This window comes from Streptomyces sp. AC627_RSS907 (assembly GCF_019049165.1).
Window position 1 is genome coordinate 1 of the sequence record NZ_JAGMUE010000289.1, and the last position, 57,671, is coordinate 57,671.

Sequence of the window (57,671 nt, forward strand, 5' to 3'; positions counted from 1 at the left end):
GGACCCGGGTGCGGGGGTGGCGGCGTCGGGCCGGGACCCGGCGGCGGGGGCGTCGGTTCCGGGCCGGGGCCCGGCGGCGGGGGTGTGGGGGCCGGTCCGGGAGGCGGCTCCGGAGGCGGGACCGGGTCCGGACCGGGCGGGGGCCCCGGGGTCGGTCCCGGGGTGGGCCCGGGCGGTACGGGATCCGGATACGGGTTCGTCATGGCGGTGTCCTCCGGCCAGTCGGTCGACATCGGCTCTGGACTTGTCCCCCGCCTACCCGACGGCCGCCTCTCCAGTCACCCACCCGCATGAAGCTGGGGGCCCGGGTGGCCCAAGAGGTCCAGGAGCGCGAGGTGCCCGGGGCCACCGGGGCGGGAGGGGCGGGTGTGCTTCGCCGGATCGGCGGGCCGAGCGGGGCACACCGGGGCACGCGCCGCACGCCGGGCGGCCGAACGGCGGTCGCCGACCGCCGGCTCAGCCACCCGACACGCGCACCACACGCCTGAGGGCGAGCCGCACGCGCTACCCGAGGCGCGCCGCCTCCGCCCCGGCGGCCAGTCCCGCCGCAGGGCTGGCCAGCACCGGGACGGGGGCCTTCGTCAGCTCCCGGGCCGGCGCCATGGAGGCCTGGGCCAGGACGATCGCGTCGGCGTCACCGACGGCCTCGGCCGCTTCGGCCACCAGGCGCAGATAGCCCTCCACATCACCGGCCTCGAAAAGCGGCCAGGCTCCGTCGACCAGGCGGGTACGCACCTGCACGGGGCGTCCCGCGCGCCGGGCCTCCTCGCCGATCAGTGCCGCCGTCGGCGCGAGCGTGCTCTCCAGGGCGGCGAGGACGACGACGCGCGGACCGGCGGCCACCGCGGCGGCGGCCATCGGCCGGTCGACCCGCAGCACCGGCACCCCGACCCCGTCGGCAGCCGCCTCGGCGACACCGCCGATGGTCGAGCAGGTGCACAGGACGGCCCGCGCCCCGTCGGCGACGGCCTGCCGCAGCACGCCCCGGACGGCGTCCGTCACCGCCTCCGGCCCCGCCTGCCGCGCCCGTTCCAGCAGTTCGGCGTCGACGTGGTGCCGCAGCTCCAGACCGGGGTGCGCCTCGTCACGCAGGGCGTCGAAGACCGGGACGTGGACGGACGAGGTGTGCAACAACGCCAGCACGCGCGCCCCCCTTCTCCCTCTTCGTCTCCGCTCTCGCCTCGTCAGAACCGCCCGGGATGCGCCACGAGCCATTCCTTCGCCGCGCGCAGCAGCTCGGGATCGGCCGCGGGCGCCTGGTCCGGGTGACGCTCGGCCCACTTCACGACGTACGGACACAGAGGAGCGACGACGACGCCCTCGCGCCGGGCGACGGCGTACAGCTCGCTCGCCAGCGAGCCCGCGATGCCCTTGCCCTCGTGGGCCGGCTCGACGATGGTGTGCACGGGGACGAGGGCGCGCTCGGGAGCGTCCAGGACGAAGTACTCGATACGGCCGACGACCTCGCCGGCTCCGACCGCCTCCAGCCGCCCCGCCGTCCGGTCGTCACGGATCTCCAGGTCGCTCACGGCCACGCTCCTCGTCCACACGTCCACACGGATCAGTACGTCAGGCCGACACGGCCTGCGGGCTGCGTTCCTGGTCCGAGCCCGGTACCGGCTCGGACGGGTCGCCGCCCAGGGCGACGATACGGTTGTCGCCGTCCACATGCACAACACGCGGCTTCAGCGCCCGCGCCTCGGCGTCGGTGACCTGGGCGTAGCTGATGAGGATCACCAGGTCGCCGGGGTGGACGAGGTGAGCGGCGGCCCCGTTGATCCCGATCACACCGGAACCCCGCTCGCCCTCGATGACGTACGTCTCCAGCCGGGCACCGTTGGTGACGTCCACGATGTGCACGAGCTCACCGGGCAGCAGGTCGGCGGCGTCCAGCAGGTCGGCGTCGATGGTCACGGAGCCGACGTAGTGCAGGTCGGCCTGCGTGACGGTGGCGCGGTGGATCTTGGACTTGATCAAAGTTCGCAGCACTTTGGACTCCTAGAAGACGGCTCCCCGCCAACTTCCTGCAGGTCAGGGGCATCGTTCACTGTACACGGGCACGCGCCGAACTCGAAGATGTGGAGGAACATCGGTTGACTCTCACGACAAGGCTCTCTACCTGCACTTTCACGAGAGCCTGGCTGCCGTGACAGCGCTGATCTGGCATCTGTTCGGACAGCCGTTTCGGAATGTTCAGAGACTGATGCTGATCAGTTGCTGAGTTACCTGATGATGCATCAGAAGCCGTATCTCAACCGAACGTGATCGCTTGATTTTTGCTGGTCAGGCATGGTGCAGCTCCGTATGAGGGAGGGGTCCGGCGTCTTTTTTCCGCTCCATGAGCAAGGGGTGCGCGGTGGCGTCGGTTCTGGGAATGCTGGAGGAGCGGGAGACAGCGGCCCGGGTGCGGGTGGAGGGTCTGCGGGAGGAAGTCGCCCGGTTGGCTGCGGTGTTGGAGTCCGCCGAGATCGAGCTGGACCGGCGGGTGATCGCGCGGGAGGAGCTGGTCGAGGCCCTGGCCGTGTCCGCCCTCGAGACGACTGCCGTGACCGAGGCGGAGCAGGAAATCGTGCCCTCGCCCGCGCCGGTGCCGGGCTCGATCGTGCCGCCTTGGCGCGAAGGCTTGCCGGTGGCGGTGCCGGCGCCGGACTGTCAGCGGATCCTGGGCGTGCTCGATGAGCGGCAGCCGGCGGGCCAGGAACCGCTCAGGGCCAGGGAGATCGCGGCGGGACTGGGCCTTCAGACGACGTCGGCGAAGGTCGAGGGGGTGCGCTCGAAGGCCAGGTGCCTGGCGGAGCGCGGGTGGCTCGTGCAGGAGGCGTCGGGGGCCTTCAGCGCCGGCCGACGGCCTGTGGCCGTGCCAGGCGACGGCTCATCCGCGTGACCATCGACCACCGGACCATCGCCTCGTTGCTGGCCGGCAACGTCTCGTAGTCCCGGGCCAGTCGGCGTGAATGCATCAGCCACGCGAACGTGCGCTCTGCCACCCAGCGTCTGGGCAGCACCACGGATCCCGTCATGTCGTCGGTGCGCTTGACGATCTCCAAGGTCAGGGCGAGTTTGTCCCGGCACCAGTCGACGAGGCCGCCGGTGTAGCCGCCGTCGGCCCAGACCAGGGTGATGTCACGGTGCAGGCGGCGCAGCCGGGTCAGCAGGCCCGTCGCAGCATCCCGGTCGCCGATGTTCGCGGCGGTCACCGCGACGACCAGGAGCAGGCAGCGGGTCGTGGACGATCTCGACGACACCATCAGGACCGTGCGTGGCACGATCTACGCACTCCGCGAACGTGATCGTGCCGACGGCGGCAGCGGACTGCGCGGGAAACTGCTGGCCGAGACCGACCGGGCCGCCTCTGTCCTCGGCTTCGATCCCGCCCTCGGCATGACCGGCCTGCTGGAGACCGACGTCCCCGCCGGTCATGCCGAGCAGCTGCCGGCAGTGCTGCCCGAGACGCTCTCGAACGTCCCCCAGCATGCACACGCCACCGGCGTCGAGGTCACCGCAGAGACGGACGGCACTCGGCTCCACCTGCGCGTTGCCGCTGCGGCGGGGGCATGGACCCGGCCGTCCCCCGCCGCACGGCCTGGACAACCTCCGCCGGCACACCACCGACCTCGGCGGCAGCTTCACTCTCGCGCCGAACGAGCCCACCGGCACCATCGTGGAATGGACGGTGCTCCTCCCCACACGCCCGCGAGTCTGAATCCCATGGCGGAGTGGTCAGGGCGCTGACGAGGTCGTCTACGGAGTTGATGGGCTTGGGCGCCCTGTGGCCGCGGCTCCTCGGCCACTGGTGAGACCCGACCGGACCGGGGCCCGGCTCAGCAGCCGGGCCCCGGTCGTGACCTGGAGCAATCCGGTTCCTCTTCTCATCACCCCACACGTTCCCAGCCCCGGTGGGGTGCGCGGGCACCGAGCTGGACATCGCGGCTGCGGTAGACGATGTAGGGGCGAGTGAGGTAACCCAGCGGGGCCGTGAGCATGTGGACGAGCCGGGTGAAGGGCCAAGCGACGAAGAGCAGCAGGGCACTGATGGCGTGCAGCTGGAACAGGACCGGGGTGCCGGTCATCAGGTCCGGGTCGGGCTGGAAGTAGAAGATCGAGCGGAACCAGGGGGAGATGGTCTCCCGGTAGTTGTAGCCGCCGCCGACAATGTTCGCCGCCACGGTCGCGGCCAGGCCCAGCCCGATGGTCACCGTCAGGGAGAGGTACATCGCCTTGTCGTTGACGGTGGTGGCGGAGAAGACCGGGCCGACGGTGCGCCGCCGGTAGATCAGGATGGCCAGTCCGCCCAGGGTGCAGACGCCGGCGACGGTGCCGAGGACCACCGCGATGACGTGGTAGGTGTGCTCGCTGATGCCGGCCGCGTGGGTCCAGCTCTCCGGGATGACCAGACCGCCGATGTGGCCCAGCGCCACGACGAGGATGCCGAAGTGGAACAGCGGGCTGCCGATGCGCAGCAGGCGCCGTTCGTAGAGCTGGGAGGAGCGGGTGGTCCAGCCGAACTTGTCGTAGCGGTAGCGCCAGACGTGGCCGAGGACGAAGACCGCAAGAGAGACGTAGGGCAGGACGACCCACAGCAGGATGCCACCAGTGCCTGCCTCCGCTGCCAGGGTGAGGGGTTGCGCCGGCGCGGTCATCGGGGACCTCCTACGACGGGGTCGGGCAGGAACACGGGGGATGCGTACGGGTCGAGGCCGACCTGTTCCTCGGGCGGGCCCTGGGCGGCGAGGCGCATGACGGCTTCGCGGTCGTCGCCGGCGAGGGCGGGCAGGGTGGCGGAGACGGAGTCCAGCACGTGTGCCCAGGGCGAGCCGTCGTCGTTCAGGGCCAGGCGCAGCAGCTCGAGTCCGGCGCGGTGTTCGGTGAGCAGGCGTGCTCCGGTGGCCGGGTCGGTGGCGGCGAATTCGAGGACGACGGCGAGGTGGTCGGGCAGTTCGTCGTCGGCCAGGCGCCAGCCGGCCGCGGCGTAGGTCTGCTTCAGCCGCAGCAGGGCGACGCCACGCTTACGGGTGTCGCCGTGCGCGTAGTACGTCAGGTACGGGCAGCAGCGTTTGCGGTGGTCGAAGGTGGCGACGTAGGCGGTGGCCAAGCCGGCGGTGGCGATCTGCTCGGCGTGTGTGGTGAAGCGGAGCAAGGGACGTGCAACCGGTTCGGGCAGGGTGGCGGCAACCCGGCCAGCCAGGGTCAGACGCTGCTCGAACTGCTCGTCGGGGTAGGCGAGCATCAGGGACTGGGTCTGCCAGGCGTAGGGGTGCCAGGGGTTTGTGCGATCTGTGCGCGTGGTCTTCCTTTTGAGGGCTTTCATGGCTTCGGCTCGACCTCCCCGCTGCTGTTCCCGTCAGCGCTGCTGCCGCTGGATGGTTGGTCCGGGAACAGGCCCGGCGGGGAGCCCTTGCCGTCCCAGTTGAGGAGATTGACGCGGGTGGCCTTGTCGGTGGGGGCGGCCGGTGTGTCGGACGTCTGCCGGTCGCGCAGGGCGTGGAAGTTCTCGACCGCGATCGGGGCGGCACCGCCGGAGGTCTCGCCGAAGGGGCCGGAGCCTCCCATGCCGGGGCCGCCCTCGTAGTCGAGGCTGCACTCGGTGGCCAGCTCCTCCAGTTGGTGGGCCTGTTCGGCGTGGGCGGGCGGGATGACGTACCGCTCGTCGTACTTGGCCAGAGCGAGCAGCCGGTACATGTCGTACATCTGCTCCTCGCCCATGCCGACGGCCTCGGGGATGGAGGCGTCCGGCTCACGGCCGAGGTTGATGTCGCGCATGTAGGCGCGCATGGCGGCCAGGCGGCGCAGCACCGCGTCCACGGGTGCCGGGTCGCCGGCGGTGAGCAGCTGGGCGAGGTAGTCGACGGGGATGCGCAGGGCGTCGACGGCGGCGAACAGGTTGCGGTGGTCCTCGGCGTCCCGGCCGGTGTCCCGGACGGCGTCCACGACCGGCGAGAGCGGCGGGATGTACCAGACCATGGGCATGGTGCGGTACTCCGGGTGCAGCGGCAGCGCCGCCTTGAAGGTGTTGATCAGGGCGTGGATCGGGGAGCGCTGGGCGGCCTCGATCCAGTCCCGGGGAATGCCGGCCTTTTCTGCCTCCCGCACTACGGCGGGGTCATTCGGGTCGAGGAAGACCTGCCGCTGGGCCTCGTAGAGGCCAGTGTCGTCGGGGGTGGAGGCGGCTTCCAGCACCTTGTCGGCGTCGTAGAGGACGAGCCCGATGTAGCGCAGCCGGCCGACACAGGTCTCGGAGCAGACGGTGGGCAGGCCGACCTCGACGCGCGGGAAGCAAAAGGTGCACTTCTCGGCCTTACCGGTGCGGTGGTTGAAGTACACCTTCTTGTACGGGCAGCCGGTCACGCACATCCGCCAGCCGCGGCACTTGTCCTGGTCGACCAGGACGATGCCGTCCTCCTCGCGCTTGTAGATCGCGCCGGAGGGGCAGGAGGCCGCGCAGGACGGGTTGAGGCAGTGCTCGCAGATGCGCGGCAGGTAGAACATGAAGGTCTGCTCGAACTCGAACCTGATCTTCTCCGAGACCTCGTTGAGCAGGACGTCCTTCTCTCCGGTCGCCGCCGATCCGCCGAGGTGGTCGTCCCAGTTGGCCGACCAGGAGATCTTCATGTCCTTGCCGGTGATCAGGGACTTGGGGCGGGCGACCGGGGTGTGCTCCTGCAGCGGGGCGTTGGTCAGGGTCTCGTAGTCGTACGTCCAGGGCTCGTAGTAGTCGTCCAGGGACGGCAGGACGGGATTGGCGAAGATCGTGATCAGTTTCTTGAACCGGCCGCCGGCCTTGAGCGCGAGCCGGCCCTTCTTGTTGAGCTCCCAGCCGCCGCGCCACTGTTCCTGGTCCTCGTAGCGGCGCGGGTAACCCTGGCCGGGGCGGGTCTCCACGTTGTTGAACCACACGTACTCGACGCCGGTGCGGTTGGTCCACGCCTGCTTGCAGGTGACCGAACAGGTGTGGCAGCCGATGCACTTGTCGAGGTTCATCACCATCGCCATCTGGGCCATGACGCGCATCAGTACTCCACCTCCTGGTCGGTGCGGCGCCGGATGACGGTCACCTCGTCGCGCTGGTTGCCGGTCGGGCCGAGGTAGTTGAAGGCGTAGCTCAACTGCGCGTAGCCGCCGATGAGATGGCTGGGTTTGATCAGCAGCCGGGTCAGGGAGTTGTGGATGCCGCCGCGCCGGCCCGTGGTCTCGGTGCGGGGGACGTCGATGAGGCGGTCCTGGGCGTGGTACATGTACACGGTGCCCTCGGGCATGCGGTGCGAGACGATCGCGCGGGCGGCGACGACGCCGTTGCGGTTGACGGCCTCGATCCAGTCGTTGTCCCGCACGCCGATCTTCGCCGCGTCCCGCGTGCTCATCCAGACGGACGGGCCGCCCCGGGACAGGGACAGCATGAAGAGGTTGTCCTGGTACTCGGAGTGGATGGACCACTTGTTGTGCGGGGTCAGGTAGCGCACGGTCACGCCGAGTTCGCCCGTCTCGCCCAGGCGCGGCTCGCCGAAGAGCGCGTGCATGTTCAACGGCGGCCGGTACACGGGGAGTTGTTCGCCGAGGGCGGTCATCCAGTCGTGGTCGAGGTAGAAGTGCTGGCGGCCGGTGAGGGTGTGCCAGGGCTTGAGCCGCTCGACGTTCACAGTGAACGGGGAGTAACGGCGCCCGCCCGTCTCAGAGCCGGACCACTCAGGGCTGGTGATCACCGGGACCGGGGCGGCCTGAGTGTCGGCGAAGGTGATCTGCTTGCCCTCGTGCTCGGCGGCCAGATCGGCCAGCCGGGTGCCGGTGCGCGCCTCCACGGTGCGGAAGCCCTGGGTGGCCAGATGACCGTTGGTGGTGCCGGACAGCGCGAGGATCGCCTCGCAGGCGTGCACGTCCCGCGCGAGCAGCGGGCGGCCGTCCGCCACTCCCCCGCGCATGGTGCCGTTCTTGTGCCGCAGGTACTCCAGCTCACGCTCCAGCTTGAAGGTGACACCCTTGGTCGTGGCGCCCAGGCTGTCCAGCAGCGGACCGAGGGCACCCATCTTCTCGGCGACGGCACCGTAGTCACGCTCAACCGTGATCAGCTTGGGCATGGTCCGGCCGGGCACGGGTTCGCACTCCTCCGCCTTCCAGTCACGGACCCGGCCGTGCGGGTTGGCCAGCTCGTCCGGGGTGTCGTGCAGCAGCGGCGCGGCGACCACGTCCTTGCGCACGCCGAGGTGGTCGGCGGCCTGACGGCTGAACTCCTCGGCGAGGGTGTGGAAGATGTCGAAGTCGGTACGGGTCTGCCAGGGCGGGGCGATCGCCGGGTTGAAGGAGTGCACGAAGGGGTGCATGTCCGTGCTGGACAGGTCGTACTTCTCGTACCAGGTGGCGGCGGGCAGCACGATGTCGGAGTAGACGGTGGTGCTGGTCATGCGGAAGTCGAGGGTGAGCAGCAGGTCGAGCTTGCCCTCGGGTGCCTCCTCCCGCCACACCACGTCACGCGGCCGGGCATCCGGTGGCGCCTCCGTCGCCCGGACCGCGTGGTCGGTGCCCAGCAGGTGTTTGAGGAAGTACTCGTTGCCCTTGGCCGAGGAGCCCAGCAGATTGGCCCTCCACACGGTCAGCACGCGCGGGAAGTTCTCGGGCGCGTCCGGATCCTCGCCCGAGAATCCCAGCCGACCCGCCTTGAGTTCCTCCACCACGTGCTCCCCCACCCCGCGCCCTGCCGCCTCCGCCTCATCGGCTAGATCAAGGGGGTTGCGGTCGAAGGTCGGGTACGACGGCATCCAGCCCATCCGCGCCGACTGCGCGATCACGTCCGCCGTGGTCTTCCCGGCGAACGGTCCTCCGCCGGAGCCCGCCGCGGCGAGGGTGTCCGCGGAGAACGGGTCGTAGCGGAACTGGTCGCCGTGCAGGTACCAGTAGGCGGTCTGGATCATCTGCCGGGCCGGCCGGTTCCAGTCGGCGGCGGTCGCGATCGCCGAGTAGCCGGTGAGGGGGCGGACCTTCTCCTGGCCGACGTAGTGCGCCCAGCCGCCGCCGTTGACGCCCTGGCAGCCGGTCAGGGTGGTCAGGGTCAGGAAGGCGCGGTAGATGGTGTCGGAGTGGAACCAGTGGTTCGTCCCCGCGCCCATGATGATCATCGAACGGCCGCCGGACTCCTCGGCGTTGGCGGCGAACTCCCGGGCGATCCGGGCCGCCTTCCCCGCGTCCACGCCCGTGATTTCGGCCTGCCAGGCGGGGGTGTACGGCTGAGTGGCGTCGTCGTACGAGGTGGGCCACTCCCCCGGCAGACCGTCGCGGGCCACACCGTACTGGGCCAGCAGCAGGTCGTAGACCGTGGTCACCAGGCGTCCGCCGACCCTGCGTACCGGCACGCCGCGCCGCAGCCGGTCGGCGCTGCCGTCGGAGGCATCGAAGCGGGGCAGTTCGACCGCGACCGGTACCTCGTCGCCGTCCTCGGCGGACAGCAGGGGCCGGGTGTCACCGAGGTCCAGGTTCCACTTCCCGGCTCCCGATTCACCGTAACGGTCGCCGAGCGTTCCGTTCGGCACCACCGGTTGCCCGGTGGCCGCGTCCAGCAGCACGGTCCGGAACTCCGCGTGCTCGGCCGCGGCAGCCTCGCCGCCGAGGTCGGCGGCAGTGAGGAACTTGCCGGGCGTGTACGTGCCCGGCTCGCCCTCCGCCTCGTCGAGGGTGACCAGGAACGGCAGGTCCGTGTACCGCTTGACGTAGTCGGTGAAGTACGGGGTCTCCCGGTCGGCGAAGAACTCCTTGAGGACGACGTGCCCCATGGCCATCGCCAGCGCGCCGTCCGTGCCGGGCTGCGCGGGCAGCCACTCGTCGGCGAACTTCACGTTGTCCGCGTAGTCCGGCGACACGGCGACGACCTTCTGGCCCCGGTAGCGGGCCTCGGCCATCCAGTGGGCGTCCGGGGTGCGGGTCACCGGCAGGTTGGAGCCCCACATGATCAGGTACCCGGCGTCCCACCAGTCCCCGGACTCCGGTACGTCGGTCTGGTCGCCGAACACCTGCGGCGAGGCGACGGGCAGGTCCGCGTACCAGTCGTAGAAGGAGAGCATCACCCCGCCGAGCAGGGAGTAGAAGCGGGCCCCGGCGGCGTGGGAAACCATCGACATGGCGGGGATCGGGGAGAACCCGGCCAGCCGGTCCGGGCCGTGCTCCTTGATGGTGTGAACGTGCGCGGCGGCGGCCATCTCCGCCGCCTCGGCCCAGGTCGCCCGCACCAGACCGCCCTTGCCGCGGGCCCGCTTGTAGCGGCGGGAGCGCTCGGGGTCGGAGACGATGTCCGCCCAGGCCGCCACCGGATCGCCGAGCCGAGCCCTGGCCTCGCGGTACATCTCCAGCAGCACACCGCGTACGTAGGGGTAGCGCACGCGGGTGGGCGAGTACGTGTACCAGGAGAAGGCCGCCCCCCGGGGGCAGCCGCGCGGCTCGTACTCGGGGCTGTCCGGGCCGACGGACGGGTAGTCCGTCTGCTGGGCCTCCCAGGTGATGATGCCGTCCTTGACGTACACCTTCCACGAGCAGGAACCGGTGCAGTTCACACCGTGGGTGGAGCGCACCACCTTGTCGTGCGACCAGCGGTCCCGGTAGAACTCGTCCGCCTGGCGCCCGCCCTTGCGGTGCAGCGAACGCAGATCCCCGGAGACCTCGGCTCTGGTGAAGTAGCGGCGGCTGCGCACCAACGCCTCCGCCAGCTCGCCGTCCATGCCCACCCGGGTCCGCGCCGCGCCGGTCTCCGTGCTCACCGTGCCACTCCACTCCGGGCATGCCTTCCCGTTCGATTCGTGATCGGTTACGCCGCACACGACTCTACGACCGCATTCCCCCGAAAGGTCAACAGCCACACCACAACTAGGCAAAACGGTTCTGTGGAGATCGTCTGCGCACCGAAGCGGTTCCCCGGGCCCGCAGGGTTACGCCGAGAAGTGCCGAACGAACCGGGCAGTCCGGCCGGCCGGTGCGGTACAGGGGCGGCCCACCGCCGGATCTGTCTGGCGGTGGGCCATGAGCACCTGCGGCTGCTCGCCGCCGAGGGAGCGAGCGGTCAGGCACCCGGCCGGGACAGGGCGCTGCCCGCCTCTGCGCGCGCTTTCTCCACCGCTTCCCAGTCCTCGGTGCCGAGGATGGCGAGCGCGGCCGGGAAGACGCCGTCCTGCTCCTTGAGGATGTGCTCGCGCAGCAGGTCGAGGGTGTCGATCAGACGGTCCGGCCAGCCCGGGTCGGTCAGGAACGGTCCGTCCGCCTCGGCCAGAACCGACTCGATGCGGCGGTGCTCGGCCTCCAGCCGGGCGATCTGCTCCGGAAACTCCGCGGCCATCGCGGGGAACAAACCGTGTTCCTCCACCTGGGTGTGCGGGCCCAGCACGGAGGTGATCTCGCGCGCGAGCTCGGCCATACGGGCGATCGCTCCGTCGCGCCGGGCATCACGTACGCGGCTGATGAGCGTCACCACCCGCTCGTGCTCCTGAGTCAGCTCGTCGATGGTCTCCAGCGCCTGGCAGCCGCAGTACTCGCACACCGGTGATCCTCCTTGTTCCTTCGGTCCGTCGTTGTCAGCCGCGTGTTCTCACACGGTGGTGTGCGCGGTGCGGTGCCGACGCCCACGGCCGGCCCGCGAAGCCCTGTCGCCGCCTTGGACGGCGGCGCGGACGCCGGTGAGGGTGTAGGCCAGCGCCGCCGCAGCCACGATCGCGAGCAGTGCGAGACCGGCCGCGTACGTTCCGTACTCCCCGTACAGCGAGCCCATCACCAGCGGCGGGAGGAAGCCGCCGAGACCGCCTGCGGCGCCGACCACGCCGGTGACCGAGCCGACCTTGTTCGCCGGAGTCAGGAGGGCCACCAGGGCGAAGGTCGCCCCGCTGCCCGCACCGAGCGCGGCGGCCATGGCCAGGAAGGCGGTCGTGCCCACCGGGGCCAGGCCGGGGGTGAAGGACTGCGCGACCGCTCCGGCGACGACCACGGCCAGGGATCCGGCGAGGACCCGGACCGGTCCCATGCGGTCCGACAGCCAGCCTCCGACCGGACGCATCGCCACCGCGAGGAGGACGAAGCCGGCCATGCGGTTGGCGGCGTCGGCCTGGGTCAGGCCGTATCCGGTCTTGAGGTAGGTGGGCAGGTAGACGGAGAAGGCGACGTAGCCGCCGAAGGCGACCGCGTACAGCGCGGATGCCTGCCAGGTGATGCCGAGGCGGGCGGTGGCGGCCAGCCGGCGTCCCAGCGGCTCGGTCGGCACGCCGCGGCCGGGGGCGTCGCGCAGCAGCAGCGCGGCGGCCACGGCGTAGACGGCGAGCACCGCGGCGGTGATCAGGAACGGAGTCGACATGCTGCCCGCGTCGACGAGCTTCACGGTGGTCAGGGCGCTGATCGCGGTGCCGCCCATGCCGGCGCCGAACACGCCGATCGCCAGACCCCGCCGCTCGGGTGGGAACCAGGCGCTGACCAAGGGCACGCCGACGGCGAAGGCGGTGCCGCCGATACCGAGGAAGAACCCTCCGACCAGCAGCGCGGCGAGGGAGGAGTGGCCGGCCAGGCCGAGGTAGAGCACCGGCATGATGGTGACGGCCGACACGATCGGGAACATCACCCGCCCACCGAACCGGTCGGTCAGGGCGCCCACCGGGATCCGGCCCAGGGAGCCGACCACCACGGGCACCGCCACCAGGAGCGACTGCTCGAACGACGACAGGTCGAGGCTGTCCTTGAACCGCGGGCCCAGGGGGCTCAGCAGCGCCCACGCCCAGAAGTTCACGGCGAACCCGATCGTGGCCAGGGTCAGCATCAGCCACGCCTGGCGGGATACCGGAGCACCTGACGGTGAGCTGTCACCCTTCGACTTCAACGGCTGGACCATGTTGTCCGTCCCTTTCGTATGCATGGTGGTACGGCACCACCGGGATCGCATGCGCACGGCAGGCCACTTGCCTGCCCCACGGCGTCCCGCAACCACTGTCCGTATCCGGGCTCACCAGCGGCATGGGCCATTCAGGCCCTGTGGGGGGGCCGGACAGACCCCGGGTTCGGAGCCATCCGTCCCTCTCACGGCCCCGTGTACCCGAGAGCGCCGCGTGCAGCCGCTGTCGCACGGTGGGGTAGGGCCGGTCGGCCCTACCCCACCCGTCGCCGACGGGGGACGATGGACCGATGTCCCAGACAGACGGCTTTCGCGCACTCGACCGGCAGGAGTGCCTGCGCCTGCTGGCCAAGGTGCCGGTCGGCCGCGTGGTGTACACCCGGCAGGCACTGCCCGCGGTCCTCCCCATCAACTTCTCGCTGGACACGGACGCCTCCGTCCTGCTGTGCACCTCGCCGACCTCGGACCTCGTACGCGCCATCGACGGCGTCGTGGTCGCCTTCGAAGCGGACGAGTTCGATGCGGCGACCCGGTCCGGCTGGAGCGTCGTCGTCACCGGACGGGCCACCGTGGTGACCGACCCCGCCGAGCACGAGCACCTGACGCAGAGCGGCCCCAGCTCCTGGATGCCCTTGCGGGAGTCGGTGTTCGTACGGATCGAGTCCGAGATGGTCACCGGACGCGAACTCAGGGGAGCGCCCGGCCCACAATGAGGCACAGCGAGTAGCCGCTGCGGGATCTTGACACCTCGAACACGGGCAAGCCGCCCGACGGTGCAGGCAGTCGCCTCAGGCCGACGGCGCGGCGTCACTACGCCGGCCCGAGAACTCGCCCTCCGACTCCAGCCCATCAGGTACGACGTTCGTGGACGCGCGGGGCGTACGCGCGCCGTCCGGGCCGTAACCGAACCGGATCAGCATGTGGGGGTAACACCGCTTGTGGCGCGGCAGAGCCATCGCACCTCGTAGGTCGGGCCATTCCATGGCCTGGTGCAGGAGCGAGGTGCGCAGCCCGTGGGCCGTCGCCGTGAGCAGGACGTACTGCAAAGCCTGGCCCGCCCGCAGCCAGTCCTCGCGTCGGTCGTGGGGCGTCCACAGCAGGGCCAGCTGAACGTGGCGTTCGAACCACAGGGCGGGCAGGCGCGGACCGGGCAGCGCGCCGATGAAGTCCCGCATCGGCATCCGTCGGGCCGCGTCGGGCGGGCCGAGGGCGGTGGCGGGGATGCCGTAGGGGGTGTCTGCTCCCGGGGCGGTGAGCCAGGTGCGGGTTTCGGCGGTGCGGGCCGGGTGGGCGTGGTTACGGGCCTCGGCTCGGGCGGTCAGGTGCAGAAGGTGCCGTGTGCCGGCGATGTCCGGCACGTGCAGGCGTGCGCCTGCGGCGTGCGCGGCGGACGCCATCTCCGCCACGATCGGCTCGGGCACCGGGCGGCCGGTGAAGGGCATCCAGGTGGTGTGCCGCCGCGCGATGGCCTCATGGAGACCAGGGTCCGGCTGCTGATCGTCGGAGCCGAGTGGGTCGGACAGTCGTACGGTGGCCAGCAGTCCTGGTTCGTACGGGTCCGGCAGCAGTCTCACCTCCGGCCGCCGGCCCTGGTGGACGGCGGCCGGCCGGAGGTTGAAGATCGCGGCTCCCACGGACAGGTACTGGGCGCGGTGCGTCGGGTCGGTCAGGGGCAGGGTGCGCTCGGGCGCCGAATGGACCTCCAGTACCTGGCTGCCGGGGTCCAGGCGAAAGCGCCAGGGCTGCGTGTTGTGGATCGACGGGGCTGCCACGGCCGCCGCCAGGAGCGACTCCACGGTGGCGGTGTCCAGCCGGGCTCGGGTGCGCATGATGCCGCCTCTTTCTCTTCGGCCTCAGATCAGGTGGAGGGCAGGGCGGTGGCCAGCAGGACGACGCCGAGCGAGCCGACGAGGGAGGCGACCGCCAGGATCCGGGCACGTTCGGCGCGGCCCTTGGCATGGGCGATACCGTGTCCGGCCGCGGCGAGCATCACCAGGAGAACAGGGCGAGTTTGGCCGCGAGGGTACGTCCGTAACCGGGTTCGGCGAGTGATGCCCAGGTGACTCCCCTGTGCCAGGCCAGGGCCCAGCCCGTCGCCAGCTGGGCCGGCAGGAACACCGCACCGGTCAGCATTCCGAACCGGCGGCCGGCCGCGGCCGTGAAGCGGTCCTTGGCCTCCGGGTCGAGCAGATGCCGGGCCAGCGGCAGGATCACCAGGGACAGGGCCAGTTGGCCACCGACCCACAGGGCGGCACCGGCCACGTGCACGAATCGCACCAGGGACCACAGGCCGACGGTGTCCATCAGTTGCTCACCTCGACGGTCCCGTGTGCGCCGGCTTCGGCGTGGCGCATGTCGTGGTCGACGAACGCGTAGTGGCCGGCCTCGGGGAACGTCGTCTCGACGAAGCCGCCCTGTGCCGTGGCCAGGTCCAGTACCTGCGAGCCGCCGGGCTGATCGGGCTCGAGCAGGTAGGCGCCCTCCTTGTACACGGTGTCGAAGAAGGTGCCGACGATGTGGAAGGCGATGCCGTCGGACGGCCCGGCGGCGACGACCCAGAAGCGGGCCCGCTCACCGGCCTTCATCTTCAGGGGCCGCTGGGCGTACTGGGAGGCGATGCCGTTGAACGCCCATGCGTCCGGGGTGCCGTTGGTCATCTTCGCCACCTGGGCGGTGCTGCCCGGCGTGCCGAGGTAGAGCTCGGAGGAGACCAGCACGTACTCGTGGTCGACCTTGGCCAGGCCGGGCGGGTCGATGACGACAGCGCCGTACATGCCGTTGCCGATGTGCTGGAGCATGGGTGCGGTGCTGCAGTGGTACAGCCATGCCCCGGCCTTCTCGGCGCGGAAACGGTAGACGAGGCGCTCGCCGGGCTGGATGGTGCGCATGGGCTTGTCGGGGGCGAGAGAGCCGGCGTGGAAGTCGATGCCGTGGCCCATGCCTTCGTCGTCGTTGACGAGGGTGATCTCGAAGACGTCGCCCACCTTGCCGTGGAGGGTGGGGCCGGGTGCGGAACCACCGAAGGTCCACATCTGCTGCTTCACTCCTGGGGCCACTTCGACCGTGCTGTGCGCGGCGTGCAGTTCGACCTTGTGGACCGTCCCGCCGGGCGCGGGCGCCAGGTTGGCCCGGCGTGGCCGCCAGCCCGCGGAGAAGTCGGCGGACAGGTCCAGGCCGCCCGCGGTGGAGGTCGCGGAATGGCCGTCGTGCCCGCTCGCGTGGCTGGTGTCGCCTGACGTGCCGGTGTCGCCGGTGACGACGATGTCCATGGTCATCCCGGCCGCCTTGTGGCCGGGCAGGGTGCACCACGCCTCGCGGCTCTTGGTGACCCGCCCGAGGTCGAGGGTGCGGGTGTCGCCCTCGGCGAGCATCGGGGTGGCGGGACCGTCCTCGACCTTGAGGTCGTGGCGCTGGGCGTCGGTGTTGGTGACTTCCAACCGCACGGAGGTACCCGCGGCGACCTCGATCCGGGCCGGGCGGATCCGCATGTCGGCCAGGGTGACGGCGACCGTGCGGGTGGCCCCTGCGCCCGCGCCCGCCGTCCCGGCGCCGCTCGCCCGGCTGCTCGTGTCCCCTCCGCTGTTGGCCACGAGCACGGCCAGCACCGTGACCACGGCGCCTGCGGCGGTACCCCACAGGACGGGCCGCCGCGAGACGCTGGTCCGGTTCTCACGGTGGAGGAGGCCCCGTCCGCTGTGCACCAGCACGCGCACCACCAGGGCGAGGAAAGCCACTCCGGCCGCCCCGGCCAGCAGTGTCCCCGCCGAGCCGGCGAAGCCGGGCAGCGGCAACGCAAGCAGGGCGACACCCAGGTTGAGCGCCACCAGTCGCGGCACCCAGCCCCGTTCCAACACGGCCCGCAGCGCGGCCCGTTCCCTGGGGCCGCTGGCGAGCACGACGGGCAGCAGATAGGTGAGCGCACCGATGAGGACCTGCGCGACAAGCCCGACGAGCAGTACCGGGACCAGTGGCCCGAAGTCGTCCCGCACGTCGGCGAGCGGCCGTACGGCCAGCAGCACCAGGTCGACCACCACGCCAACGAACAACCATCCCAGAGCCGCGGCCAGCATCCATGCGGCGGCCAACGAGACCGCCGACCGCCGGCGCAGCGTACGGGCGAACAGCTGCGCCGCGACCGCGATGCCAGCCGCGTAGAGGGCGACACCCAGTACGGCGTCCGCGCGGCGGCCGGCCGACAGTCCGGCGACGGCTGTCAGCAGGCCGCCCCCGGTCAGCACCAGTACCCAGCGTGCCAGCCGGGTCGTGCGCTCGGCCATGCGTACGCCCAGCACGGTCGGCCAGAGCATGAACAGCGTGCCCAGCACCGGCAGGCCGATCCAGCCGAGGAGGGTGGCATGTACGTGGGCCAGCTTCAGGCCGGTGTAGTGCTGCGGGCCTGCCTTGCCGGTGGCCAGCAGCCAGCCGAGTACCGCGCCGATGATCAGTGCCGCCGCGGCGGCCCGGTAGTAGTCGGCAATCGGGGCGAGCCGTCCGCCCAGCGCGCCGCGGCCCATGCGGACGAGGACGACCAGGTGCGCGCCGACCGCGGTGATCAGCAGCACACAGCCGACTCCGGTGACAACGGGCCGGTCGGTCCACATGCCGGTGAGGACGCCCACGGCGCCGGCGTTGACGCCGGCCAGCCGGGTGGTGCTCCAGCGCCGGTCGGGCAGCCGGGCGTGGAGCATGGCCACGGCGAAGTGCTCGCTCCACACCACGATGGCGGTGGTGGCGGCACCGACCAGGAAGAGGTGGATGGCCAGCCAGCGTGCCGCGGGAAGCGACTGCTGGGCACTCGCCGCCAGCAGCGCGAGCACGGCCCAGGCCGCGACCAGGACGTGGGCGGTCAGATGCCGGCTGCGCAGTGCGGACGCCTTGAATCTGCTGGGCGGGCGGCCGGCACCCGCGGCCGGGTCATCGCTCTTGCTGTACACGGTGCTCCTTGCCGCCCGGGGCGGCGGTCGGACGGGGACGAACAGGCACTTCCGATTCGCCGACGGCCGCCAACAGCGCGGCCAGTTCCCGCTGGTACGGGAAGGATCGAGGCCGGTAGCCGCACCACGGCTCCTCGGCGTAGGGATCGCCGGTGACGCCGTAGGCGCGGGAACGTGAGCCGCCGCAGACCCGGCGGAACTCACACGCCCCGCACCGGCCGCCCAGCCGGTCGGCGTCCCGCAGGCCGGTGAACAGCTCCGAGGTGCGGTAGATCTCGGTCAGGGGTGTCTCGCGCACGCTTCCCGCGCCCAGCGGCAGAAACCCGCTGGGGTGCACGGTGCCGGTGTGCGAGACGAAGACGAAGCCGCGGCCCGCGTTGACGTCCAGGGGCGGGCGCCGTACCCGGCGCGCTCCTGCGTCCAGGCCCAACTCGGCTATCCGCTTGCGCAGTTCCTGGTAGAGAGGGCCGCGCCGCAGTACCGCGACGGGGTCGTCGCCGGCGGCGGCGAGGATCTGGCGTTGGAGGGAGACACGGCGGAAGTGGTGGGCCTCGGTGGTCTTGGCGGGCACCGTCAGGCCCACGTCGTGGACAAAGTTGAGCACGTCCTCCACCTCGCCGGGGGTCAGTGCGCCAAGGCTGCGGCCGCGTCCGGTGGGCACCAGGAAGAAGGCGCTCCACAGCATCGCGCCGTGCTCCGCGACGAGGCGGACGATGTCCGGCAGGTCGTGCAGATTGTGCCGGGCGACCGTGGTGTTGATCTGTACCTTCATGCCGAGGGCGCGGGCGGCGTCCCAGGCGTCCAGGGTCCAGCGGAAGACGCCGGGTACGCCGCGGAAGCCGTCGTGCAGTTCGGCGGTGGAGCCGTCCAGACTGAGCGAGAGGCCGACTGCGCCGGCCGCGTGCAACTCCCGCAGCCGCTGCTCGGTGAGCGTCGGCGTGCCGGACGGGGAGACGGCGACCCGGACTCCGATCTCCTGACCGTATGCGACGAGGTCCGTCAGGTCGGGGCGCTGGAACGGGTCGCCGCCGGTGATCACGAAGAGGGGGGCGGGCTGTCCGAAGGCGGCCATCTAGCGGAGCAGGTCCCTGGCCGCGGCGGTGTCCAGCTCCCGCGGGTCCCGGTCGGGCACGGCCTCGGCCCGGCAGTGCAGGCAGGCCAGCGGGCAGGCCCGGGTGGATTCCCAGATGACGATGAACGGCCGTTCCCCCGCGTCGTGCCGTTGGCGGCGGATGACGTGGGCGGGGGCGGTCATCGCACGGCCCTTCCCAGTACCCTGCTGCTGTGTCCGGCCGCCCTGGAGTCGGGGCAGACGAGGCGGGCGGCCGGACGGTGACCGGACCGCGCCGTGCGCGGCACCCGCCGTGAACAGCAGCGGTGGCATCGGCCTCGAGGGTGGTCGATGTGGTCGTACACGGGATACCTCCGGATCGGTCGCCGTCAGCATCCATCGGCGGCGGTGGTCGGCGCGGCGGCCGATGGTCTGCGCCATCAGGGCCGACGGTCCCTCTTCACGTGAGGTGCGGGATCGAAACGGTCAGTCGTCAGACGGCGACGGGGGTCAGGAGTGGTTCGGGGAACGGTGAGTCAGGGCGTTGGCAGTGGCCATCATCGCGGCTCCCACACCGGTGAGTGCGGCGCCCAGGCCCGTGACCAGGGTCGTGAGGTGCCATGCCTGATAGGCGGACATCAGCGAGGCGCGCAGGGACTGGCCCATGAACGCGGTCTCGCGCAGCTTGGCGAGCTTCTCGTCGTCGCCTCCGGCCGCGTGCAGCTCCGCCGTGATCTCGGCGTAGGTGCGGCCGCCGGTGGCCTTGGCGAGGTTGCCCTTGATGAACTCGGCGTAGGCGTGCGCCTCGGGGCCGGTCTCCACCCGGCGGCCGGTGTGGGCGGCGAGTGCGACGGGCAGCCCGCGCTCGGGGAAAGTGATCTTCTGGGCGGACAGCTCCGTGCGGATCTCCTTCCTGCCGCTGCGCCCGCGCCACAGCATGACCGGCCCGGCGACCACCAGGGCCATACCGACCGTCCCGAGCAGGGTGCCGGCCCGACGGTGTGATCCGTCCATGACGTGGTCCTTCCTTCCTTGCCTTCCTTGCTTGCGGGTGCGGCGGTGCGTGGACATCGGCTGAAGCGAGGGGGCACGTACCGCCGCGGGGTTGGATGGCGCGTCGGTCAGCGGTGGCTGAGCCGCAGACGCCACGCTTCGGGGCCGCGTTCCAGGTACTCCACCGAGAACACCCCCGGGTTGCGCTGCTCGATCTGGGTGAGCAGGGGCAGCGGGTCGTGAGGGGCGATCAGCACCATCGCGGTGCCCGCCGGGACAGCGTCCAGCGCGCCGAAGACCGTGGCGTGACGAATGGCATGCGGAACGTCCCTGACGTCCAGCTCGGGTTCGTTCGCCTCCTCGGCACCGCCGCAGCCGCACACTCCGCCGCAGCCACCGGTCTCCCGCGTCTGCCCTTCGTACATGTCGTGCCCTTCCTCGTTGTGCTGATCTTCTGAGGTGTGTTTGTCGGACGGGTCGTTCGCGAGCCGGCGGTGCATGTCCGCCAGCAACTCGGCCAGGCGGACCTCGGGCGTCATGGCGAGAAGCGGCAGCACGAGGCCGTTCTCCTTGGCCAGGTGCTCCTCGAAGAGCACCTGCAGGGCCCGGGCGTCGGCCGCCGCACCCGCCGGGGTGGGTGCGGCGCGCAGGGCATCGACGAGTGCGGCGAGGCAGCGGTGTTCGCCGATCAGGCTCTCGATGAGCAGGCGGGCCTCGCGCTTGCGGTGGGCGGCGGGGTAGAGGGCGGCTTCCTCGGCTGCGGCGTGCGGCAGCAGTGAGCGGTCGCAGAAGGCCACGAGCCCGGCGTGGATACTCTCGGCGGCGACCGGGTCCCGGTCCACGGCGACGAGCAGCATCTTCACTCGTCCGGCGAGTTCCCCGGCCAGTCGTGCGTGATGTGCCTCGGCGCTTTCCAGGGCCGTGGCGTCCCGGGGGTGCGAGGCGAGGCTGAGCACGCTCATGAGGGTCTCTCCATCTGGTCGGGCCGGCTCGGCCGGCCGATGCGGGCGGGGGCGGCACTCCGCACACCGATACCGGGGCGGATGCCGCGTCCGGCCGCTGTGAGCGGCCGGACGCAGGACCGAGCCGGGCGCCACGCGCCATACGCGCTGTGTCCGCGGCGGCGGGGACGGGGGACTGGGCCACCTGACAGACACGGGATGCGGTCGTACAGACGGATGAACGTCTGCGGTTCGATCACAGCCAGCATGCAACGCCCGGCGCACCCGGTTCCCCTGCCGACCGGGCCCGGCACCGGGACCACTGGTCCCTATTGTCGCGAGCCACATGGGGCCGGTAGGCCATCCGCCAGGGACCGCCAGCCCCAGGTGTCGGATGCCGTGCCGCGCTTAGCGTCCTGACCATGGAGAACGAACAGAACGCACGGCCGCGGAAGTCGCGCGCCGCGGACAGCTGGCCGCTGGCGGCCCGCAGGCTCCTCACGCGCAGCGAGGTGTCGGCCGACGGACGCGCCGTGTTCGGCACGGGCGATCCGCAGTGGGAGGGCTTCTACCGGGACCGCTGGTCCCACGACAAGGTGGTGCGCTCCACTCACGGTGTGAACTGCACCGGTTCCTGCTCCTGGATGGTGTACGTCAAGGACGGCATCATCACCTGGGAGCACCAGGCCACCGACTATCCGTCGATCGGTACCGACTGCCCCGAGTACGAGCCGCGCGGCTGTCCGCGCGGTGCGTCGTTCTCCTGGTACACGTATTCGCCCAGCCGGGTCCGCTACCCGTATGTGCGCGGTGCGCTGCTGAAGCTGTGGCGTGAGGCCCGCAAGCGGCTCGGTGACCCGGTGGCGGCCTGGGCGGAGATCACGTCCGACCCGGCGAAGGCGCGGGCGTACAAGCGGGCGCGCGGCAAGGGCGGTCTGGTGCGGGCCGACTGGGACGAGGTGAGCGAGCTGGTCGCCGCCGCCCAGGTGCACACCGTCAAGGAGTACGGACCGGACCGTGTCGCCGGCTTCTCGCCGATCCCGGCGATGTCGATGGCGTCCTTCGCGGCCGGTGCGCGGTTCCACTCGCTGATCGGCGGCACCCTGCTGTCGTTCTACGACTGGTACGCCGATCTGCCGGTCGCCTCGCCGCAGGTGTTCGGGGATCAGACGGACGTGCCGGAGGCGGCGGACTGGTGGAACGCCGGCTATCTGATCATGTGGGGATCCAACATCCCGGTCACCCGCACGCCCGACGCGCACTTCCTCACCGAGACCCGCTACAACGGCACCAAGGTCGTCGCGGTCAGCCCCGACTACGCCGACAACGTCAAGCACGCCGACGAGTGGATGTCCCCGCATCCCGGTACGGACGGGGCGCTGGCGATGGCCATGGGGCACGTCGTCCTCAAGGAGTTCCTCGTCGACCGCGAGGTGCCCTACTTCCAGGACTACCTGCGCACGTTCACCGACGCCCCGTTCCTGATCACCCTGCGCGAGCACGACCGCGGTCTCGTTCCGGGCGGGTTCCTGACCGCCGCCGATCTCGGCCACGACACGGAACACGCCGAGTCCAAGACCGTCCTGATCGACTCCGCCACCGGCGAGCCGGTCGTGCCGAACGGCTCGCTCGGCTTCCGCTGGGCCAAGGAGGACCAGGGACGGTGGAATCTCGACCTGGGCGACGCCGTTCCTGAGTTGAGCCTGCTGGAGCGTGCCGAGGAGACGGCCGAGGTGGCACTGCCCCGCTTCGACGAGGGCGCCACGGAGGGCGGCTCGGTCCTGGTGCGCGGTGTGCCGGTACGCCGGATCGGCGGCCGCCTGGTCACCACCGTCTTCGACCTGATGCTGGCCCAGTACGGGGTTCAGCGGCCGGGCATGCCGGGCAGCTGGCCGTCGTCGTACGAGGACGCGTCGGAGCCGTACACCCCGGCCTGGCAGGAGACGATCACGTCTGTGCCTTCGGAGCAGGCGGCCCGGATCGCGCGGGAGTTCGCCCGCAACGCCGAGCGCACCAACGGCCGTTCGATGATCGCGCTGGGCGCGGGCACGAACCACTGGTTCCACTCCGACACGATCTATCGCGCCTTCCTGGCGCTGACGACGATGACCGGCTGCCAGGGTGTGAACGGCGGCGGCTGGGCGCACTACGTCGGCCAGGAGAAGGTCCGCCCGGTCACCGGGCAGCAGCATCTGTCGTTCGCCTTCGACTGGCAGCGGCCGACCCGGCACATGGCGGGCACCTCGTACTGGTACCTCAACTCCGACCAGTGGCGCTACGAGGCGTTCGGGCCGGAGGAGCTGGCCTCCCCGCTGGGTGAGGGGCGGTTCGCGGGCAAGGGGTTCGCCGACTGCCTGGCGCAGGCGGTGCGGCTGGGCTGGACCCCGGGTCACCCCGGCTTCAACCGCAACCCCCTCGACCTCACCGACGAGGCCGCCGCGCGGGGGCGTCCGGTCGCCGAGCACATCGTGGACGAGCTGAAGGCGGGGCGCCTGCGGTTCGCCGCCGAGGACCCCGACGACCCGGCCAACTTCCCGCGCGTGCTGACCGTGTGGCGGGCGAACCTGCTGGGGTCGTCGGGCAAGGGCAACGAGTACTTCCTGCGGCACCTGCTGGGCACCGACGCCGCCGTCCGCTCGGAGGAGACCCCGCCGGAGTCCCGGCCGAAGGACATGGTGTGGCGGGAGGAGGCGCCTGAGGGCAAGCTCGACCTGCTGGTCACCATGGACTTCCGGATGACCTCCACCGGCCTGCTCTCCGACGTCGTCCTGCCGGCCGCGACCTGGTACGAGAAGGACGACCTGTCCAGCACGGACATGCACCCCTTCGTGCACGCCTTCACCCCCGCCATCGCCCCGCCCTGGCAGGCCCGCACCGACTACGACAGCTTCCTCACCCTCGCCGACAAGTTCAGCGACCTGGCCGCCGAGCACCTGGGGGCGCGCACCGACGTCCTGGCGGTGCCGCTGCTGCACGACACCCCCGACGAACTCGCCCAGCCCGGCGGGGTGGTGCGGGACTGGAAGACCGGCGAGTGCGAACCCATTCCCGGGAAGACCATGCCGAAGCTGGTCGTCATCGAACGGGACTACGCCACGATCGCCCAGAAGATGCGCGCCGTCGGCCCGCTCCTTGACACCCTGGGCACCACCACCAAGGGCGTCACCGTCCACCCGAACCGGGAGATCGAGGACCTGCGCCACCGCAACGGCACCGTCCGGGACGGAATCGCCGCCGGCCGGCCGTCGCTGGCCACCGCCTCCGACATGTGCGAGGCGATCCTGGCCCTGTCCGGCACCACCAACGGCCGTCTGGCCACCGAGGGCTTCCGTGAGCTGGAGCGGCAGACCGGCAGCGAGGGTCTGGTGGAGCTCGCCTCCGAACGCGAGGCGGAGCGGATCATTTTCGCCGACACCCGCACCCAGCCGCGTTCGGTGATGACCTCCTACGAGTGGTCGGGCTCGGAGACCGGCGGGCGCCGCTACTCGCCGTTCGTCATCAACACCGAGCACTTCAAGCCCTGGCACACCCTCACCGGCCGCCAGCACTTCTTCGTCCAGCACGACTGGATGACCGAGCTCGGCGAGCAACTGCCCGTCTACCGGCCCCCGTTGAACACTCCACGCCACTACGGCGACGAGCACCTGCACGAGGACGGGCGGGCCGAGGTCACGGTCCGCTACCTGACCCCGCACTCGAAGTGGTCCATCCACTCCAACTACCAGGACAACAAGTACATGCTCGACCTGTCCCGCGGCGGCCCGGTCATCTGGATGTCGCTCCAGGACGCCGAGAAGATCGGCGTCAGGGACAACGAGTGGATCGAGGCGTACAACCGCAACGGCGTCGTCGCCTGCCGGGCCGTGGTCACCCACCGGATGCCCGAGGGAACCGTGTACATGTACCACGCCCAGGACCGCAACATCAACGTGCCGAAAACAGAGGTCAGCGGGAAACGCGGCGGCATGCACAACTCGCTCACCCGCCTGCTGCTCAAGCCCACCCATCTCGCCGGCGGCTACGCGCAGTTCACCTACGCCTTCAACTACTACGGCCCGACCGGCAACCAGCGCGACGAGGTCACCGTCATCCGCCGCCGCAGCCAGCAAGTGGAGTACTGACATGCGTGTGATGGCCCAGATCGCGATGGTGATGAACCTCGACAAGTGCATCGGGTGCCACACCTGCTCGGTCACCTGCAAGCAGACGTGGACCAACCGCACCGGCGTCGAGTACGCCTGGTTCAACAACGTCGAGACCAAACCCGGTGTCGGCTACCCCCGCCGCTACGAGGACCAGCAGCAGTGGAAGGGCGGCTGGATGCTCGACAAGCGCGGACGCCTGGTGCTGCGCTCCGGCGGCCGCATCAAGCGGCTGCTGTCGCTGTTCTCCAACCCCGACCTGCCCTCCCTCGAGGACTACTACGAGCCGGTCACCTACGACTACGACAACTTGATCAGCGCCCCCGCCGGGCCCGACATGCCGGTCGCCCGGCCCCGCTCGGTCCTCACCGGCGAACCCACCGACATCACCTGGGGCGCCAACTGGGAGGACGGCCTCGGCGGGGCTCCCGAGAACGCCGGCGCCGACCCCAATCTGTCGGGCGCGTGGGCGGAGAAGGTCAGGTTCGAGTTCGAGCAGACCTTCCTCTTCCACCTCCCCCGGCTGTGCGAGCACTGCCTCAACCCGGCCTGTGTGTCGGCCTGTCCGTCCGGCGCGATGTACAAGCGGGTCGAGGACGGCATCGTCCTGGTCGACCAGGACAAGTGCCGCGGCTGGCGGATGTGCGTGACGGCGTGCCCGTACAAGAAGGTGTACGTCAACCACGCCACCGGCAAGGCCGAGAAGTGCACGTTCTGCTTCCCGCGCATCGAGGCCGGCCAGCCCACCGTCTGCTCCGAGACCTGCGTGGGCCGGCTGCGCTACCTCGGCCTGCTCCTCTACGACGCCGATCGGGTCGGCGAGGCGGCGGCCACCCCCGACGAGAAGGACCTGCTGGACGCCCAGCGGGGTGTCTTCCTCGACCCGCACGATCCCGAAGTCGCCGCCGCCGCACGGGAGTCGGGTATCCCCGAGTACTGGCTGGACGCCGCCCGCCGCTCCCCGGTGCACGCCCTGGTGTCGACGTACAAGGTGGCGCTGCCGCTGCACCCGGAGTACCGCACCCTGCCGATGGTCTGGTACGTGCCGCCGCTCTCCCCCGTCCTCGACGCCGTCGACGCGGCCGGCGGCGACCAGGACGACCCCGACCACGTGTTCGCCGCCGTCACCCGGCTGCGCATCCCGCTGGAGTACCTGGCGGAGCTGTTCGCCGCCGGGGACACCGATGTGGTCGGCGGGGTCCTGATGAAGCTCACCGCGCTCCGCTCGTACATGCGTGAACGCACCCTCGGGGAGGAGGGCGACGAGACCGCGCTCAAGGCCGTCGGGCTGACCGCGCGGGAGGCCGAGGACCTGCACCGGCTGCTCGCCGTCGCCAAGTACGCCGACCGCTACGTCGTCCCCGCCGCGCACAAGGAGGACGCCGCCGCGCTGGCCGCCATGGAGAACCGCTGCCCCGTCGAATCGTCGGGCGACCCGGCGGACGCCGGTGGCCGACGGGTGATGCTCGGCATCCCCACCCTGCGCCGCAACACCACTACCGGAGGCCGTCCGTGAGCCCGCTGCCCGCATCGATCCCCACCCTCGTCCGCACCCGCGTCCGGGCGGCCGTACGCCGCCCTGCCCGGCTCACGCCCGAGGAGACCGAGGCGCGCACGCTGCTGCTGCGGCTGTGCTCACTGCTGTTGCAGTACCCGGACGCCGAACTCGCCGCAGGGCGCCGAGTCTTGTCCGCGAGCATCGAGGCGTTGCCGCCCTCGCCCGCCGCCGAGCACCTGGCCTCTTTCGCCGACTGGTTCGCCGGGCAGGAGCCGGAGGCGCTGGAGCGGCACTACGTCGAGATGTTCGACCTGCGCCGCAAGAGCAGCCTCTACCTCACCTACTACCTGCACGGCGACACCCGCCGCCGCGGCATGGCCCTGCTCACCCTGAACCAGCGCTACCGGGCCGCGGGCTGGGACACCGACAGCGGCGAACTGCCCGACTACCTGCCGGTCGTTCTGGAGTTCGCCGCCCTGATGGGTCCGGGCGGCGGCGAGGCACCTCTGCGTCAGCACCGGCGTGGTCTTGAGCTGATCCACCGCGCGCTGACCGACTCCGACTCCCCCTACCGGCACGTCCTGGCCGCGCTGCTCACCCTGCTGCCGCCGCCCACGGAGGCGGACCGCGCGGCGGTGGAGCAACTCGTCACCGAGGGCCCGCCCAACGAGGAGGTCGGCCTCGATCCCTACGGGGCTTACGGGGACGGGGAGTTCGCTCCGCCGGGCACCTTCGTGCCGCCGACACCCGCTGCGCCGACCCGTGTTCCGCCCGCTTCGACCATCCGTGTGGAAGGCCCCCGATGAACGCCTCTGTCTCCTCCGTGGCCGCGGCCGCGAGCGGCGCCGACCTCCTGTTGTGGGTCGCCGTCCCCTACATCTGTCTCGCCGTGTTCGTGGTCGGGCACGTCTGGCGCTATCGGCAGGACCAGTTCGGCTGGACCTCCCGTACCACCCAGCTCCTCGAACACCGCTGGCTGCGCTGGGGCAGCCCACTGTTCCACGTGGGTGCCTTCATGGTGATCGCCGGGCATGTGGTGGGTCTGGCCATCCCCGACTCGTGGACCGAGGCGGTGGGCATCTCCGAGCACGCGTACCACACCACGGCCGTGTGGGCGGGCTCAGTGGCGGGCGTCGCCATGGTCGTGGGGCTGGGCATGCTCTGCGCCCGTCGGCTGCTGACCCGCCGGATCCGGCTCGGCACCGACCGCAGCGACAAACTCCTCTTCCCGCTGCTGTCCGCCACCGTCCTGCTGGGCATCACCGCCACCGCCGCCCACAACGTGTTCGGCGCCGGCTACGACTACCGCTCGACCGTCTCCGTCTGGTTCCGCGGACTGTTCGTCCTCCAGCCGCAGCCCGAGGCGATCACCGGCGCGCCGCTGCTGTTCCAGCTGCACGCCCTGAGCGCCTTCCTGCTCTTCGCCGCCTGGCCGTTCACCCGCCTCGTCCACGTGTGGAGCGCCCCGATCGGTTACCTGGCCCGGCCGTACCTGGTCTACCGGCGGCGAACCGCACCGGCCGCGACCCCGACGAGCGCGGGCCGGACCCGGCCGACCCCCGGCTCCCGGCGGGCCACGTGAGTCCCGGACCCGCGCTCGCACCGGACACCACGGCCACCCTGCGCCCGCGCACGGTGGCCGCGAGCCGCCGCACGGGATGGGTGATGGTCCTCACCGGGACCATCGGCTGGCTCGCCTCCTTCCAGCTCACCGTGGACGACTGGCGGCTGCTGCGCGACCCCGCCTACCAGCCTCCCTGCAACATCAGCCCCGTCGTGAGCTGCGGCAGCGTCATGTCCAGCCCGCAGGGCAGCCTGCTCGGCTTCCCCAACATGCTCCTCGGGCTGGGTGCCTTCGCCGCGGTCGCCGCCTTGGGCGTCGCCGTGCTGTCCGGGGCGCGCCTGCACCGCCGGCTGTGGCTGGCGCTGGACGCCGGGGCGCTGGTGGGGGTCGGGTTCGTGCACTGGCTGATCGCGCAGTCGCTCTACGAGCTCAACAAGCTCTGCCCCTACTGCGCCGTCGTCTGGATCGTCACCATCGCCCTGTTCTGGCACGTCACCGTGCACTGCCTGGAACGCGGGATCGTCCCGGTGCCCCGCGGTGTCCTGTACGTCGTCCGCGACACGCACGGGATGCTCCTCAGCGCCTGGTACGGGGTGATCGCGCTGCTCGTCCTCACCCGCTTCTGGCCGTACTGGAGCAGCCTGCTGTGACCGGCCGCCGCATTCCGCACCATCCGCTCACGCACCCAAGAAGGATGATCATGGATGACGTACTGAAGGAATGGACGGCTGCGGTGAAGGCCGGCCTGGGTATCGACCTCGAAGTCGACCGGGCCCTGCTTCTCGCCCTCGCGGGCGACGCGGCTCACGGCGTCGCCCGGCCCGCCGCCCCGCTGACGACCTTCCTGGTCGGGTATGCGGCAGGACGTGCGGGTGGTGGACCCGACGCGGTGGCCGACGCGGCCCGGCGCGCCGGAGAACTCGCCGCCCGCTGGGCCGGTGAGGCCGACAAAGGCCCCGGAGCCGCATAGCCGCCGGCCATGCCCCGGTTTCCTGCGCCCCCGGCCTTGTGCATTGTCCGCAAGGTCAGGGGCGCAGCGGCATGCGGCGACGCCGGCGCGGTCAGGCGGACGCCCCACGGGAGTCGCCCGGCGGGCCGAAAAGGTTTGCCGGTGAGGCGGCGTTGCGGACTTCCCGCAGCCCGGGATGGCGTTGCCTCAGTCGGCGCTCCAGGCGCTGGTGCAGTGTGAACCAGGAGGCGGGGCAGCCGTGGCAGGTGCCGCCGAGGCGGACGGTGACGATGCCGTCGCGTACCTCGACGAGGTCGATGCTGCCGCCGTGGGACCGGGTGAACTCACCCACCTCCCCGGCGAGAACGTCTTGAGCCACACCGTACAGCCGTGCATCGTCATCGCTGGGGGCGGTCCCGGTACCGGGGATCCATCCGGCGGGGTCGTCGAGGGCGGTGTGGAGTGCGGTGCGGACCCGGGCGCCCTCTTCGGGCCAGGTGCGACCGGCACCGAGACGGGTGACGACGGCCTCGCCTTCCAGGGTGATCTGGGCGAGGGTACCGTCGGTCAGCAGGGCGGCGAGCGGTGTGGGAACCTCGGCGAGCGGGCCGGGGCAGGTGAGGATTCCGGCGGGGATGATCCAGCGCAACCGGTCGGGCCGATCAGGCACCTGCTGGGGGTGTACGGGGACCACGTCGGCTCACCCGCCCAGCAAGACGGTGATTGTCCGGGCCAGGTAGGCCATCAGCCAGGCCAGGACGGTCAGGTAGGTGAGGGCGATCAGCGGCCATCGCCAGGTGCCGGTCTCCCGGCGCAGGACGGCCACGGTGGCCATGCACTGCAGCGCGTACACGAAGTAGACCAGCAGCGCGGCGATGGTGGGTGCGGTGAACACCGGCTCCCCGGCCCGGGGTCCGTCGGGGTACGTCATGGCCCGCAGCGCCTGGTCGGGCTGTTCGGGGTCTTCGGCGGCGGCGACCTGTCCGAGGGTGGCGACGAAGGTCTCCCGGGCGCCCTGCGCCGACAGCACACCGACGTTGATGCGCCAGTCGAAGCCCAGCGGGTCGAAGACCGGTGCGACCAGGCGGCCCAAGCCGGCGGCGTAGCTGTGGTCGACGGTGTAGGCGGACACGGCGACGGAGTCGGTGGAGTCGACGCCCGCCGCGCGCAGCTGCGCGTCCCCGTGCAGGGGCAGATTCAGCAACAGCCACAGAACGACGCTGGTGGCGACGATGACGGTCGAGCACTTGCGCAGGAAGGCGTGCGCGGAGGACCACACCGCCGCCAGCACCGCGCGCGGGACGGGCAGCCGGTAGGGCGGCAGCTCCATGAAGAACGGCACCGGTCGTCCGTGGCGGTCGCCGAGCTTCTTGAACGCCCAGACGGCCAGCATCGCGGAGACGGCACCCAGCAGATACAGGCCGAACATGACCAGACCCTGCGCGCCGAACGGGCCGAGCTCGAGGGACGGGTCCACCAGCAGGCCGATGAGCAGCACATAGACCGGCAACCGCGCCGAGCAGGTCATCAGGGGCGCGGCCATCATCGTGGCCAGGCGGTCCTTGGCCGAGGGCAACGTACGGGTGGCCAGGATGCCGGGGACGGCGCAGGCGAACGACGACAGCAGCGCCACGAAGGCCCGGCCCTCCAGACCTTCCGTTCTAGTGGTCGTCGCAACACCCCAGTTCAGGGGATGCGATGGACTTCAAGATCCGGAAGATCCGGACGGTAGCTCAGGGGCCCAAGCCGCTGCTGCGGGAGCGGGAGGCATACTCCCAGCTCATGCAGCAGGGCCTGAGCAACAAAGAGGCATGCCGGATCGTCGGCATCAACGAGAAGACCGGGCGGCGATGGCGTAACGGCCGCGCCGCGGACCGCAGGCAGAAGGCGGCACCATCGATCAATGCGGTGGTGCCGCCTTCCGGTCCGTCCCGGTACCTGCGCGAGGACGACCGGATCTACATCGCCGACCGGCTGCGGGAGAAGGCCACCGTCCGCGCGATAGCCGCGGAGCTGGGCCGCAGCCCGTCCACCATCAGCCGGGAGATCCGCCGCAACGGCATGCCCCTGCGAGGAGACGCGCGACGCTGGGCCTACCGCCCGCACGCCGCCCAGGCCCGCGCCGACGCCCGCCGGCCACGCCCCAAACCGGGAAAGATCGGCCAGAACCCCGAGCTACGCGACTTCATCCAGGACCACCTGCACCTACGGTGGAGTCCGGAGCAGATCTGCCAGGCTCTGCGGACACAGTTCCCCGACCGGCCGGAGATGCACGTGGTCCACGAGACCGTCTATCAGGCCCTCTACGTCCAGGGCCGGGGAGAGCTGCGCCGCGAACTCGCCCGCGCCCTGCGCACCGGCCGCGCCCGACGCAAGCCCCGCCGCCAGGCCCAACAGCGCCAGCCGCGCTTCTCCACCCCCATGGTCATGATCAGCGAACGGCCCGCCGAGGTGCAAGACCGAGCCATACCCGGCCACTGGGAGGGAGACCTCATCATCGGCAAGGACGGGAAGTCGGCCATCGGCACACTGGTCGAGCGCGCCACCCGCTACGTCATGCTCCTGCACCTGCCCGGCGACCACGGCGCTGAAAGCGTCCGGGAGGCACTGGTCACCACGGTCCAGACCCTGCCGTCCCACCTTATGCGGTCTCTGACCTGGGACCAGGGAAGCGAAATGGGCGCCCACGGAGCCTTCACCGTCGCCACCGACATCCCGGTCTACTTCTGCGACCCGGCCAGCCCCTGGCAGCGCGGCTCCAACGAGAACACCAACGGCCTGCTACGGCAGTACTTCCCCAAGGGCACCGACCTGTCCGTCCACAGCCGCGAGCACCTGGCCGCCGTCGCCTCCGAACTCAACGGCCGCCCAGCAAAACGCTCGGCTGGGATACTCCAGCCGAGCGTCTGCATAAACTGCTCGCGGCCTGATCAACACGACCACGTGTTGCGACGACCCCTAGAAACCGCCAACAGCGACTCCACCCAGCCCTGCAACGGGGCGGCCACGGTGAAGACGGTCTGGAAGAACAGCACCATCACCGCGAAGAACACCACCGTCCCCCACACCGGATGCAGCAATACCGCGTCCACGCGCCGGGTGACCCGGTGGCGCTCAGGGGGCCGGTAGCCGGCGAAGGCGAGGACCGATTCCGCCCAGGCGTCCTGCTCGCCAGGGTCGGTGGGCGGGGGCACGGCCGGTGTCTGCCAGGTGCGCCACGTGGTGAGCCGCTCGCGCAGCTGAGCGATGCCCAGCCCACGGTGGCCGACCACGGGCAGCACCGGCACACCGAGCGCCTGCGCGAACGCGTCGACGTCCAATCGGCCCTGACGTCGGGCCAGTTCGTCGGTGAACGTGACCACCAAGCAGGCCGGCAGCCCACGGGCCAGGACCTGGGCGAGGAACCCCAGGGAACGCCGTAGCGTGGTGGCGTCCACCACGACAAGCACCGCGTCCGGCCGGTCCGCACCCGCCAGCCGGCCGTCCAGCACGTCGACGGTGATCTGCTCGTCGGGGCTGATCGGCTCCAGGCTGTAGGTGCCGGGCAGATCCTCGATCATGTGCCGGTGGCGGCCCGTCCGGGAGGTCCCGACGAAGCGGGACACGGTCACTCCGGGATAGTTTCCGGTCTTGGCCCGCAGGCCCGTGAGACCGTTGAAGACGCTGGTCTTGCCCGAGTTGGGGGCGCCGACCAGCGCGATCCGCGGCACTCCGGTCGGGGTCGCGTCGGCGCCCGAGGCGTCGTGGCAGCCCGCTTTCACCGCTCCACCTCGACGATGTGCACGCACGCCGCCTGAGCCCGTCGCAGGCACACCTCGTAGTCCTTGACCCAGTAGAGGACCGGGTCGCGCAACGGCGCCCGGCGCACGGCCTCCACCACGGCGCCGGGCCTGAACCCGAGGTCGTACAGCCGGCGGACCACAGCGGGCACCCCGTCGGCGACGACGCGCGTCACCACGGCACGAGCACCGGGTACGAGGTCCGCCAGAGAGGGTGGCACGGCTTCCGTGTCGACCGTCCCCCGGCTGCTCGCTTCCTCGTACACCCCACCAGAGGCTGTCATCCGCGTCTCCCTCACATCGTCCCGGGGCAATGCCGCCCCGCGAGAGGAACCTCAAGAACACTCAGTAAGGCGAGGCTAACTTCGCTCGGGTGAGGGGCAGGTGGGGCTTGCAGCCCCATGGCATGGGGCCCCTCGGCCCCATCGCGCGGGACCACCGGGCCCTCGGGCGAGCACACCGTCCACGGCGCCGCGCATGCCAAGGAGCTGTCCGGCCGCCTTGAGACACATGGCAGGCGGCCGGACAGCGACCGAGCCGGCAGGACACCGCAGCCAAATGCGGCCTGTGGGTAGGAGAACGGGTGGCCCGCAGTCCGCTGCGGCGTTCCGTGGCCTCCTGCCGTTCGGTTCCGGCATGAAGCGTGGCCGGACCGCGGCAGGCGGCGCACGGGCCGAACAGTCCCTGCCCGGAGAGCTGTTGGTCCCGTGCCGCGAGCGACGATCCGGACCGTTCGGCCCCCGCGGCGGGCCCTTCGGACCGGGCGCCGCATCAAGAGAGGCCCGTAGCGTGCATCTTCACGGACGACGGCGACAGCACGGAGGCTTCGCAGGTTCGAGGCCGCTCCGGTCGCAGAACACGCCACGCTCCCCTGTGCCGTCGAGCACGGCGCGCCAATCGGCCGAACGCATCCGGCCGCACGCCGCGACCAGTCCCCGAAGAAAGACGCGCATGATCTTCGAAGATCTCCGGACGGCCTGCCGCAAGGACCCCGCCCTCCGCGGCGTCCACGTGATCGAGGTCCTGCTCTATCCCGGCCTGTGGGCGATCTGGGCACACCGGATCACGCACAGGCTGTACCGGCTCGGCGTGCCGCTCCTCCCCCGGGTGCTCTCCCAGCTCGCCCGCGCCGTCACCGGCATCGAGATCCACCCGGGTGCGGTCATCGGCCGCCGCTGTTTCATCGACCACGGCATGGGCGTGGTCATCGGTGAGGCCGCCGTTCTGGGCGACGACGTCATGCTGTACCACCGCGTCACGCTGGGCGGCACCGGCTGGTGGAGCGATACGGAAACGACCAAGCGGCACCCCACGATCGGTGACCGGGTCGTCCTCGGCGTCGGCGCCACCGTGCTGGGCCCGGTCCACGTCGGCCACGACACGATCGTCGGCGCGCACGCCCTCGTCCTGCGCGACGTCCCCGCCCACTCCTGCGTCCGCATCGCGCAGTCGGCCGCCACCGTCCGCCCTCACGGCGCGGCGGCGGCACGCCACTTCGGCGTCTTCACCCCCGCACATGAAGAAGGACAACCATGACGGCGATACACGGCTCGATCACGTCACTGATAGGCCGCACCCCCATGGTGGCGCTGCGCCGCTACGGGGCCGATCTGCCCGTGCGTCTCCTCGTCAAGCTGGAGTCCGCCAACCCCGGCGGCAGCGTCAAGGACCGCATAGCCCTCGCGATGATCGAGGACGCGGCAGCGACCGGCGCGCTGCGGCCCGGCACGCGCATCGTGGAACCGACCAGTGGCAACACCGGCATCGGCCTGGCCATGGTGGCCGCCGCCAAGGGCTATCCGGTCACGTTCACCATGCCCGAGAGCATGAGCACCGAGCGGCGCGCCCTGCTGAGTGCCTACGGCGCGGAACTCGTCCTGACCCCGGCCGCCGAGGGCATGACCGGCGCCGTCGCCCGTGCGACCGAACTGGCCGAGCGGCACGGCTGGTTCATGCCGCAGCAGTTCCGGAACCCGGCCAATCCCGACGCCCACCGCCGCACCACCGCCCAGGAGATCTGGCAGGACACCGCCGGGCAGGTCGACATCCTGGTGGCCGGCGTCGGCACCGGCGGCACCGTCACCGGCGTCGGCCAGGTGCTGAAGGAAAAGAGGCCGGAGGTCACCGTGGTGGCCGTGGAACCGGCGGAGTCGGCCGTCCTGTCCGGCGGCTCCCCCGGCCCGCACCGCATCCAGGGCCTCGGCGCCGGTTTCGTCCCCGACGTCCTCGACACCGAGGTCTACGACACCGTGCGGCGCGTCTCCGCGCCCCAGGCCCGCACCGAGGCCCGCCGCCTGGCACGCACCGAGGGCATCCTCACCGGCGTCTCCGGCGGAGCCGCCCTCCACGCAGCCACCACCCTGGCCCGCCACCCACAGCACAAGGGCGCCCTGATCGTCGTAGTCCTGCCCGACACCGGCGAGCGAGCGTCCGGCGTGCCCGTGACGGGTGACCCGCCCGCCCGTGTCGGACCGGCGGACCGGGACGGTCCCGGTCGTCCGTCCGGTCACCTTCCATCCGACCGCAGTCGTGGGGGCGCCGTCATGGGCCGGAGGAACCCGCGCTGTGCGCCGATGGTCCCGGTGAGCGGCCGGCCTCGCTCGGCGGCGGTCCTGAGGAGTCGCCAGAGGAACGATCGCCCGCTGACGCCGTGCGTCACGAGGCGGGCCGGCCGCCCTGAGCGGTGTCCGAGGACTGCCCCAGCGGGGCGTGCCACACGAGCCGTGCCCCCCTTCCTCCCGGGCTCTCCAACTCCATGTCGCCGCCTAGCTTCCGTGCTCGCTCGGCCATGTTGGTCAGACCACTGCGACGGCCTCCGGCCGGGATGCCGACGCCGTTGTCCGTGACCGTCAGGCGGATCTGCTTGCCGTCGGTCTCCAGCACGACGTCGGCGCGGTCGGCGCCGGCGTGCCGGGCGATGTTGGTCAGGGACTCGGTGAGGACGGCCATGACGTGGTCGGCGGTCTGACCGGGTACGTGCGTGTCGAGCAGGCCCTCCATACGGACACTGGGGGCGAAGCCCAGAAGAGGAGCGGCCTCGCCGATCGCGCGTATCGCGCGGGAGCGCAGGCCGGGAGCCGAGTCGTCGTCACGGGAGCGCAGGCCGAAGATGGTCGACCTGATGATCTTGATGGTTTCGTCGAGGTCGTCCACCGCCCGCAGGACCCGTTCGGAAGCCATGGCGTCCTGGACGCGCCGGCCGGCGCTCTGCAGCGTCATGCCTGTGGCGAAGAGCCGTTGGATGGCCAGGTCGTGCAGGTCGCGTGCGATCCGGTCGCGGTCCTCCAGCAGGGCGATCTGTTCGGCGTCCGCTCGGCGTTCCGCCAGCTCCATCGCGACGGCGGCCTGCGCGGCGAAGACCTGGAGCGGCTCGGTCTCCTTCTCGGAGAACGCGTGGCCACCCGACTGCCGCACCAGCAGAACCACACCGCGGGTCTCGTCGCCCGAACCGATCGGCACGGCGACGGCCGGTCCGAGCCCGTCGAAGCGCGGAGGGCCGGCCGAGACCCGGGAGTCACGTGAGACGTCCGGGCTTCTGACCGGCGTCCGCTGAACGAACGCCTGCCCGATGAGGGTGCCCTCCACGGGTAGGACGACCCCGCTCCATACGTCGGCCTCCTGGCCGATCGCGAGTTCCACGGCGAGCGTGTCCGTCCCGCTCACCGGCATGGCCACCACGCTCAGGGCGGAGCCGGTGATATCTCTGGCTCGTTCGGCGATCAGCGGCAGCACCCCGCCCTGATCCCCGCCGGACATCAGGGTGTGGGTGACCTCCGCGTTCACCTGGAGCCAGCGCTCCCGCAACCGAGACTCCTCGTAGAGGCGGGCGTTGTCAATCGTCACACCTGCCGCCACGGCCAGTGTCGCCAGCACCGACTCGTCGTCCTCGTCGAACTGCTGTCCGCCGCGCTTCTCCGTCAGGTACAGGTTGCCGAAGACGTGGCCCCGTACCCGGATGGGGACGCCCAGGAAGGTGTTCATCGGCGGGTGATGGGCCGGGAAACCGTAGGAGGCGGGGTGCTCGGAGAACTTGGCCAGGCGCAGCGGCTCGGGGTGGCGGATCAGCTCGCCCAGAATGCCGTGGCCCTCCGGATAGGAGCCGATCCGCGCGATCTGCTCCTCGTCCACGCCCACCGTGTGGAAGGCCGACAGCCGCTTGCCGTCGGGGCCGATGACGCCGAGCGCCGCGTACTCCGCGTCGACCAGCGCCGCCGCGGCCTCCACGATGCTGTGCAGCGCCTGCTCGAGGTCCAGTTCGCGGCCGACCGACAGCACGGCCTCGAGCAGGCTGTGCACCCGGTCCCGGGTGCCGCGCGCCGCGTCCAGCCGGGCCTGCAACTCCTCCAGCAGTTCGTCCAGCCGCAGTTGCGGCAGCCGTACCCGTGCCTCGCGGGCTCCTTCGGCGTTCTCCAACGCTGATCCTCCAACGCCCCACCGCATGCCGGCGGCCGTACCGTTCAGCTGCCACGATAGAGGCCCGAACAGGGAGACGATACGGCATCAGCGCCGCGTGCGGCCCGGCTGCCCCGGAACTGTCAGTTCCGGGGCAGCCGGGCCGCCACGTACGAGGTGAGGTCGAGCAGGCGGTTGGTGCAGCCCCACTCATTGGCGTACCAGCCGAAGACCTTGACCAGATCGCCGTGAGTCCGGGTGAGCGGGGCGTCCAGGACGCAGGAGGCAAAGTCACCGACCACGTCCCGCGAGACGATCGGTGCGTCGGACACCCTCAGCACGTCCTTCAGCGGCCCCTCGGCGGCCTCCCGATAGGCGGCGTTGATCTCCCCCGCGCTCACCGCCCGGTCCAGGACCACGGTCAGGTCGGTCAGCGAGCCGTCCTCGACCGGGACGCGCACGGCGCCGGTGGTGGTGGGGATGATGTTGACCGCCGCCGAGCGGCCTCGACGCAGATCCTTGTGCGGTCCGTCCGGGACCACCTGGTCGTTGATGTAACCGTGGATCGTGGTCATCAGTCCCTTGACCACGCCAAAACGGTCGTCGAGGACCTTGACCATGGGGGCCACGCAGTAGGTGGTGCACGAGGCGTTGGAGATCACGTGGTGCCGCTCCGGGGCGTACGTGCCTTCGTTGACGCCCATGACGACGGTGGCGTCGACGTCCTTGCCCGGCACTGACAGCAGCACTTTGCGCGCGCCCGCGGCCAGGTGCAGGCCGGCCTGCTCGCGGGTGCGGAAGCGGCCGGTGAACTCGATCACTACGTCCGCACCGAGGTCGCACCAGGCCAGGGAGGCCGGATCACGTTCGGCGGTCACCGCGATGCGGTGGCCGTGGACCGCGGGATCTTCGGCCCCGGGGGGCCAAGTGCGGCGCCGGCCGGCGGGCACACGCCCTATGAGCCTTCGGACCGCGTCCGGTCGCGTGCCTGGGTGGCGATGACGGCGGCCTGGACGCGGCGTTCCACGCCGAGCTTGGCGAGCAGACGGGAGATGTGGTTCTTGACCGTCTTCTCGGCCAGATACAGCCGCTGACCGATCTGCCGGTTGGTCAGCCCTTCGCCGATCAGGTCCAGGATCTCGCGTTCCCGGTCGGTGAGGCCCGGCAGCACCTCCGGCTCCTCGGCCGGCTGCTGTCCGCCCCGCAGCCGTGCCATCAGCTTGGTCGTGGCGCTGGCGTCCAGCAGCGACTGGCCGCGGGCCACCGTCCGCACGGCCGAGACCAGGTCCGAGCCCTGGATCTGTTTCAGGACGTACCCCGCCGCGCCCGCCATGATCGAGTCCAGCAGCGCCTCCTCGTCGTCGAAGGAGGTCAGCATCAGGCAGGCCAGGTCCGGCATCCTCGACCGCAGCTCACGGCAGACGGTCACTCCGTCTCCGTCGGGCAGACGCACGTCGAGGACAGCCACGTCGGGACGCAGGGCAGGGACCCGCACCAATGCCTGCTCCGCCGTCGCCGCTTCTCCGACCACCGTGATGTCGGGTTCGTCGTCCAGCAGGTCGTGCACCCCTCGCCGTACCACCTCGTGGTCGTCCAGCAGGAAGACCTTGATCGCGCTCCCTGTGCTGCCGTCCTGCTCGCTGTGTGCCATGTGATGCTCCTCATGCTGCCTCGGCCTCTGCTGGGATCCTGTCCTCCCAGGATGGCCGAGGTCCAGGGCCGGTCGGCCCCGTTCCGGGCCGGAGAGGAATCCGACGAGTCCGTCGACGGCGTCCTCGTCATCGGTCCAGCCGGGCAGCAAGACGTACCTCAGTCGTGCGGGACCACGGAGACGGGACACCCGGCGGGGTGCAGGGCGGCGCGATGTGCGTGACCGGACCCGTGTGGACGCCAGCCCGGTGGCCGGTGGTGCGGCGGCCCACCGCGAGGAGGCCCGCGCCCCGGGTGGCCCGCACCAGTGCAACGGTGGCGCGTCCCTCGGTGACCGTCTCGGTCACGGGGACGGTCGGGTACTTCTCTCGCTATGGACGCAGCACCGCCGTCAAGGTGCGCTCCTCGCCCGCCGGCGCCCGCGCCCGCGGCTGCGGGGCGAAAGCCGGGCCCTCCGCGGCCTCGGACACCAGGGGCGCCGAAGGAGCGGGAGCAGGCCGGAACGGCGGACGTGGGGGTACCTCGGCCCTGGGGCCAGGGGCCGACGGCCCCTCCCACCGGGACCGGCTGCCCCTGGGGCGGGGGTGACGAACGCAGCAGTCTTGAGGCGTCGCAGAACGATCACAGGGAGTGGAGCACATGACTGCCAAGGACATTGGTGCCCGTGAGACCACCGACACCGTGCGGGTGCGCGCCGACGGCGAGGTGGACGAGGAGTCCCTCGTCTATCTCCGCGAGGAGGTCGGTACCGCCCTGGACCGGCCCGGCCTGCCGCCCGTGAGCGGTGAGATACGCGGCCTGCGGGCCTCGGCCTCCCACGTCGAACTGCCCTGGTCCGCCCGCGCCGACATCCGGCTCGGAAGTCACCTCGTGGTCGTCCACGCCCGCGAAGCGAGCGCACGCGAACTCGCCGACCGGCTCCACGACCGGCTGCGCGCCGGCACCGAACGCGCCGCCCACCAAGGCGACACCACTCGCCGGACGGCCGCGCCGCCCCCGTGGCGCGGCGGCCCGCAGAAGTAGGCGCCACACGGCGCCTGCCCGACCTGGCGGGGAGCCGAAGTCGGCTTCCGGCTCCGGCCCTCCCCGCCGCGCTCGTGAAGGAGAATGCGCCGTGACCGCTCACACCGTCGGTGAAGTGATGACCAGGGACGTCGTGCGGGCCCGCCGGACGACACCGTTCAAGGAGGTCGTACGACTGCTCGACCACCACCGGATCAGCGGACTGCCGGTGGTCGACGCCGACGACAAGGTCCTCGGCGTCCTGTCCGGCAGCGATCTGGTACGTACCCGGGCTCACCGGGACGGCCCCGCTCCGCCTCCGGCCGTGACGGCGGGGCACATGATGTCGAGCCCCGCGATCACCGTGCACCCGGAGCAGACCGTGCCGGACGCGGCCAGGCTCATGGAGCGCCGCGGCGTCGAGCGGCTGCCCGTGGTCGACGAGGCCGACCGCCTCATCGGCATCGTCACCCGCCGCGACCTCCTCCGGGTCTTCCTGCGCGCAGACGCCGACATCCGCCGCCAGGTGACCGAGGAGATCGTCGTCGACGCACTGAAACTGCCGTCCGACGCCGTCCGCGTCTCCGTACGCGACGGTGTCGTCACCCTCGACGGCCATGTGGAACTGCGCAGTCAGGTGCCGGAGTTCCTTCACGCCGTCTGGCGCCTCGAAGGCGTGGTCGGCGTGGTGAACGGCCTCGGCTTCCGCATCGACGACTGTGCGGCACCCGCCCCGCCCGCTCGGATCGGGAGCCCGTGAGCGCGGTGGCGGGCGATGCCGTGCGGCGGCTCGGTCCGGCCGGGGCCGACGGTCCCTGCGGAGCCGGGCCGGACGGACACGGAAGGGGCCCTTCGGCGCCTCCTGCGGCAGGCACGCCCGGAGGACAGTGAAGGCAGGGAGTGGCGCCGTTCACCGCCGTACCGCTCCTGCCCGGCGCCGCCGTACACCACGGCGGCCCCTGACGACGGAGGCACACCACCATGACCCGACAGAACGTGCGGACCAAGGACCGCGGGACCGACGCCCCGTCCGACACCGCGGTCGCCGTGGACCGTCTGGTCACGGCCGGCCTCAAGGCACTCGCCGACTACGAGAACCTCACCCAGGAGCAGGTCGACCACATCGTCAAGAAGGCGTCGGTCGCCGCCCTGGACCAGCACACCGCGCTGGCCCGGCTGGCCGTGGAGGAGACCGGGCGGGGGGGTCTTCGAGGACAAGGCGGTCAAGAACATGTTCGCGTGCGAACACGTCACGCACAGCATGGGGCACATGAAGACCGTCGGGGTCATCGGCCGGGACGACATCGAGGACATGGTCGAGATCGCGGAACCGGTGGGCGTGGTGGCCGCGGTCACCCCCGTCACCAACCCCACCTCCACCACGATCTTCAAGGCCCTGCTGGCGCTGAAGACCCGCAACCCGGTCGTGTTCGCCTTCCACCCCTCCGCCCAGCGGTGCAGCGCTGAAGCGGCCCGCGTCGTACGGGACGCGGCGGTCCTGGCGGGGGCGCCGGAGCACTGCGTGCAGTGGATCGAGACCCCGTCCGTCGAGGCGACCCGCACCCTGATGCGTCACCCCGGCGTCTCGCTGATCCTCGCCACCGGAGGCAACGCCATGGTCAAGGCCGCCTACTCGGCCGGCAAGCCCGCCCTCGGGGTCGGCGCCGGCAACGTCCCCGCCTACGTCCACCGCAGCGCCAAGCAGCGCCGGGCCGTCAACGACCTGGTGCTGTCCAAGGCGTTCGACAACGGCATGATCTGCGCCTCCGAACAGGCCGTCATCCTGGACACCGACATCTACGCCGCGGCGCTCGCCGAGTTCCGCACCCTCCACGCCCACCTGGCCACCCCGGAGGAGAAGGCGAAGCTGGAGACCTTCCTGTTCCCCGCCACCGGCGGCTCGGGCGCCGGCTGCGAGCCCAAGGTCAACGCCGCCGCCGTCGGCCAGAGCCCGGCGTGGATCGCCGAACGGGCCGGGTTCTCCGTGCCGGAGAACACCTCGGTCATCCTCGTCGAGGCCGAACGCGTCGGCCCGGACGAGCCGTTGACCCGCGAGAAGCACTGCCCGGTCCGGGACGCTGACGTCGGCCGGCACCCCGTCGTTCCGTGGCTCGGCGAGCCGCCAGGTCCAGCCGGCCTGTTCGGCGGCGAGTCGTGCGTCGGCGCGACGGGTGTCCTCGCTGGCGCGGACGAGTTCGGCCAGCAGCCGGCGTTCGGCCGCGCCGTCGATGACGTGCAGTTCGGCGCCCTCCCGACGCGTGTGCTCGCGCATCTCGTCGACGAGCCCCGGGGGCAGCGGCTCCGGCAGGAAGGGGCCGTGTGCGGTGTGCCGTCGGCCCAGAGCACCGTACAAACGCTGCTCTTCGGGAGTGGGCCGGGTGTAGGCACCCCATCTGACCGTGGCGAGGTGTGCGGGATCCTGCGGGTCGGGGAACGTGTGGACGACGGGCCGGAATCCGAGGTGCAGCATGGCCAGCCGCATGTTGAACAAGGCGGCTCCGCAGCCGAGCACGAGTTCTCGTCCGTGGGGGTCGGCGAGTGGAAGCCCGCGACCGGCGTCCGCGTGCAGTTCGATCTCCGTGTCGTCCTCCGCGACGAAGCGCCAGGGCTGGGTGTTCATGAGCGACGGCGCGGTCACAGCCGCACGGACGAGGTAGGCGGACGCGTGAGTGGGGCGTGCGCTGATGACGGACATGAGGGTGCCGCCCTTTCCACTGGGTCGGAATTCGTCGGGACGGGACCGCTGGGCGGGGCGGCCCGGGAAGCCGGGTGGTGGTGATCGTCCGGGGCTTCCGCTTCGGGGAAGCTGTGGAGTGTCTCGATCGGCTGTGAGGAACCACGGCGGCCGGACACGGGACGTGACGGATGGGGGTGTGGGCGGCCGGGCCCGTGCGCGGGTCCAGGACGAGTACCTCGGCCCGCGCACCTGCCTTGGGCAAAGCCGCGGTCACGGGCCCTTCGATCTGTTCGCCCCGCAGACACGGGGGCTTGTTTCGCGGCCTGTCGCAGGAGGTCGCACCAGGTGCCGCTGGGCCGCGGCGGTATTGTCGCGCTTCCTGGCGAGACGCGGATCGCGCACGTGCACGGGTCGTACCAGCCGTTCGATGCGGACGGCTTCGTGGGCCACGGCTCTGCCGCAGACGGGCTTCCCGGGGAGCCGTCGACCGCAGTGACGACGGACAGCAGCATGGCCTTCACCTCCCGGCCGGACGTTCTCTGCCCGCCTCAAGCGTCCCTCCGCGCGGCAATACCGGACAGGGGCAATCGGGCAGTGGTACGGGCCCACCGGCCCTGTACGGCCTGGAGGTCGGTGTCACCAGCGCTGCACGCGCGCCCGCAGCCGTCTCGGAGGCGGCCGTCTCGACGACCCACAGGGGACGCCCGCCGTGTGGTGGCGTCGCATCCCACGCGGTCGGCGACGACACCGTACAAAGGGCTGCTGGGCTGCTCTCCCTGTGGTCACGCCGGCCTTGACGCGCCATGCAGGACGCACCCGTGCCTGCGGCCGGGAGCGGTCAGCCGGAGCAGTCCGCGCTGCGCGCCGGGCCTGGGGTCGGTGTGGTGGAGGGAGAGCGGAGCTCACTGAGCATGCCGGCCCCGCCGTCGGGCGCCGCCTTGCGCGGTGGCGCACTTCGGGTCGGCGCGAGGCGGGTGAGGACGGGGCCGCACACTGCCAAGATGATCACGTAACAGGTGACCAGCGCCCCGAGGCGGTCCTGCGCGGTAGTGGCGAGTCCGATGACGACGACCGAGAACTCGCCGCGGGCGACGAGCGCGGTACCAGCCCGCAGCCGGCCCCGGCGGCCCGCTCCGTCACGGCCTGCGGCATACCACCCCGTGGCCACCTTGGTGATCGCGGTGACGAGGGCCAGGGCCGCCGCGGCGGGCAGCGCCGGCAGCAGATGACCCGGATCGGCCGACATGCCGAGAGCGAGGAAGAACACCGCAGCGAACAGGTCGCGCAGCGGGCTCAGCACGGTCCTGGCCCGCTCGGCGGCGGCGCCGGTCAGCGTGAGCCCGATGAGGAAGGCCCCGACAGCGGCAGAGACGTGGATCAGCTCGGCCAGCGCGGCGACGACCAGGGTGAAGCCGAGAACCCTGAGCAGTACCTGTTCGGCGTCGGCCGGGGACAGGACTCGGCCGACATGATGTCCCCACCGGCTCGACGCGGTGACCGCCGCGCCCACCACTGAGGTGGCCGCAAGCACGGCGAACAGTGCCTCCCACCAAGTGCCTCCGGCGGTGACGACCGCGAGCAGGGGAAGGTAGGCGGCCATCGCGAAGTCCTCCAGCACCAGCACCGACAACACCGCCGGCGTCTCGCGGTTGCTGAGCCGGCGCAGATCGCCGAGAAGACGGGCGATGATGCCGGAGGATGAGACATAGGTCGCACCAGCCAGAGCGAGGATGCCCGCGGCATCGAGGCCGAGCAGCCATCCGGCCACGGCGCCGGGGGTGGCGTTGAGGGCCAGGTCCACAACCGCGGAGGACCGGTGACGGCGCAGGCTGGCCGTGAACTCCCGGCGGTGAAGTCCAGACCGAGGGTCAGCAGCGGGAGGATCAGTCCGATCGCGGCGCCGGTGTCGACGAACGCACGGGCCGCCGGGACCGGTGCGAATCCGCCGTCGCCCAAGGCGAGTCCCGCCAGTAGGTACAGCGGTACGGGCGACAGGGTGAAGCGTCTGGCGACCGCGACGATCAGGCTCAACGCGGTCAGGATGACGCCCAGTTCCAGCAGCAGGGCGACAGGGGTGTGCACGGCTCAGCCCTGGATGATGCGTTGAACGCCGGCGATGCCCGCGCGGGTGCCGATGACGACCAGCACGTCTTTGACCTGCAAGACCTGGGCAGGTCCGGGTGATGCGATGACGTCCTCGCCGCGGACCACGGCCACGATCGACGCCCCGGTACGGGTTCGGGCCCGGGTCTCCCCCAGGGGCCGGCCGTTGCACGGGCTGCCGGGACCGACCTCCACCCGCCCGGCGTTCAGTCCTGGAACCTCGCGCGTCAAGTCGGCGAAACGCTCCGCGATGCGCGGGGCACCGAGAATCTCGGCGAGAGCGTCCGCCTCCTCACCGGTGAGCCGCAGCACCGGGCGGGCCTCGTCGGGATCCTCCCCCGGGTAGACCACCAACTCGAACTCCCCGGAGCGCTGGGCGACGACACCGATCCGGTCGCCCTCGTGGTTGACGAACTCATAGCGCAGTCCCACGCCGGGCAGCAGCACCTCGTTGACGTCCACACACATCCCCTTCCTCGCCGTGACTTCCCTGATGTGTCCGGTCTCCCTTCGCGTCGGCCCGTCGTAGCCGTACTCGGGTACCGGGGCACGCGCTGAGGGAGACCGGGCGCCGGCGCCCGGCCCTTTCAGGGGCACCGACCTCCTGATCGGCCGACGGCCGGGCTGACGGTTCGCAGGCCCCGGATGACAGGGACGGGGACGTCATCCGCCACAACGTTGTTGACGTTCACTGCCCGGGCTTCCCCATTCCGCAAGCCGCAGCCCACCATCATGACGATCTCAAGCGCGAGATGTTCGTCAGCGGCTGCCAGTGCCTTCTTCACGTAGGCGAGGGATGGGATGACCACCTTTTCGCGGACGTATTCCGGTTCCTGGACGCCCCTCACAGGGTCGTCCGCCATAGCACCCTTGCCATACGCGTCCCGGAGGATCGCCTTGAGGACGCGGAAGATGTTCACCTGGTTTCCACGCCCCACCCCGTCCGTCTCCAACTCGTCCAAGAAGCGCTCGACCACGATGGGCGTAACCGAGTTCAGTTTCCGCGCCCCGAGACGAGGAACGATGTGCACGTTGATGGAGCTGTCCACGTGCCATCCCGTCGAGTACTCCGTCATCTTGCGCTGACGAGGACGCCACTGCTTCGCGTATTCCACGATCGTCTGCTGACCGAGTTCACGGCGAACCTCAGCGACGGATGGTGCCGTTGTCTTCTTCTCCGCGTAGATCTGCGTGAGACGCTCGATCGCATCGTCCTGCGTGTCGTAGCCGGCTTCTTCACGTTGCTTGCCGAGAGCGTCCCGGAACCGAATCGTGTACGGGTGAGGGCAACGGGTCGGCCTGGAACAACCGCACTCCTTGAAGAACGACCCCATCCCACGAGCTAGCTGTCGAGCCACGCGTCAAGCCTTCCGAGCAGGGCGATGGGCGGCGCAGGAGGCCCCTGCCGTAGGCGCAGGTCAGCATGCTGGACACCGTCCGGCCCCATGCTGACCTTTTGCTGACCCGGAGGCGGCGATCAGGGCTCTGACCTGCGGAAACACCCAAACGCTAGATCTTGGACTTGAATACTGTACGAAACACGCAGAAGCTCCCGTTCTGTCTGCTCCCTGCCTGCTTCTGCAGGTCAAGGGCCGTCCGTCTCCGGAGGCTACATCGTCTCGCAGGTGGGGTCGGCTGTCGTCAGGTGTCCGAGGCCTCACACCGGCCCTTCGCTGACCCTTCTGGTGCAGCGTCGGTCGCATGAGCAGGCGCGTGACGTCGCACCACTCGACGCTGGACGTCGAAGGTCGGGGGGAGGGCCGGTGGGCGAAGTGGCCGTCGAGGGATGGTGGGACCCGTGCCGGTCACTGCACCAGTTCGATGTGGGGGTGGGACGGGTCGGCCGGGCAGGTGTGGAGCTGGAGGTTGTAGCCGCCGACGATGTCGATCAGGGTGAAGTTGCCGTCCTGGGCGCCCAGGGGAGGCGGGGAGGGGTCCGTCCGGTCCTCCTCGGCGATCCAGGTCCCGCTGCCGCCGTCCCATTCCGAGGAGGCGATGGTGAGGAGCGGGACCTGCTCGGTGCCGCACTCGGGGCAGGGGCGGGGCTTGGGGTCGGTGAGGCCCCAGCGGGTCCAGCCGCCGGTCTTCCAGCCGGGGGCGGTGGAGAGGTTGTTCAGGTAGAGCTCGCCCGGGTCGTCCGCGTACGTGTTGTACCGCGCGGGGTCGATCGTCTCCCAGCGGCTCATGTCGTCCAGCTGGTCCTGGAGCTCCTTGTCCAGCTCCAAGGGGTTGGGGTACTCGGTGACCTGCTCCGGTGAGAACAGGCACGGCTCCGGGAGGTAGCAGTCCCGTTGGACGACGGGCGGCTCGGGCGGTACGTCGAGAACGTCGGTGACGGTGGCGCAGGAGCGCCAGAAGAGGGCGGTCCGGGGGTGGGCCATCTCGTGGTCGAAGGGGCACCAGAGGACCTGGAGGAGGTCCGCGTCGGGCGGGCACGGGAAGGGGACATCGCGAGCGTAGAGCTGGGCGACGGGGAGGAGGGGGATCGGGCCGTCGAACCACGGGCGGTCCGCGAGCCGCTCCCAGGTCGCCCGTTCCTCGGGCGTCCACTGGGGTGCCTCGGGGTCGAGGCGCCGCCGCTCGGCCGCTGCGGCGCGGTCCTGGCGGAGGAGCCGGACGTCGTCCGGGGAGTGGACCACCGGCGCCGCGCGGCTGTCGTGGGGCTCGTCGCAGTACGGCCACGGCTCGTCGGCGGGCCACAGCAGCGGCCCGCCGACGGAGCTGTCGTGCACGGTCGGCGACCCCGGCCGCGGATGCAGCCGGGTCGCCGTGCGCGCCAGCGGGGCCAGCCGGGGGAAGAGCGCGGTGATGTCGAACGGCCGCGGTGGGGTGGTGAAACGCATGCCGGCTCCCTTTGGCGCGAACTGAGTGGATCAGTTACCGAGGTTGTACAGCCCAGTGTTCGTATAGGTGTTGGTGACGTAGACGTTGGGGAACAGTTCCTCGGTCGTCCCGTTCGCCCGTTGGATATTAGCGTTCATCGTGACGCCCACCGGGATGGTGCTCTTGGCGTCCTTGTAGACGGGTGTCACCTGGTAGAAGATCGCGTCGTTCGTTCCGAGGACCACACCGGGAGTCCTGCCCTTGATCACGTTCTCCGCGATGGTCTCGTAGGTCCGCATGCTGGGCGTGCCCGTGTTCATGCCGCTCTGCCAGCAGGGGACGAGGTTGAACCTGGTGATCTTGCTCGTGCCCTTTCCGCCGAGGACGCTCGCGATGAGATGGCACCGGGACTGGTCGTAGGTGAGGTTGTTCGCCTTCGCGTACTTCTCCGCGTCCTTCATGCCGGTGACGGGGTTGCTGGTTCCGGTCCCCGTCTTGGTGTTCAGCCCCAGGCATGCCTGCGCCCGGGTCGGCCTGAATCCGCCCCCGCCCGCCGGGTCGCTCTGGTTGACGAGAGGAACCGCCTCGGTGGTGTTGAGGAACCAGCCGTCGCCGTTGGGAAGCGAGTTGATCGGCGGGGGGTCGTTCAGGCAGCTGGCCTGCGGACCGGTGTCCGGCAACGAGAACGTCAGCTCGAACTGGTCGGCGTCGATCACCCGCTGGTCCTTGAAGCCGTCGGCGAGCTGGGAGTCGGCGAACTGCTTCTCGGCGGGCGTGACATGGGCCTGCACGCAGGGTGAGGTGCGGTCCAGGACATGGGCGTCGTTCAGGACGTAGGTGTCCCATTCGCCGTTGCCCAGGTTGGGGATCACCTTGACGCACTTGTCGCCGGGGGCACCGCCCTCCTTCGCCTCCCCGAAGGGGAAGTCGGCGCAGGTGTCGGGGTCGACGAGCTCCGGCTCGGCCGTGAAGCCCCCGCAGGTGGCGGCGGTGCGGTTGGCCACGCCGCTCGTCGAACGGGTCAGCGGGCTGCCCTGCTCGCCCCAGGCGCCGTTGAGGTTCTTCTGCGCCCAGCCGTAGGCGGCCACGGCGCCGCCCGCCTCCGCGCTCGTCGCCTTCATCGGCACGACGGCCATGACGGAGGGGACGGCGCAGCCCGCCACCGACGTGCCGCCGACCGCGTCGTCGCACCGGATCTGACGCGCGTTCTTCCACGACGCGTTCGGGTCGGTCGCCGTCGCGCCCGGGGACGTCACGTACATCGCGTAGGACGTGAGGAAGGAGGCGGAGGAGCCCGTCGTCTGGGGCGAGGAGTAGGTGACGGTTCCGGTCAGGGTCTGGCCGAGGGTGATGCCGCCGCCGTACCAGGGGGCGGTCTTGGTGGCCGTGCAGCCGGCGCCGCAGGAGGCGCGGAACTTGGCGTTCAGCGCGGCGACGTCGCCGGTGGCGCCGACCATGGTGACGGAGACCTGCTCGCTCCAGGTCGTGGCCGTCGCCGAGAGGTCACCGCCGGTGGAGACCTCCAGGACGCCGCGGCCCAGCTCGAGGCCGTTGGAGTTGCGGAGGATGTAGGTGACGTTGATGCCGGTCACGCAGTACGAGAAGCGCTCGTAGCTGTAGTTGCCGGGGCTGGTGACGTCGCAGCTGCCGGCGGCCGCGGTGGTGGAGGCGGCGGCTGCGGTGGCGGCGACACCAGTGCGGGTCTTCGCCTTCGCGGGGGCGGGGGTGACCGTCACACAGGACTCGACGGCACCCGCGCGGCGCTCCTTGGAGCCCGGCGCGGTGGCGGTGCAGTCCTCACCGGAACCGGCCGCGAACCTGCTGGTCCCGGTGGTCTCCGGGCTGGGCGCTGCGGACTGGGCGGGGGACGGAGCCTTCTCCGTCGCGGGCGGCTCGGCCGCCTGGCTCGTCGCGGCTGTCGTGAGGACGAGGGTCAGGGCGGTGAGGACGGTCACGACCGTCGAGCGGGCGCGTCTTCTTGTGGCGCGCCCGCCACGTATTCCATGCACGGGGGCAGGTCCTTTCCGTGAGAAGAAGGAGGGAAGGGGTGCGGGGGCGCCGCCTCGTCGCGGCGCCCCCCGGGAGAGGACGGGCGGGATCAGGCCGCCAGGCCCCAGATGTCGCTGAGGCCCTTCGTGATGCCGGAGACCAGGTCCTCGCCGGTGTCTGTGATCTTGCTGACGACGGGCTTGACGAGGCCGCCGCCGAGCGCCTTGTCGGCGGCGCCGACCCACTTGTAGGCGCCGAAGGAGACCAGGCTCAGGCCGGTGCCGACGGCGGACTCCCAGAAGGCGCCGCTGGTGAAGCCGTGCTCGATGCCCGTGAAGAGGCTGCCGAGGGCGCCCGCGCCCGCGGAGACGCCGGCGAAGAAGCCGGCCGCGGCGAGGGCCGGCGGGAAGACGAAGGCGGCGAGGGCGCAGCCGGCCGCCAGGAACCCGGCGCCGACGCTGACGACGTTGGCGGCGTCGGCGTAGAACTGGGCGTCGTTCCACCACTCGTCGGCGTCGCCGTCCGCGGTGCCGTTCGGGTTGACCTGGTTGTTCCTGTCGTTGTCGGCCGGGTCCCGGTTGGCCTCGCGCTCCTCCTGGGCCTTGAGCGCGGCCGCCTTGGCCCTCGCGATCTCCTCGGCCCGCTTCTTGTCGGCGGCGATCTGCTTGGCCTGGGCGTACGCGGCGGCGGCGGCCTTCGCGTCGGCGGAGGCGGCGAGCTCGGCGGCGCGGGCCGCGGCGGCGGAGCGCTGGGCCTCGGCGGAGGAGGCGAGGGCCGCGCGCGCCGAGTCGACGGCCTTGTTGGCCGAGTAGTTGGCGGAGCGGGCGGCGCCGCGGGCGGTGGCGGCGGCGTTCTTCGCCTTGGTGGCGGAGGCCTGGGCGGCGGCGGCCGACTTGTCGGCTGCGTCGGCGTTGTCCCGCGCCTGCTGGGCGTAGTCCTCGGCCTTGGCGGCGGAGTCGAGCGCCTTCTGCGCCCACTCCTGGGCCTCGGCGGCGGCTTTGCGGGCGTCGGCGGCGGCCTTCGAGGCGAGGGCCGCGTCCTCCTGCGCCTTCTCCGCGATCTTGGCGGCGGCGGCGATGGCCCCGCGGACGGCGGCGACGTGGGTGGCGGTGTCGAAGTCGAGCTGCGCCGTGCGGTACTGGATCACGGTGATGAAGTTGCGCAGCATCCACGCCGGTCCTTCGAGTGCGACCTCCGCGTAGGCCTTGGTGAACGCGCCCGCGGTGTTGATCAGCTCGCCGGCCCGGACCCGGTCGTCCTCCTTCACGGCCAGCGGGTAGGCGTGGTCGAAGAAGTAGTTGAGGGATTCGGTGGTGTTCTCGTCGAGCGCGTCGTTGGCGGCCTCGATGACGGCCTTGCCCGCGTTCTCGGCGATGATCTTGCCGATGGCGACGCGCAGGTCCTCGTCCGAGGCGCGCTTCATCCCGCCGGTGAGGAAGTCGCCGACGGCCTTGGAGTCGGTGCTCTCCAGAGCGGCGGCCGCGGCCGCGGCGACCTGCGGTCCGCCGACCGTCGCCACGTGGAGGGTGGTCTCGCGGTCGTCCTGCTCCTGGGCGAGGGCACGGTCGAGGTCGATCCAGGCGTGGACGTCGTCGTCGGAGCCGGCGAGGGCGTGCTGGGCGGCCTGCCGGGTGTTGGCCCCGCGGGCGTCGATCAGGGCCACCGCGGCCCGCCGGCCCAGGGTCGCGGCGACCGACATGTCGCCGCGGTACAGGGCCTCTTCCGCCTTGGAGATGAGGTCCTTGGTCGCCTGGGTGGTGCGCTCCTGCATCAGCCGCTTCTCGCGGACGTCGGAGAGCTCGGCCTGTTCGATGGCGGCGAGCTGCCGGGCCTCCTCGATGGCCTGCTGCTTGTCCTGTTCCAGGGTCTGCGCCTCGGCGGCGCGGGCGTTCTTCTCCACCTCGATGGCGTCGCTGACGGCCTGGGTGGCGATGTTGGCGGCCTTCACGGCCTCCGTGGCGTGTGCGGTCGACTTGTTGGCGTAGTCGACGGCCTGACCCGCGTACTTCACGGCCTCCTCGGCGGCGGCCGCGGCCTTGTCGGCGTGGGCTGCGGCGGAGTTGGCGGCGTCGCGGGCGGTGCGGGCCGCCTTGGCGGCGGCGGTCGCCAGTGCCTGCGCGGCGGAGGCGGCGTTGGTGGCGCGGTTGGCGGCACTGGTGGCGATGGCGGCCTGGCGCTTGGCCTCGTCGGCCTCCGCCTGGGCGGCACCGGCGGAGACGGCGGCCTGGGCGGCGGCGGTCGCGGCGGCGGCCGAGTTGCGGGCGGCGGAGGCGGCGGCCAGGCCGGCGCTCGAGGCCGCGTCGCCGGCGAGGGCAGCCTTGTCGGCGGCGGCGGCGGCGCTGCGGGCCTTGGAGGCGGCGTTGCGGGCGGCGACCGCGGCGTTCTTGGCGGCCTCCGCCTTGCCGGCGTCCTTGGACGCGGCGATCGCGGCGTTGTAGGCGCGGGCGGCGGCGTTGCCGGCCTTCGCGGCGGCCTGGGCGGCGCCCGCGGCGGCCCAGGAGGCGCGGCGGGAGGCCTTCACGGCGGCGTTGGAGGCGTTGACGGCGTTGCGGGCGGCGTCGGCCGCGCCCTTCGCCGCGCTCGCCGCCTTGCGGGCCGCGGCCCCCGACTTCTGCACGTCGCTCTGGGCGGCGGCGGCCTCGGCGGCGGCCTTCTCGGCGGCCTCCCTGGCCTTGGTGGCGGCGGTCTCGGCGCGGGCCCCGGCCTCGACGGCCAGGTTCGTCTCGCGCTCGGCGCGCCTGCCCTCGCGCTCGACGACGGCCACCAGCTCCTCGATGGTCGCCGACTCCTGGTCGCGGGCGCGCGCGATGTGCTGGCCGGTCTCGATGAACCACTCGATGTCGTTCGCGGTGCCGCTGAGCGCGCGGTCCGCGTACTTCCGCACCTCCGGGCCGCCGGTCATCAGCATGGCGCTGACCTGGACCCGGGTGTCCTCCAGCCGCGCGTCGTACTGCTCGTCGCCGAGGAAGGCGACGAGGGCCTGCTCGGTGCCCGCGTCGAGGGCGGCGTTGGCCTCGCGCACCACGGCCTTGCCTCCGGTGGACGCGACGACGCTGGTGGCGACCTGGAGGTCCTCCAGGATGGCGGGCGCGAAGCCGCCCGCGAGGAAGCCGGCTATCGCTTCGTCGCCGTTGTCCAGGGCGGCGACGGCCTCGCGGCGCAGGCCCTTGCCCGCGCGGTCCAGGCTGCGGGCGATCGCGACCCGGTTGTCCTGCACGGTCTGCTGCGGCAGCGTCTCGGCGAGGAAGGTCTGGATCTCGGTGTCGGTCCCGTAGAGGGCCGTGGTGGCGGCGGCCTTGACGCCCTTGCCACCGGTCAGCCACGCGCGGACGACCTTGGCGCGCTCGGTGTCCGGCAGCGGCACCGGGTCGGTGCCCGCTGTCTCGACCGCCGCGGCGGTGGCCGGCCGCAGGACCGAGGGGGTGGCGGCGACAGCGGTCGCGGCCGCGAGCGCGCCGAGGACGCGGCGTCTGCTCCAGAATGCTGTCTGCATACGGGACTTGCCCTTCTACGAGTAATGCGGTGGCGTGTCGCATGTCGCGCCGTGACGGACGGCGGATCCGTGGATCGACGCCCGCCGCAAAGCGTAGACAGTATCCACGTCGTGGGAATTCTGCGGAAGTTGCGTCTTCCCGGGCTCCAACAGTGCGCCGCTACATGGCGGTTTGACGGATCGGCGCGTTTCCTGCGAATTCTTGACGTCGACCCACACAGCCTTCTCCCGTCGTGACACAGGTCACGGAAAGCTTGCTTCCAATGTCCAGGTATGGGCAGTTCACGGCGCTGGACGTGGGTGCGTCGCCGTGCTGGGATGCCAGGGCGAATGCGATCACCGGGGTTCGAACAGCGCGTCGCGGGAGGCGCGCCAACGGTACGCAAGGGGGCTTTCATTCCGCGTGTGCGGCTTCACCTGTTCGCGACCTGTTTCGCGACCTGTTTCGCGACCTGCTTCTCGGCTGGTGGTTTCCAAGTCCGGGTGTCAGGTGCGGAATTGGGGATGCGGTGAAGGTAATCAGGACCAGCGTCGGAAAGCCTCCGAGAATGCGGCCCACGGTGCGGGTGCCCGGCGCCGTCGTCGGCGGCACTCCTGGACGCCGGTGGGCGAGACCGCGGCCCCCGACCGGCTCCCCGGACCGTCCCCCGCTGCCCCACGAGACTGGCCCCGGCCCGGCGGGGACGCCGTCGGGCCGTCCGGGGCCTTGCGTGACGAAGGCCTCCAAGACCCGGTTGTGGTCTTGGAGGCCGACATCGTCGTACGGGGTGGGTGTGGAGTCGGATGCAGTCGAAGGGGTCGGGCTTCGCGCGCTCCCGCGCTGAGGAGCGTGCGGGTCAGCTGTCGTGGAGTGCGGTGTGGAGGAAGTCGACGGCTACCCTTGCGGGCGACGACCGCGCCGGCTTCACCTCCGCCCAGGAACTGCACGAGGCGTTGGAAGCCGACGGCATCACCATCGGCTTGACCACGGTGTACCGGACCCTGCACGCCCTGGTCCGCTCGGGACGGGACGACGTCGTGCGGGAGAAGACCGGTGAACGGCTCTACCGCCCCCGGCCCACCGACGGTCACCGCCACTACCTCGTCTGCCGTGACTGCGGCCTCAGCACGGTGGTGAAGGCGGACGCGGTGGAACGCCGGGCGGAAGACGTGGCCGCGACCACGGGTTTCACCGAGGTCGAGCACACCGTGGAACTGACCGGCGTCTGCGACCGCTGCCGCGTCACGGCGACCGCGCGAGGTTCGACCGCGCGAGGTTCGACCCAGCGAGGTTCGACCGGGCAGCACACCGGACGACCTCTCGCCCCCGGCCGGTGACGCACGGGGCGGACCCGGGCAAGCGCCTGGCCCGTCGCGGCCGCCTCACCGTGCGACCCGGCGACCGGTGGCACGCCCGCGCCTCGCACGGCTGGCAAGCTACCGGGTGTGACAGCCCATGAGACAGTGCGCACTCCCGCGACCGCGCAGATCGGCCGGGCCGAGGACGCCACCGCGTCCGTCCGGCGGGACCTCACCGCATGCTGGGCGGCGGTGATCAATGCCGGGGGAGCCGTCGTGCCCATGGACTGCCCGCTCCCGCCGGTGACCGAGGCGGCGCTCCGGCCCGCGGTCGAGAGGATCACGCGGGACCTCTCCCCGCAGCGGAGCAGACTCCTCCTGGCGACCGTGGACGGGGCGCTCGCGGGCTGGCTGCTGCTGAGCCGCGAGCAGCACCCTCTCGTGGCGCACTGCGGCACGGTGAACCACGTCCAGACAGACGTCCGCTTCCGGGGCCGGGGTGTCGGCGCCACGCTCATGCGGCACGCCGCCGGGGTCGCGCGCGACGAGATGGGCCTGGAGCGGCTGCGGCTCACCGTGCGGTCCGGTCTGGGGATCGAGGACTTCTACCGCAGGGCGGGCTGGACCGAGGTCGGCCGCTGGCCGGGCGCGCTGCGCGTGGCGCCCGGTGACGACCGGGACGAGATCCTGATGGGTCTGACCCTCTGAAGCGGTCCCTCAGCCGTCTCCCCCACGGCCTCGCGTCCCGACGGGGGTACGGACCGCCCGCGCGCCGTCCATGACCGCCACCAGCACGGCGCTGTCGCCGAACTGCCAGACGGGCACGACGTGGGCGAACCCCGCCCGGCGCAGCAGTTCGGCGTGGCGGCGCGCCGTCACCGGCTCGTCGCCCCCGGCGTGGACGGCCTGGCGCCGCGCGCGTTCGTCGAACAGGTCGGCCAGTTCGGGGTCCCGGGCCGCGGCGTCCCACCAGGACCGCCAGTCCTCCTGCCCGCGACCGCCCGTCCGCTCGGACCTGCGACGGCCCACATGGGCGGTGAGGTCCGAGCACGGCTCCGCGTCCGGCGGGAAGTGGTCCCCGTTGACGAGGACGCCGCCGGGGCGGAGCAGGGAGGCGAGAGCACGGTACGTGCGCAGCAGCGCCCGCTCGGGCAGGTAGTGCAGCGCGGTCGTCGAGACGGCGGCGTCCAGGGGGCGTTCCAGCCCGAGGGCGTCGGTCCAGCCCTCCTCGCCGATGACGGTGTCGACGTAGCGCGCGGCGTCGGCGTGGTGGGTGCGCCCCAGCTCCAGCAGCAGGGGGTCCATGTCGGCGGCGACGACCTCGGCGTGCGGGAAACGGGCGGCGAGCCTGGCGGCCAGGGAGCCCGGCCCGCACCCGAGGTCGAGCAGGAGGGGGCGGGCACGGCCGGCGACGGTGTGCTCGACGACGTCCGCGATCACGGTGAACCGTTCCTCGCGGTCCACCGCGTACCGCTCCTGCTGCCGTTCCCAGCGCTCCACCCAGTCCCTGGCCGTCGCCATGCTCACGCCCATCGCTTGCGCCACCTCATCCGTCTCGAGTCCGTCCTCGGGCACGGACGAATCTACAGGTGGAAACGGTTATCAGTTGCCATTCACGTCAACGACGCGAGGACGGCCAGCAGGCGGTCGACCTCCTCCACCGTGTTGTACACGTGCAGGCTCACCCGTACCGACCCGTCCCGCTCGTCGGCGCCGGCCTGGCAGAGGCTGTCGGCGCGGACCATGAAGCCGTGGCTGTACAGGATGAATCCGAGGTCGTCGGAGGGGATGTCGCGGTGCCGGAAGGTGACGATGCCGTGGCGGCGCTGGGCCGTGGGCAGTGCGGAGTTGGCGGCCAGGCTCGCCGGGCAGCCGAGGACCTCGTACGGGCCCAGGCGCCTGAGCCGGTCCGTCAACCGGGTGGTGAGCGTGGCCGTCCAGCGCGCGATCCGCTCGACCGAGGCCGCGTCCAGCCAGTCGAGCGCGGCCCTCAGGGAGGCGATGCCCACCGTGTTGGGCGTGCCCTGCCAGCCCTCCGGCCGGAAGACGGGGCCCCGCGCGTTGCGCGCCCAGACCGCCCCCGAGCCGGGCAGGGCCATCGCCTTGTGGCCGGAGAAGACCACGAAGTCCACGTCCAGTGACGGATCGCCGAGGTGGACGGGCAGATGACCGACGCTCTGCGCCGCGTCCAGGCAGATCGGTACGTCCGGGCCGACCGCCGCGCGGATGCGGTGCACGTTCATGTCGCCGCCGTAGACGTGGTGGACGTGGGTGGCGGCCACGAAGCGGGTCCGCGGGCCCACGGTCTCACCCAGCGCCCGATGGTCGTAGTCACCGGAGACCGCCTGGTACGGCAACGCCCGTACGCGGACGTCGACACCGCGTTCGGCCAGCAGCCGCCGGGCCTCGAGCCAGGGGTCCAGATTGGCCCGGTGGTCGGCGTGCGGCACGAGGATCTCGTCGCCGTCGGAGAGGTACGGAACGAGCCAGTCCCGGGCGACGGTGCGCAGGCCCTCGGTGGTGCCGCTGGTGAAGTGGACGCCGGAACGGCCCGGTTCGGGGTCGTGGAGGAACTCCTTGACCCGCTCCCGGGTCGATTCCACCAGCTCCGTGGTCCGGTTGGCCCAGGGGTAGGTGCCGCGGCCCGCGTTGGCGTTCGACGTCGTGAGGTAGGTCTGCACGGCCTCCAGTACGGCGCGTGGCTTCTGCGCCGTCGCCGCGCTGTCGAGATACGCCAGCTCGGGATGGGCGCCGATGATCGGGAACTGCTCCCTCAGTTCCCGCTGCCAGGACAGGTCTTTTTCACCGTCCGTCCCGGGAAGCGGCTGGGCCGCGCTCATTCGCGCACCAGCGGTGCGCCCGCGTCCCGCCAGGCGACGATCCCGCCGGCCAGGCTGCGGACGTCCGGGTGGCCCATCCGGGTCAGCGCGGCGGCGTAGCGCAGGGACTTCTCCCCGACCGGACAGGCCAGCAGCACGGGAGTGCGCTTGCTGAAGGGGAGCCCGCCGCGGAGCAGGTCCTCGAACAGCTCGTCGACGATGTTGACCGAGCCCTCGATGTGCAGGGCGGCGTAGGCGTGCGGGCTGCGCAGGTCGACGACGAGCGGCCGGGGATCACCCGTGACGGTCCAGCGCCGGGCGTCTTCCACGTCGATGACGCGGGCCTCCGCGCGGGCCTCGGCGTCGGTGACGGCGGAAGCGGAGCGCCCTCGGTCCGTCCGGCCCAGGAGTTCCGGGCGTCGCTGCCGCACATAGCTCAGGTAGCTCTCGGCCCGGTCGCACACGATGAAGACCGCCGTCCGCCGCTCCCCCGTCCCGTCCAGTTCGGCGTCGGCGTCCCGCAGTTGCCGCACCGCTCCCTGGTAGGCGGCGCCTCCGGTCGGGCCGGACAGCAGTCCGCAGCGGCGGATCAGGGTGAGCATCCCGTCGATGGCCTCGTCCGAGGTGACCGACTCGATGGTGTCGTACGTCGCCGGGTCGAACAGGCCGACCTGGTGGACCTCGTCGATGGTGCGGATGCCGGGGATGAAGTCCGACTTGTGGGCGACCAGGCCGAGGACCCGCACCCGCGGGTCG

General features: G+C 71.4%; 44 protein-coding genes and 6 pseudogenes (1 of these 50 running past the window's edge). 16 read left to right on the top strand and 34 right to left on the bottom strand.

All coding sequences use genetic code 11. The features are described from left to right. Positions 1–504: 504 nt before the first annotated feature. The 3 genes from KUM32_RS34085 to panD are packed head-to-tail and all read right to left on the bottom strand — an operon-like array spanning position 505 to position 1,989. Positions 505–1,143 (bottom strand): aspartate/glutamate racemase family protein, encoded by a 639-nt coding sequence (locus KUM32_RS34085; protein ID WP_217145797.1) that lies wholly within the window; start codon positions 1,141–1,143, stop codon positions 505–507. A gap of 41 nt (positions 1,144–1,184) precedes the next feature. Then, positions 1,185–1,529 carry a GNAT family N-acetyltransferase gene (locus KUM32_RS34090; protein WP_217145798.1) on the bottom strand — a complete coding sequence of 115 codons (345 nt, stop codon included), beginning with the start codon at positions 1,527–1,529 and terminating at the stop codon, positions 1,185–1,187. Positions 1,530–1,569: 40 nt separating this feature from the next. Continuing rightward, the gene (gene panD / locus KUM32_RS34095) at positions 1,570–1,989 is read right to left on the bottom strand and encodes an aspartate 1-decarboxylase (RefSeq protein WP_217145799.1); all 420 of its coding nucleotides are present in this window, start codon (positions 1,987–1,989) and stop codon (positions 1,570–1,572) included. A gap of 367 nt (positions 1,990–2,356) precedes the next feature. Between panD and KUM32_RS34100 the strand changes: the two genes are divergently transcribed. Further along, complete coding sequence (locus KUM32_RS34100; protein ID WP_308408784.1) at positions 2,357–2,884, top strand: hypothetical protein; 528 nt, start codon at positions 2,357–2,359, stop codon at positions 2,882–2,884. Here KUM32_RS34100 and KUM32_RS34105 read toward each other — a convergent pair. The 7 genes from KUM32_RS34105 to KUM32_RS34135 form a co-directional block, all read right to left on the bottom strand. Next, positions 2,832–3,266 carry a transposase gene (locus KUM32_RS34105; RefSeq protein ID WP_308408785.1) on the bottom strand — a complete coding sequence of 145 codons (435 nt, stop codon included), beginning with the start codon at positions 3,264–3,266 and terminating at the stop codon, positions 2,832–2,834. The two genes, KUM32_RS34100 and KUM32_RS34105, sit on opposite strands and share 53 nt — an antisense overlap. A gap of 606 nt (positions 3,267–3,872) precedes the next feature. Then, positions 3,873–4,640 carry a respiratory nitrate reductase subunit gamma gene (gene narI, locus KUM32_RS34110; protein WP_217145801.1) on the bottom strand — a complete coding sequence of 256 codons (768 nt, stop codon included), beginning with the start codon at positions 4,638–4,640 and terminating at the stop codon, positions 3,873–3,875. Then, entirely contained in the window at positions 4,637–5,308 is a 672-nt protein-coding gene (narJ, locus tag KUM32_RS34115; RefSeq protein ID WP_217145802.1) for a nitrate reductase molybdenum cofactor assembly chaperone, read from the bottom strand. The genes narI (KUM32_RS34110) and narJ (KUM32_RS34115) overlap by 4 nt, the downstream gene beginning before the upstream one ends. Continuing rightward, complete coding sequence (gene narH / locus KUM32_RS34120) at positions 5,305–7,008, bottom strand: nitrate reductase subunit beta (RefSeq protein ID WP_217145803.1); 1,704 nt, start codon at positions 7,006–7,008, stop codon at positions 5,305–5,307. The genes narJ (KUM32_RS34115) and narH (KUM32_RS34120) overlap by 4 nt, the downstream gene beginning before the upstream one ends. Further along, positions 7,008–10,694 carry a nitrate reductase subunit alpha gene (locus tag KUM32_RS34125; protein ID WP_217145964.1) on the bottom strand — a complete coding sequence of 1,229 codons (3,687 nt, stop codon included), beginning with the start codon at positions 10,692–10,694 and terminating at the stop codon, positions 7,008–7,010. Before KUM32_RS34125 ends, narH (KUM32_RS34120) begins: the two co-directional genes overlap by 1 nt. 338 nt (positions 10,695–11,032) lie before the next feature. After that, positions 11,033–11,506 carry a hemerythrin domain-containing protein gene (locus tag KUM32_RS34130; RefSeq protein ID WP_217145804.1) on the bottom strand — a complete coding sequence of 158 codons (474 nt, stop codon included), beginning with the start codon at positions 11,504–11,506 and terminating at the stop codon, positions 11,033–11,035. Positions 11,507–11,554: 48 nt separating this feature from the next. Next, entirely contained in the window at positions 11,555–12,766 is a 1,212-nt protein-coding gene (locus KUM32_RS34135; RefSeq protein ID WP_217145965.1) for an MFS transporter, read from the bottom strand. A gap of 362 nt (positions 12,767–13,128) precedes the next feature. Between KUM32_RS34135 and KUM32_RS34140 the strand changes: the two genes are divergently transcribed. Beyond that, positions 13,129–13,551, top strand: coding sequence for a pyridoxamine 5'-phosphate oxidase family protein (locus KUM32_RS34140; protein ID WP_217145805.1), 423 nt, complete (start codon positions 13,129–13,131; stop codon positions 13,549–13,551). 75 nt (positions 13,552–13,626) lie between these two features. Here the strand turns inward: KUM32_RS34140 and KUM32_RS34145 are convergent, their stop codons facing one another. From KUM32_RS34145 to KUM32_RS34170, 8 genes are all read right to left on the bottom strand, one after another. After that, positions 13,627–14,667, bottom strand: a complete 1,041-nt coding sequence (locus KUM32_RS34145; RefSeq protein ID WP_217145806.1) for a nitroreductase family protein — start codon at positions 14,665–14,667, stop codon at positions 13,627–13,629. 29 nt (positions 14,668–14,696) lie between these two features. After that, entirely contained in the window at positions 14,697–14,828 is a 132-nt protein-coding gene (locus tag KUM32_RS44785; protein ID WP_302185211.1) for a hypothetical protein, read from the bottom strand. Then, a complete protein-coding gene (locus tag KUM32_RS34150; protein ID WP_217145807.1) occupies positions 14,828–15,142 on the bottom strand; it encodes a hypothetical protein in 315 nt (104 codons plus the stop codon). The genes KUM32_RS44785 and KUM32_RS34150 overlap by 1 nt, the downstream gene beginning before the upstream one ends. Next, entirely contained in the window at positions 15,142–17,772 is a 2,631-nt protein-coding gene (locus tag KUM32_RS44170; RefSeq protein ID WP_217145808.1) for a multicopper oxidase domain-containing protein, read from the bottom strand. Before KUM32_RS44170 ends, KUM32_RS34150 begins: the two co-directional genes overlap by 1 nt. After that, complete coding sequence (locus KUM32_RS34160; RefSeq protein WP_254406537.1) at positions 17,753–18,844, bottom strand: TIGR04053 family radical SAM/SPASM domain-containing protein; 1,092 nt, start codon at positions 18,842–18,844, stop codon at positions 17,753–17,755. Before KUM32_RS34160 ends, KUM32_RS44170 begins: the two co-directional genes overlap by 20 nt. Further along, entirely contained in the window at positions 18,845–19,027 is a 183-nt protein-coding gene (locus KUM32_RS44175) for a hypothetical protein (RefSeq protein WP_254406538.1), read from the bottom strand. Between the two features lie 306 nt (positions 19,028–19,333). Further along, positions 19,334–19,837 carry a hypothetical protein gene (locus tag KUM32_RS34165; protein WP_217145809.1) on the bottom strand — a complete coding sequence of 168 codons (504 nt, stop codon included), beginning with the start codon at positions 19,835–19,837 and terminating at the stop codon, positions 19,334–19,336. 107 nt (positions 19,838–19,944) lie between these two features. Beyond that, entirely contained in the window at positions 19,945–20,778 is an 834-nt protein-coding gene (locus KUM32_RS34170; protein WP_217145810.1) for a DUF2249 domain-containing protein, read from the bottom strand. Positions 20,779–21,179: 401 nt separating this feature from the next. On the opposite strand from KUM32_RS34170, the gene KUM32_RS34175 reads away from it, so the two are divergent. The 6 genes and pseudogenes from KUM32_RS34175 to KUM32_RS34200 all read left to right on the top strand — a co-directional run. Then, positions 21,180–24,878 carry a nitrate reductase subunit alpha gene (locus tag KUM32_RS34175; RefSeq protein WP_217145811.1) on the top strand — a complete coding sequence of 1,233 codons (3,699 nt, stop codon included), beginning with the start codon at positions 21,180–21,182 and terminating at the stop codon, positions 24,876–24,878. A gap of 1 nt (position 24,879) precedes the next feature. After that, on the top strand, positions 24,880–26,415 hold the full coding sequence (narH, locus tag KUM32_RS34180; RefSeq protein ID WP_217145812.1) for a nitrate reductase subunit beta: 1,536 nt from the start codon (positions 24,880–24,882) through the stop codon (positions 26,413–26,415). Continuing rightward, positions 26,412–27,203 carry a nitrate reductase molybdenum cofactor assembly chaperone gene (gene narJ / locus KUM32_RS34185; protein ID WP_217145813.1) on the top strand — a complete coding sequence of 264 codons (792 nt, stop codon included), beginning with the start codon at positions 26,412–26,414 and terminating at the stop codon, positions 27,201–27,203. The genes narH (KUM32_RS34180) and narJ (KUM32_RS34185) overlap by 4 nt, the downstream gene beginning before the upstream one ends. Continuing rightward, on the top strand, positions 27,200–27,979 hold the full coding sequence (gene narI / locus KUM32_RS34190) for a respiratory nitrate reductase subunit gamma (RefSeq protein WP_217145814.1): 780 nt from the start codon (positions 27,200–27,202) through the stop codon (positions 27,977–27,979). The genes narJ (KUM32_RS34185) and narI (KUM32_RS34190) overlap by 4 nt, the downstream gene beginning before the upstream one ends. Further along, positions 27,976–28,611, top strand: a complete 636-nt coding sequence (locus KUM32_RS34195; protein ID WP_308408786.1) for a vitamin K epoxide reductase family protein — start codon at positions 27,976–27,978, stop codon at positions 28,609–28,611. The genes narI (KUM32_RS34190) and KUM32_RS34195 overlap by 4 nt, the downstream gene beginning before the upstream one ends. Before the next feature lie 59 nt (positions 28,612–28,670). Beyond that, positions 28,671–28,931, top strand: a pseudogene (locus KUM32_RS34200) (DUF6457 domain-containing protein); the annotation flags it as partial. A gap of 91 nt (positions 28,932–29,022) precedes the next feature. On the opposite strand, the gene KUM32_RS34205 reads toward KUM32_RS34200, so the two are convergent. Further along, positions 29,023–29,580, bottom strand: coding sequence for a NifU family protein (locus KUM32_RS34205; RefSeq protein ID WP_217145815.1), 558 nt, complete (start codon positions 29,578–29,580; stop codon positions 29,023–29,025). 30 nt (positions 29,581–29,610) lie between these two features. Next, positions 29,611–30,600 carry a nucleoside recognition domain-containing protein gene (locus KUM32_RS34210; protein ID WP_374227584.1) on the bottom strand — a complete coding sequence of 330 codons (990 nt, stop codon included), beginning with the start codon at positions 30,598–30,600 and terminating at the stop codon, positions 29,611–29,613. Between the two features lie 8 nt (positions 30,601–30,608). Here KUM32_RS34210 and KUM32_RS34215 point away from each other — a divergent pair. After that, positions 30,609–31,840: pseudogene (locus KUM32_RS34215) on the top strand (IS30 family transposase). Here KUM32_RS34215 and KUM32_RS34220 read toward each other — a convergent pair. Both KUM32_RS34220 and KUM32_RS34225 read right to left on the bottom strand, forming a co-directional pair. Further along, complete coding sequence (locus KUM32_RS34220) at positions 31,841–32,671, bottom strand: FeoB small GTPase domain-containing protein (protein ID WP_217145817.1); 831 nt, start codon at positions 32,669–32,671, stop codon at positions 31,841–31,843. Then, complete coding sequence (locus KUM32_RS34225) at positions 32,668–32,973, bottom strand: FeoA family protein (RefSeq protein ID WP_217145818.1); 306 nt, start codon at positions 32,971–32,973, stop codon at positions 32,668–32,670. Before KUM32_RS34225 ends, KUM32_RS34220 begins: the two co-directional genes overlap by 4 nt. 667 nt (positions 32,974–33,640) lie before the next feature. Here KUM32_RS34225 and epsC point away from each other — a divergent pair. Both epsC and cysK read left to right on the top strand, forming a co-directional pair. Then, entirely contained in the window at positions 33,641–34,225 is a 585-nt protein-coding gene (gene epsC, locus KUM32_RS34230) for a serine O-acetyltransferase EpsC (RefSeq protein ID WP_217145819.1), read from the top strand. Next, a pseudogene (gene cysK, locus KUM32_RS34235) lies at positions 34,222–35,103 on the top strand (cysteine synthase A); the annotation flags it as partial. The gene epsC and the pseudogene cysK, both read left to right, overlap by 4 nt. A gap of 241 nt (positions 35,104–35,344) precedes the next feature. Here the strand turns inward: cysK and KUM32_RS34240 are convergent. The 3 genes and pseudogenes from KUM32_RS34240 to KUM32_RS34250 form a co-directional block, all read right to left on the bottom strand. After that, entirely contained in the window at positions 35,345–37,102 is a 1,758-nt protein-coding gene (locus tag KUM32_RS34240; protein WP_217145820.1) for a GAF domain-containing protein, read from the bottom strand. A gap of 122 nt (positions 37,103–37,224) precedes the next feature. Then, positions 37,225–37,980, bottom strand: a pseudogene (locus tag KUM32_RS34245) (type I glyceraldehyde-3-phosphate dehydrogenase); the annotation flags it as partial. 56 nt (positions 37,981–38,036) lie between these two features. Continuing rightward, on the bottom strand, positions 38,037–38,732 hold the full coding sequence (locus KUM32_RS34250) for a response regulator transcription factor (RefSeq protein ID WP_217145821.1): 696 nt from the start codon (positions 38,730–38,732) through the stop codon (positions 38,037–38,039). Positions 38,733–39,370: 638 nt separating this feature from the next. On the opposite strand from KUM32_RS34250, the gene KUM32_RS34255 reads away from it, so the two are divergent. The 3 genes and pseudogenes from KUM32_RS34255 to KUM32_RS34265 form a co-directional block, all read left to right on the top strand. Next, the gene (locus KUM32_RS34255) at positions 39,371–39,754 is read left to right on the top strand and encodes a hypothetical protein (RefSeq protein WP_217145822.1); all 384 of its coding nucleotides are present in this window, start codon (positions 39,371–39,373) and stop codon (positions 39,752–39,754) included. A 91-nt stretch (positions 39,755–39,845) separates the two neighbouring features. Next, complete coding sequence (locus tag KUM32_RS34260) at positions 39,846–40,493, top strand: CBS domain-containing protein (protein WP_217145823.1); 648 nt, start codon at positions 39,846–39,848, stop codon at positions 40,491–40,493. A 221-nt stretch (positions 40,494–40,714) separates the two neighbouring features. Beyond that, positions 40,715–41,804 (top strand): annotated as a pseudogene (locus KUM32_RS34265) (aldehyde dehydrogenase family protein); the annotation flags it as partial. A gap of 1,444 nt (positions 41,805–43,248) precedes the next feature. Here the strand turns inward: KUM32_RS34265 and KUM32_RS34270 are convergent. From KUM32_RS34270 to KUM32_RS34295, 6 genes and pseudogenes are all read right to left on the bottom strand, one after another. Then, a pseudogene (locus KUM32_RS34270) lies at positions 43,249–44,492 on the bottom strand (cation:proton antiporter). A gap of 3 nt (positions 44,493–44,495) precedes the next feature. Continuing rightward, positions 44,496–44,975 carry a cation:proton antiporter regulatory subunit gene (locus tag KUM32_RS34275; RefSeq protein ID WP_217145824.1) on the bottom strand — a complete coding sequence of 160 codons (480 nt, stop codon included), beginning with the start codon at positions 44,973–44,975 and terminating at the stop codon, positions 44,496–44,498. Between the two features lie 125 nt (positions 44,976–45,100). Then, on the bottom strand, positions 45,101–45,847 hold the full coding sequence (locus KUM32_RS34280) for an N-terminal phage integrase SAM-like domain-containing protein (RefSeq protein ID WP_254406539.1): 747 nt from the start codon (positions 45,845–45,847) through the stop codon (positions 45,101–45,103). A gap of 471 nt (positions 45,848–46,318) precedes the next feature. Beyond that, entirely contained in the window at positions 46,319–47,356 is a 1,038-nt protein-coding gene (locus KUM32_RS34285; protein WP_217145825.1) for a hypothetical protein, read from the bottom strand. A 30-nt stretch (positions 47,357–47,386) separates the two neighbouring features. Further along, the gene (locus KUM32_RS34290) at positions 47,387–49,345 is read right to left on the bottom strand and encodes a DNA/RNA non-specific endonuclease (protein WP_308408788.1); all 1,959 of its coding nucleotides are present in this window, start codon (positions 49,343–49,345) and stop codon (positions 47,387–47,389) included. 89 nt (positions 49,346–49,434) lie between these two features. Further along, the gene (locus KUM32_RS34295; protein WP_217145826.1) at positions 49,435–52,818 is read right to left on the bottom strand and encodes an ALF repeat-containing protein; all 3,384 of its coding nucleotides are present in this window, start codon (positions 52,816–52,818) and stop codon (positions 49,435–49,437) included. Positions 52,819–53,601: 783 nt separating this feature from the next. Here KUM32_RS34295 and KUM32_RS34300 point away from each other — a divergent pair. Both KUM32_RS34300 and KUM32_RS34305 read left to right on the top strand, forming a co-directional pair. Continuing rightward, on the top strand, positions 53,602–54,135 hold the full coding sequence (locus tag KUM32_RS34300) for a Fur family transcriptional regulator (protein WP_217145827.1): 534 nt from the start codon (positions 53,602–53,604) through the stop codon (positions 54,133–54,135). A gap of 126 nt (positions 54,136–54,261) precedes the next feature. After that, complete coding sequence (locus KUM32_RS34305) at positions 54,262–54,804, top strand: GNAT family N-acetyltransferase (RefSeq protein ID WP_308408789.1); 543 nt, start codon at positions 54,262–54,264, stop codon at positions 54,802–54,804. Positions 54,805–54,813: 9 nt separating this feature from the next. Here KUM32_RS34305 and KUM32_RS34310 read toward each other — a convergent pair whose 3' ends face one another. From KUM32_RS34310 to KUM32_RS34320, 3 genes are all read right to left on the bottom strand, one after another. After that, positions 54,814–55,629 carry a trans-aconitate 2-methyltransferase gene (locus KUM32_RS34310; RefSeq protein ID WP_217145828.1) on the bottom strand — a complete coding sequence of 272 codons (816 nt, stop codon included), beginning with the start codon at positions 55,627–55,629 and terminating at the stop codon, positions 54,814–54,816. A gap of 80 nt (positions 55,630–55,709) precedes the next feature. Next, a complete protein-coding gene (locus KUM32_RS34315; protein WP_217145829.1) occupies positions 55,710–56,936 on the bottom strand; it encodes an aminotransferase class V-fold PLP-dependent enzyme in 1,227 nt (408 codons plus the stop codon). Beyond that, positions 56,933–57,671 carry the 3' portion of a pyridoxal-phosphate dependent enzyme gene (locus tag KUM32_RS34320; RefSeq protein ID WP_217145830.1) on the bottom strand. The gene runs 599 nt beyond the window's last position, so 739 of the gene's 1,338 nt are visible here — the last part of the coding sequence; the start codon falls outside the window, past its right edge — the gene reads right to left on this strand; it ends in the stop codon at positions 56,933–56,935. The genes KUM32_RS34315 and KUM32_RS34320 overlap by 4 nt, the downstream gene beginning before the upstream one ends.

What these genes read in the sequence shown, in the direction of transcription:
- narI (WP_217145801.1), bottom strand. Translation starts at nt 4,640, where the DNA reads ATGACCGCGCCGGCGCAACCCCTCACCCTGGCAGCGGAGGCAGGCACT.
- narJ (WP_217145802.1), bottom strand. Translation starts at nt 5,308, where the DNA reads ATGAAAGCCCTCAAAAGGAAGACCACGCGCACAGATCGCACAAACCCC.
- narH (WP_217145803.1), bottom strand. Translation starts at nt 7,008, where the DNA reads ATGCGCGTCATGGCCCAGATGGCGATGGTGATGAACCTCGACAAGTGC.
- KUM32_RS34125 (WP_217145964.1), bottom strand. Translation starts at nt 10,694, where the DNA reads ATGGACGGCGAGCTGGCGGAGGCGTTGGTGCGCAGCCGCCGCTACTTC.
- KUM32_RS34135 (WP_217145965.1), bottom strand. Translation starts at nt 12,766, where the DNA reads ATGCTGACCCTGGCCACGATCGGGTTCGCCGTGAACTTCTGGGCGTGG.
- KUM32_RS34140 (WP_217145805.1), top strand. Translation starts at nt 13,129, where the DNA reads ATGTCCCAGACAGACGGCTTTCGCGCACTCGACCGGCAGGAGTGCCTG.
- KUM32_RS34145 (WP_217145806.1), bottom strand. Translation starts at nt 14,667, where the DNA reads ATGCGCACCCGAGCCCGGCTGGACACCGCCACCGTGGAGTCGCTCCTG.
- KUM32_RS44785 (WP_302185211.1), bottom strand. Translation starts at nt 14,828, where the DNA reads ATGCTCGCCGCGGCCGGACACGGTATCGCCCATGCCAAGGGCCGCGCC.
- KUM32_RS34150 (WP_217145807.1), bottom strand. Translation starts at nt 15,142, where the DNA reads ATGGACACCGTCGGCCTGTGGTCCCTGGTGCGATTCGTGCACGTGGCC.
- KUM32_RS34160 (WP_254406537.1), bottom strand. Translation starts at nt 18,844, where the DNA reads ATGGCCGCCTTCGGACAGCCCGCCCCCCTCTTCGTGATCACCGGCGGC.
- KUM32_RS44175 (WP_254406538.1), bottom strand. Translation starts at nt 19,027, where the DNA reads ATGACCGCCCCCGCCCACGTCATCCGCCGCCAACGGCACGACGCGGGG.
- KUM32_RS34165 (WP_217145809.1), bottom strand. Translation starts at nt 19,837, where the DNA reads ATGGACGGATCACACCGTCGGGCCGGCACCCTGCTCGGGACGGTCGGT.
- KUM32_RS34170 (WP_217145810.1), bottom strand. Translation starts at nt 20,778, where the DNA reads ATGAGCGTGCTCAGCCTCGCCTCGCACCCCCGGGACGCCACGGCCCTG.
- KUM32_RS34175 (WP_217145811.1), top strand. Translation starts at nt 21,180, where the DNA reads ATGGAGAACGAACAGAACGCACGGCCGCGGAAGTCGCGCGCCGCGGAC.
- narH (WP_217145812.1), top strand. Translation starts at nt 24,880, where the DNA reads ATGCGTGTGATGGCCCAGATCGCGATGGTGATGAACCTCGACAAGTGC.
- narI (WP_217145814.1), top strand. Translation starts at nt 27,200, where the DNA reads ATGAACGCCTCTGTCTCCTCCGTGGCCGCGGCCGCGAGCGGCGCCGAC.
- KUM32_RS34225 (WP_217145818.1), bottom strand. Translation starts at nt 32,973, where the DNA reads ATGACAGCCTCTGGTGGGGTGTACGAGGAAGCGAGCAGCCGGGGGACG.
- epsC (WP_217145819.1), top strand. Translation starts at nt 33,641, where the DNA reads ATGATCTTCGAAGATCTCCGGACGGCCTGCCGCAAGGACCCCGCCCTC.
- KUM32_RS34250 (WP_217145821.1), bottom strand. Translation starts at nt 38,732, where the DNA reads ATGGCACACAGCGAGCAGGACGGCAGCACAGGGAGCGCGATCAAGGTC.
- KUM32_RS34255 (WP_217145822.1), top strand. Translation starts at nt 39,371, where the DNA reads ATGACTGCCAAGGACATTGGTGCCCGTGAGACCACCGACACCGTGCGG.
- KUM32_RS34280 (WP_254406539.1), bottom strand. Translation starts at nt 45,847, where the DNA reads ATGGGGTCGTTCTTCAAGGAGTGCGGTTGTTCCAGGCCGACCCGTTGC.
- KUM32_RS34285 (WP_217145825.1), bottom strand. Translation starts at nt 47,356, where the DNA reads ATGCGTTTCACCACCCCACCGCGGCCGTTCGACATCACCGCGCTCTTC.
- KUM32_RS34295 (WP_217145826.1), bottom strand. Translation starts at nt 52,818, where the DNA reads ATGCAGACAGCATTCTGGAGCAGACGCCGCGTCCTCGGCGCGCTCGCG.
- KUM32_RS34300 (WP_217145827.1), top strand. Translation starts at nt 53,602, where the DNA reads ATGCAGTCGAAGGGGTCGGGCTTCGCGCGCTCCCGCGCTGAGGAGCGT.
- KUM32_RS34310 (WP_217145828.1), bottom strand. Translation starts at nt 55,629, where the DNA reads ATGGGCGTGAGCATGGCGACGGCCAGGGACTGGGTGGAGCGCTGGGAA.
- KUM32_RS34315 (WP_217145829.1), bottom strand. Translation starts at nt 56,936, where the DNA reads ATGAGCGCGGCCCAGCCGCTTCCCGGGACGGACGGTGAAAAAGACCTG.